Consider the following 56181-nt stretch of genomic DNA (forward strand, 5'->3'; position numbering starts at 1 on the left):
ACCCTGTCCCCCACCTGGGGCATCTACAGCGGCTACGAACTCTGCGAGAACACCCCGCTGCGCAAGGGCAGCGAGGAATACCTCGACTCCGAGAAGTACCAGCTACGCCCCCGCGACTGGGACACCCCGGACACGATCGCTCCCCTGATCACCCGGCTCAACACCATCAGGCGCGAGAATCCGGCCCTGCGGCAGCTGCGCGACCTCCACTTCCACCACGCGGACCAGGAGGCCGTGATCGTGTACTCCAAACGGCACGGCTCGAACACGGTTCTGGTGGTCGCCAACCTCGATCCGCACCACACCCAGGAGGCCACGGTCTCGTTGGACATGCCGCAACTCGGCCTGGACTGGCACGAGTCGGTACCGGTGCGCGACGAGCTCACCGGCGAGACCTATCACTGGGGCAGGGCCAACTATGTGCGCCTTCTGCCTGGCGGCGCCCATGTGCTTGTCGTCGGCTGGGGGTCCGGGGGTTATCCCCCGGATGGGCACAGCCGTGTTCTGCGACCGTCCACCCCGCAGATCGGAGGGTCACCCACAAAATGATCGTCAACGAGCCCGTTCAGGACACCTTCGAGGACACCCCTGCCAAGGATCGTGACCCCGACTGGTTCAAACGCGCCGTCTTCTACGAGGTCCTGGTCCGCTCCTTCCAGGACAGCAACGGCGACGGCGTCGGCGACCTCAAAGGCCTGACCGCCAAACTCGACTACCTGCAATGGCTCGGCGTCGACTGCCTGTGGCTGCCGCCCTTCTTCAAATCCCCCCTCCGCGACGGCGGCTACGACGTCTCCGACTACACCGCCGTCCTCCCCGAATTCGGCGACCTCGCCGACTTCGTGGACTTCGTGGACTCCGCCCACCAGCGCGGCATGCGGGTCATCATCGACTTCGTCATGAACCACACCAGCGACCAGCACCCGTGGTTCCAGGAGTCCAGAAAAGACCCCGACGGCCCCTACGGCGACTACTACGTCTGGGCCGACGACGACAAGGCCTACTCCGACGCCCGCATCATCTTCGTCGACACCGAGGCCTCCAACTGGACCTTCGACCCGGTCCGCAAGCAGTACTTCTTCCACCGCTTCTTCTCCCACCAACCGGACCTCAACTACGAGAACCCGGCCGTGGTGGAGGAGATCCTGTCGGCGCTGAAGTTCTGGCTGGACCTGGGGATCGACGGCTTCCGGCTCGACGCCGTGCCGTATCTGTACGCGGAGGAGGGCACGAACTGCGAAAACCTTCCGGCGACGCACGAGCTCCTGAAGCGGGTGCGCAAGGAGATCGACGCGCACTACCCGGACACGGTGCTGCTGGCGGAGGCCAACCAGTGGCCGGAGGACGTCGTCGACTACTTCGGCGACTACAGCAGCGGCGGCGACGAATGCCACATGGCCTTCCACTTCCCCGTCATGCCGCGCATCTTCATGGCCGTACGACGGGAATCCCGCTATCCCGTCTCGGAAATCCTCGCCAAGACCCCGGCCATTCCCTCCGGCTGCCAGTGGGGCATCTTCCTGCGCAACCACGACGAGCTGACCCTCGAAATGGTCACCGACGAGGAACGCGACTACATGTGGGCGGAATACGCCAAGGACCCCCGCATGCGCGCCAACATCGGCATCCGGCGCAGGCTGGCGCCCCTGCTGGACAACGACCGCAACCAGATCGAACTGTTCACCGCGCTGCTGCTGTCGCTGCCCGGCTCGCCGATCCTGTACTACGGCGACGAGATCGGCATGGGCGACAACATCTGGCTCGGCGACCGCGACGCCGTCCGCACCCCCATGCAGTGGACCCCGGACCGCAACGCCGGCTTCTCGTCCTGCGATCCGGGACGGCTGTATCTGCCGACGATCATGGACCCGGTCCACGGCTACCAGGTGACGAACGTCGAGGCGTCCATGGCCTCGCCGTCCTCGCTCCTGCACTGGACCCGCCGGATGATCGAGATCCGCAAGCAGAACCCCGCGTTCGGACTCGGCACCTACACCGAACTGCAGTCGTCGAACCCGGCCGTCCTCGCCTTCCTGCGCGAGTACGAGGACGACCTGGTGCTGTGCGTGCACAACTTCTCGCGGTTCGCGCAGCCGACGGAGCTGGATCTGCGACGATTCAACGGCCGACATCCCGTCGAACTGTTCGGCGGGGTGCGATTCCCGGCCATCGGTGAGCTCCCGTACTTGCTGACCCTCGGGGGCCACGGCTTCTACTGGTTCCGGCTGCGCAAGGACGCCGCCTGAGAGCCCGGCGGGGCGGTTTCCACCGCCCCGCCCGGGGCACGCAGAAGTAACACCCCGACCCCCCGGGGAAAGGACGCGACGCCATGTCGGAAGCCGTCACCCGTACCGTCACCACTTCGCCCGGCCTCCTTGCGTCACTTGATCCACTGCTGCGGGAGTGGCTGCCACGACAACGGTGGTTCGCGGGCAAGGGGCGTCCGGTCACCGGGTTCTCGCTGGTCGCCGCCACCGAACTGCTGCCGCCCGGCGGCAAGCTGGGCCTGTACCACCTCCTGGTGCGCGCCCATCAGCCGCTCGCGCCGGTGCCGGGCGCACCCGAGCAGCCCGCCGACTGCTACCAGCTCCTCATAGGGGACCGCGAGGCATTGCCGCCCCGGCTCGCGCCCGCGCTGATCGGGCATGTGGCCGAGGGCCCGCTCGCCGGACGCACGGTGTACGACGCCCTGTGCGACGCCCGCCCCGCCGAACTGCTCCTGGAGGCCATGCGCACCGGTGCCCGGATCGGCGCGCTGCGCTTCGAACGGGACGGCGACCAGGAGATCAGGTCGGCTCTGGTGCCGCGCCTGGTCACCTCGGAACAGTCGAACTCGTCGGTCGTCTACGGCGATACGTTCATCCTGAAGCTGTTGCGCCGGGTCGTGCCCGGCGTCAATCCCGATCTGGAGCTGCCGCTCGCGCTGGCCGGCGAGGGCTGCGACCGGGTGCCCGCGCCGACGGCCTGGTTCCGCTCGGAGCTGGCCGGTGAGTCGTACGTACTGGGCGTGCTCCAGCCCTTCGTGCAGGGCGCGACGGACGGCTGGGAGCTGGCGCTGCGCGAGCTGGCCAAGGGCGAGGACTTCGCCGCCGAGGCGCGGGCGCTGGGGCGCGCGACCGCCGAGGTGCACACCGCGCTCGCCCGTACGCTGCCGACGGTGACCCTGGGGCATGCTCAGGTGCAGCAGCTGGTCGACGGCATGGTCGAGCGGCTCGACGCGGCCGCGCAGGCGGTGCCGGCGCTGCGGCCGTACGCGCCCGCGCTGCGCTCCGCCTTCGAGGCGCTGGCGGAGCTCGCCGCCGAGGGGCGCACCTGGACCGCGCAGCGCATCCACGGCGATCTGCACCTCGGGCAGTGCCTGCGTTCGCCCGGCGGCCGGTGGTGGCTGATCGACTTCGAGGGCGAGCCGTCGAAGCCGCTGGCCGAACGGCGGTTGCCGCAGCCGCCGGTGCGGGACGTCGCGGGCATGCTGCGCTCCTTCGACTACGCGGCCCACTCGTCCGACCTGCCGGTGCCGGGCTGGGCCGAGGCCTGCCGGGCCGCGTACTGCTCCGGGTACGCGCAGGTCAGCGGAGCCGATCCCCGCACCGATCCGGTGCTGCTGCGGGCGTACGAGACCGACAAGGCGATCTACGAGGTCGTCTACGAGGCCCGGCACCGCCCCGACTGGCTCCCGGTGCCGCTGTCCGCCATAGGCCGACTCGCCGCGGACTGCGGCGCCCCGTCCTCTTCCCCCCGCCCCTCATCCCCACCCTCGCCTAGGAGGCCCCGCCCGTGACCCCCCGCACCACTCCCTCCAGCGGTTCGGAAGCCGAGAGCACGGCCGCGCAGTCGGTCGAGAAGACGAGCGTCGCCAAGAAGGCGACGACCAGGGCCGCCGAGGCCGCGGAGGCCGTGCAGAAGGGGACGGCCAAGAAGGCGACGGCGAAGGCGGCAGGGCAGAAGAAGGCCGCCGCGAAGAAGACGGCCGGCAAGAAATCCGAGGCGAAGAAACCGGCCGCCAAGAAGGCCACCGCGAAGAAAGCCGCCAAGAAGGCGGTGACGAAGAAGGCCACCGCGAAGACGACGGCGGCGAAGAGCACGACCGCGAAGGCAACAGCGGCGAAAAGCACGGGTGCGAAGAGCACGCCGTCGGCCAAGGGCCCCGCCCCGAAGAAGGCCGCCAAGAAGATTCCCGCGCAGAAGGCGGCGCAGAAGAAGATCCCGGCGCAGAAGGCGGTCCCTAGGCCGACCGAGCCGATGGAACCGATGGAACCGGTGCAGCCGGTGCAGCCGGTGCAGCCAGTGGAGGTCGCTGTCTCCCCGGCGCTCGACGCCGCGGACCGCGATCGACTGCTCACCGGAACCCACCACGCCCCGCACTCCGTGCTCGGCGCGCACCCGGTGCCCGGCGGTGTCGCCTTCCGGGCCTTCAAGCCGTTCGCCCTGTCGGTGACCGTGGTCGCGGGGAACCTGCGGGCCGAACTGCACGACGACGGGGAGGGGTTCTTCTCGGGCCTGCTGCCGCTGCGCGAGGTCCCGGCCGGCTACCGGCTCCTCGTGGCGTACGAGGGGTCGGTGCGGGAGACCGAGGACGCCTACCGCTTCCTGCCCGCGCTGGGCGAGCTCGATCTGCATCTGATCGGCGAGGGCCGCCACGAGGAGCTGTGGCGGGCGCTCGGCGCCGAGCCGATGACCCACCAGGGCGTGACCGGCACCCGCTTCACGGTGTGGGCGCCGAACGCGCGCGGCGTGTCCCTGGCCGGCACGTTCAACTTCTGGGACGGCACGGGCTATCCGATGCGCTCGCTCGGCGGCACCGGGGTCTGGGAGCTGTTTGTGCCCGGTATCGGCGAGGGCGAGCTGTACAAGTTCGAGATCACCCGGCCCGACGGCTCGAAGACGCTGCGCGCGGACCCGATGGCCCGCCGGACGGAGGCCCCGCCGAACACCTCCTCCATCGTGTACGCCTCGGAGCACGAGTGGGGCGACGCGGCATGGCTGGAGCGGCGCGGATCGGTGCCGACGCATGAGGCGCCGTTCTCGGTGTACGAGGTCCACCTGGCGTCCTGGCGGCCGGGCCTGACGTACCGCCAACTGGCCGAGCAGCTCCCCGCGTACGTCAAGGACCTGGGCTTCACCCACGTCGAGCTGATGCCGGTCGCCGAGCACCCCTTCGGCGGCTCGTGGGGCTACCAGGTAACGGGCTTCTACGCGCCCACGGCCCGCCTCGGCACCCCCGACGACTTCAAGTACCTGGTCGACGCCCTGCACCAGGCCGGTATCGGGGTGCTGATGGACTGGGTGCCGGCGCACTTCCCGCGGGACGACTGGGCGCTGGCCGAGTTCGACGGGCGTCCGCTGTACGAGCACGAGGACCCGCTGCGCTCGGCGCACCCCGACTGGGGCACGCTGGAGTTCGACTTCGGGCGGCGCGAGGTGCGCAACTTCCTCGTCGCCAACGCCCTGTACTGGTGCGAGGAGTTCCACATCGACGGGCTCCGGGTGGACGCGGTGGCGTCCATGCTCTACCTGGACTACTCGCGCGAGCCGGGCCAGTGGGTGCCGAACGAGCACGGCGGGCGGGAGAACCTGGACGCGGTGGCGTTCCTCCAGGAGATGAACGCGACGGTGTACCGGCGGGTGCCGGGGGTCGTGACGATCGCTGAGGAGTCGACGGCCTGGGACGGCGTGACGCGTCCTACGCATGTGAGCGGGCCGGGAGGCTTCGGGGGGCTCGGCTTCGGCCTGAAGTGGAACATGGGCTGGATGCACGACTCGCTGGAGTACATGGCCAAGGAGCCGGTGCACCGCAAGTACCACCACAACGAGATGACGTTCTCGATGGTGTACGCGTACAGCGAGAACTACGTGCTGCCCATCTCCCACGACGAGGTGGTGCACGGCAAGCGTTCGCTGGTGTCGAAGATGCCGGGCGACTGGTGGCAGCAGCGCGCCAACCACCGTGCCTACCTCGGCTTCATGTGGGCGCACCCCGGCAAGCAGCTCCTCTTCATGGGGCAGGAGTTCGCGCAGGGCGCCGAGTGGTCGGAGGCGCACGGGCCGGACTGGTGGCTGCTGGATCCGGCGTACGGGGCGGAGCCCGACCATCGCGGGGTGCGGGACCTGCTGCGCGATCTGAACACGGTCTACCGCCACACCCCGGCCCTCTGGCAGCGCGACACCGATCCGTCGGGCTTCCAGTGGGTGGTGGGGGACGCCGCCGACGACAACGTGTTCGCGTTCCTGCGCTATGACGCGGAGGGTGTTCCGCTGCTGGCGGTGTCGAACATGTCGCCGGTCGTCCGGGACGAGTACCGCCTGGGCGTCCCGGACGACGTCCCGGCCTGGCACGAGACGGTGAACACCGACGCGGCCAAGTACGGCGGCAGCGACGTCACCAACCCGGACCCGGTCAAGCCGGAGCCCCAGGGCTGGCACGGACGGCCGGCGAGCATCCGGCTGACGCTGCCGCCACTGGCGACGGTCTGGCTACGCCCGGCCTAGCGGCAGCGCCCCGAAGGGGCGCGGGGAACTGCGCGACCAGCCCCCGACGGCGGTTGGTCGCGCAGTCGTCCCGGCACGCCACGGCGCGGGCGAAGGTGTCACTCCGAAGCGCTCTCGGCCAACGCCTGCGGCAGCCGACCCGTGTGCAGCACCCCCAGCCGCTGCGTCGCGCGGGTCAGCGCCACGTACAGGTCGCTCGTGCCGTACAGCCCCGGCTCCACCACCAGCACGGAGTCGAACTCCAGGCCCTTCGACTGACGCGGGTCGAGCAGGACGACGGTCCGCGTCAGGTCGGGCTCGGTGCCCGCCGTGACGCCGTCCAGCCGGGCCGCCAGCTTCCGGTGCAGATGGCGCGGCGCGATGACCGCGAGCCGGCCCTCGGCCGGGGTGAGCTCCCCGACGGCCTTCGCCACCGCGCCGGGCAGGTCGTCGGTGGCCCGCACCCAGGGACGTACACCGGTGGACCGTACGGAACTCGGCGGTTCGAAGTCCGGGTGCTCCGCCCTGACGACCGCCGCCGCGAGGTCCATGATCTCGGCGGGCGTGCGGTAGTTGACGCCGAGGCGGGTGTGCTCCCAGCGGTCCTCGACGTACGGCTGGAGGATCTTCCGCCACGAGCCGACGCCCGCCGCCTCGGCCGTCTGGGCCGGGTCGCCGACCAGGGTCATCGAGCGGGTCGGGCTGCGCCGCATGAGCAGTCGCCACGCCATCGGCGACAGCTCCTGCGCCTCGTCGACGATGATGTGCCCGAACGCCCAGGTCCGGTCGGCCGCCGCGCGTTCGGCGGCGCTGCGGTGGTCGTCCTCCTCATGGCGCTCGGCGAACCGCTCGGCGTCGATGATGTCGTGCGCGGACAGGACCTCGGAGTCCTCCTCGTGCTTGTCCTCGAACTCGTAGGTGCGCGAGGCGTACGAGACGTCAAGGACGCCCTGCGCGTAGGCGACCTGTGTCTCCCGCTCCCGCTCGGCCAGCGCCCGCCGCACCCGGTCGTCCTCGCCGAGCAGTTCGGCCGCCTCGTCGAGCAGCGGTACGTCCGCCACCGTCCACGCCCGGGTCACGGGCCGGCGGATCGCGGCGACGTCCTCGTCCGGAAGGTAGCCCACGGGGTCGGCGAGGAAGTCCGCGACAAGTCGCTGCGGGGTCAGTCGCGGCCACAGCTGGTCGATGGCGGCCCAGACCTCGGGGTTCTCGGCGATGTCGTCACGGATCTGCGTGATGTCGCTGGGGTCCAGCAGATTCGTACCGTCGAAGGGGTCCGTCCCGACCCGCTCGGCGTACAACTCGGTGAGGGTGTTGAGGATGTGGCCCTCGAAGTGCTCCCGGGCCGCGTTGTGCGGCAGCCGCGCGGCACGGGCCTTCTCCCGCGCCACCTTCACCAGGCCGTCGTCGAGCATGAGGATCTCGCGGTCGTGCTCGATGGCGATGACCGGGTCGGGCAGCGCCTGCCAGTCCCGGACGACTTCGGCGAGCACGTCCGCCATGTCGGCGCGGCCCTTCACCGCGGCCGCCTCCCGGGTGTCGGTCGCGGTCGCCTTCACACCGGGGAACAGTTCGCCGACGGTGGCCAGCAGCACGCCCGTCTCGCCCAGCGCGGGCAGGACCTCACCGATGTAGCCGAGGAAGGCGGGGTTGGGGCCGACGATCAGGACCGCGCGCTTGGCGAGCAGTTCCCGGTGTTCGTAGAGGAGGTAGGCCGCGCGGTGCAGGGCGACGGCCGTCTTGCCGGTGCCCGGACCGCCCTCCACGACCAGCACTCCGCGGTGCGGTGCCCGGATGATCTCGTCCTGCTCGGCCTGGATGGTCTGCACGATGTCGTTCATGCGGCCGGTGCGCGCGGTGTTCAGCGCGGCGAGCAGGACCGCGTCGCCGGTCGGGTCCTCGTGGCCGGTGCGCTCCCGGTCGCCGAGGTCGAGGATCTCGTCGTGCAGGGCGGTCACCGTACGGCCGCTGGTGGTGATGTGCCGCCGGCGCCTGAGCCCCATCGGGGTGTGGCCGGTGGCCAGGTAGAAGGGCCGGGCGACGTCGGCCCGCCAGTCGAGAAGGATCGGCGTGCGTTCGGCGTCGTCGGTGCGCAGGCCGATACGGCCGATGTGGTGGGTGGTGCCGGAGGAGAGGTCGATCCGGCCGAAGCACAGCGAGCCGTCCACGGCGTTCAGCGCGGCGAGCAGCCCCGAGCGCTCGGCGACCAGGATGTCCCGCTCCAGCCGGGCCTGCATGGGCGTGTTGCCCTGGGCGAGCGCGTCCGTGACGGAGTCCTCGGTGTCACCGCGCAGCGCGTCCACGCGCGCGTACAGGTCGTCGATGAATTCCTGCTCGCGTCGCATTTCACCGTCTTGAAATTCGGTGTTTGACAATTCTGCTCCCGCCCGGATATACTGTGCTCACTGAACTTCACCGCGACCGAATTCACGCGAAGTCGCGAACCATTGAATATACGCAAAGAAATCCCCCGAGCGCAATTGCTCGGGGGATTTCTTGTGTGGGGCCTGGAATCACAGCACGTCGGCGAGCTCCTCCAGCAGCCGCCGCTTGGGCCGCGCCCCCACCATCGCCTTCACCGGCTCACCGGCGCGGAACACCATGAACGTCGGCATGGAGAGCACCTTGTAGGCGTTCGTGGTCAGCGGGTTGGTGTCCACGTCCAGCTGCACCACCTTCAGCCGCTCCCCCTCCTCCGCGGCCAGGGCAGTGAGCACCGGCCCCATCTGCCGGCAGGGCGGGCACCAGTCCGCGGTGAACTCCACGAGCACCGGCAGTTCCGCCCCGATCACCTCCGTCTCGAAGTCCCGGTCCGTCACCTCGGCCACGCCCGCCGCCCTGATCACAGCTCCTGCCCTCCCAGTTCGCACAACGGTGTTTCCCCTTCGCCCATGGCCGCCAGCCGCACCCCGATCTGCGCCCGCACGGCCCGCAACTCGCCGATCAGCGCGTCGAGCTCGTCCAGTTTGCGCCGGTAGACCGCAATCGAGGCGGGACACGAGTCGCCCTCCGGGTGCCCGGCCCGCAGACACTCCACGAAGGGCCGGGTCTCCTCCAGGTCGAACCCGAAGTCCTGCAACGTCCTGATCTGCCGCAGCAGCTTCAGATCGGCCTCGTCGTAGGTCCGATAGCCGTTGCCGCCGCGCCGCGCGGGCAGCAGCCCCCGCGACTCGTAGTAGCGCAAGGTGCGCGTCGTGGTCCCGGCCCGCGCGGCCAGCTCGCCGATTCGCATGCCTACGAACGTAATCCTTGACGCCGACGTCAGGGCAACCGCGACAGGAACGGCCGCTCGCCCTCGCCCCCGTCCTCGCCGCCGTCCTCGTCGTGGGTGTCCTCCACGCCGAGCAGGCGGCGGGTGAGATGGTCCTGGTCGGAGAGGAGTTCGTCGAGGGCGGCGCGCAGGTCGTCCGGTTCCGTGCGGGGCGATTCACGCTCGGCCGCGATCAGTACGGCGCGCCGGACCAGCTCCTTGGTGAAGGAGGCCGTCGTGCCCTCCGTGCGGGCCACCACCTCGTCCGTGACGTCCTCGCCGAGGCCGAGCCCGGCGCCGTAGAGACCGAGCAGTCGTGCGCGGCCCTCCCCGTCCGGAAGGGGGATCTCCACGGCGAGGTCGATCCGGCCGGGCCGCTGGGCCAGGGCCGGCTCCAGCAGGTCGGCGCGGTTGGTGGTGAGCAGGAAGGCGACGTCGGCGTCGTCGCCGAGACCGTCCATCTCGTTCAGGACCTGGAAGAGCAGGGGTTGGTCGCCGCCGCCGTAGTCTCGGGCCTCGGCGACCAGGTCGCAGTCCTCCAGGACGACGAGCGCCGGCTGGAGCATCCGGGCCAGCGCGCAGGCGGGGCCGATGGCCGAGATGCCGGTGCCGGCGAGGATCACCACGGTGAACTGCGGGAGGTGGGAGAGCAGATAGCGGATCGTGTGGGTCTTGCCGGTGCCGGGCGGGCCGTACAGCAGCAGTCCGCGGCGCAGGTGCTGGCCCGCCGCGCGCAGCTGTTCGCGGCGCCGGGCGACGCCCATGACCTGGCGTTCGAGGCGTTCCAGGAGGCCGGTGGGCAGCACGATGTCGTCGCGGGTGAGGTCGGGGCGGCGGTGGAAGCGGAAGGGCCCGAGACCGCGTCCGAACTCTGAGCCCTCGAAGGAGAGGACCTGGCCCCGGAAGACGTTGTGCTCTCGTACGAGGGTGTCGAGCTCGGCGAGCAGCCGGTCCGCGAACTCCTTGTCCTTCGCGAGGACCTCGACCTCGACCTTGTTGCGCCCGTACTCGTCCTGGGGCCCGCGCAGCAGCACCGCGAACCGTTCGTCGCCGTCCAGGCCGAGGTAGAAGCCGCAGGAGACGCAGGCCAGTTCGGTGTCCGGGGCGACGGGGAGGTGGGCGTAGTCGACGGCGCCGATCACGAAGCGGTCGTAGCGGTCGGCCGCGTCGAGGATGTCGCCGAGGGTGAGGTCACCGTGGTGCTGGGCACCGCGCAGGCCGATGAGCTCGTAGGAGCGGGCGGGGTCGGCGGCGAACCAGCGCTCCAGAGCGAGATGCACGTTCGGCAGTTCGTACGGTGGATACGCGGCCTTGACCACGGGACGGTCGGAGGGCGTGGAGCCGAGGTGGGTCATCAGCCGGGTGCTGAGGTTACGGCCGTCCTTCTGGTCCTGGCGCGAAGCGCGGGCGACCGCCTCCATGAACTCGTGGAAAAGATCGCTGACTTGGTCCAGTGAGATGGCCGACGTCTCTTCCGCCATGCCCGCCTCCTGCTCCCGGTGAACGGTCCGCATCACGGTGTTCCAGCGTGCGGGCGGGCGGAGGACAGGTCAAAAGGATTTCCGGCGAGGGGGGCGGGCCGGAGGAGGCGGAGGACGCAGATGCTCCGCGAAGGGACGGGCCCCGGCCCACAATCCCGGGGAGGGCCCGCCTCTTCACTCCCCCGGTGCGGTGGCTGGGCGGGCGAACCAGTCTCGGGCCGCCTCCGGGCGGCCGGTGAGCAGCAGGAGCAGGCCGCCGATCGGGCCGCGGACCTCGTCGCCCTCGCCTCGGGTCCACTCGATGTCGGTGGCGATCAGCCGGGAGCGCGGGAGCGGCCAGGGGCGGGGCGGGAAGCGCATGGTCCACACCCGGTCGGCGGCGTCGCGGGCGGCCCGCGGGGGCATGGGGCGTACGCGGCCGAGGGCGAGCGCGATGTCCTGGCCGTGGACGAGGATGTCGAGCAGGGGTTCGCGGGGCGTGGTGGTCGGGGCGAGGCTGCGGGAGCCGATGGTCGAGCGGAGGTTGCCGACGATCTCGGCCACGGGCAGCCGGGCCTCACGCACCGCCGAGTCATGGATCATGCGGTTCCAGTTGCCGCGGGCGCGGACCATCTCCTTGACGCCGTCGCGGTAGCTGAAGCGCGCCGCCATCGTCAGATGCGCCGCGACGTCCCGCACCCGCCAGTCCCCGCATCGCGTGGGTGTCTCCCACTCGTCGGGGCGCAGCCCCTCCAGCAGTTCGGCCAGGCTCTCCCGCTCCCGGTCGACGATCCGCCAGCGCTCGTCCACGTCCAGCACGGCACTCATGGGAATCACCCACTCAAGTGGTAAGCTTCTCTGACCAAATTAGTCAGAGACTCTGACCAGAGTCAAGCAGTGCGCGGCCCGTCGTCCACGGCCGGCCGGCCGCACAGTCGTACGAGGAGGCGCCGGACATGGTGGCGGAGAGCGAGCTCACCACGGGCGTGCTCCTGTTCCTCCCCTACCGGGCCCTGGAGAACCGTGTCTTCGCAGCCCTCGCCGAGGCCGGCTTCGACGATTTCACGCCCGCCCAGGCCCGGCTCATGCAGCGCATCGGCCCCAACGGCACCCGTCTCACCGAGCTGGCCGAACAGGCGCAGGTCACCAAGCAGACGGCGGGGTTCCTGGTCGACCAGCTGGAGAAGACGGGATACGTACGCCGCGTACCGGACCCGACCGACGGACGGGCCCGACTGGTGTGCGGTGCGCAAAAGGCCTGGGCGGCCAAGGAGGTCGCGGACGCGGTGGTCGCCGAGGTCGAGCGGGAGTGGGAGGCCCACCTCGGGAAACGGCGGATGCGGCAACTGCGGGAGGCACTGACGCTGTTGCGGGAGATCACCGATCCCTGGGCCTAGGCGTGCTGCCCTCCGGAAAAGCCGTCAGGCGTACGGCGGTTGCCGTACGCCTGCGAGGGTGACCGGGCGGCTGAGCGACGGGGGACAGCTCAGCCGCCCGGAGTGGGATGGCCGGACGCCCGGCCCCGGTTCAGGCGGGGCCGGGCGTCCGGAGCACTGGGGGCCGAAGACCCTCGGAAGCACCCGGGAAGGGCGGCTCACGCCTTGGCGAGTTCCTTCTCCCCGCCCTGCTCCGGCACCTCGGCCGGCTCCCCGGCGTGGTCGTCCAGAAGGGTCTTCTCGTCGAACGGGATGTCGCCGGCGAGCACCTGGTCGACGCGCCCGCGGTCGATCTCCTTCGTCCAGGTGCCGATCAGCACCGTGGCGACGGCGTTGCCCGCGAAGTTCGTCAGGGCGCGGGCCTCGCTCATGAAGCGGTCGATGCCGACGATGAGGCCGATGCCGTCCACCAGGGCGGGCTTGTGCGACTGAAGGCCACCCGCCAGGGTCGCGAGGCCGGCACCGGTGACGCCCGCGGCGCCCTTGGAGGCGACCAGCAGGAAGAGCAGCAGCGGGATCTGCTCGCCGACCGACATCGGCGTACCCATGGCGTCGGCGATGAACAGGGACGCCATGGTCATGTAGATCATGGTGCCGTCGAGGTTGAAGGAGTAGCCGGTCGGGACGGTGATGCCGACGACCGGCTTGCTGACGCCCAGGTGCTCCATCTTCGCGATGAGGCGCGGCAGCGCCGACTCGGAGGAGGAGGTCGACAGGATCAGCAGGAACTCACGGCCCAAGTACTTGAAGAACGTGAGGATGTTCAGGCCCGCGACGATCCTCAGCAGCGTGCCGAGCACGATGAAGACGAAGAGGAAGCAGGTGACGTAGAAGCCGAGCATCAGCACGGCGAGGCTCTTCAGCGCGTCCAGACCGGCGGAACCGGTGACGGCGGCGATGGCGCCGAAGGCACCGATCGGCGCGGCCCACATGACCATGGCCAGGATGCGGAAGACGAGGCGCTGGATGTGCTGCACACCGCGCAGGATCGGCTCCCCGGCGGAGCCCATGGCCTGGAGCGCGAAGCCCGCGAGCAGCGCGACGAGCAGGGTCTGCAGGACCGACTCCGAGGTGAAGGCGGAGACGATCGTGGTGGGGATGATGCCGAGCAGGAACTCGGTGGTGTCCTTGGCCTCGGCGTCGACCTGCGCGTGACCGGCGTCCTTGACGGCGTCGGTGACCGCGAGGCCGGTGCCCGGCTCCAGGATGTTGCCGACGACGAGACCGATCGCGAGCGCGACCAGCGACATCGCGAGGAAGTAGACCAGGGCGATACCGCCGACGGCGCCGACCTTGGCGGCCTTGCGGACCGAGCCGATGCCCAGGACGATCGTGCAGAAGATGATCGGCGAGATCATCATCTTGATCAGCGCGACGAAGCCGGTACCGATGGGCTTCAGCTCGACCGCGAAGTCGGGGGCGGCGAGGCCCACGGTGATACCGAGGGCGACCGCGATGATCACCGCGATGTAGAGGTAGTGCGTGCGGTCCCGTTTGGCGACGGGTGCGGCAGGTGCCGTATCGGGGGAACTGGCGGCGGCCACGGCTGCCCTCCTTGACGTCTTCGTCGGTTGTCACCGGCGTGCGGCTCACGTCCGGGGTGGGGGGTCGCTGATCGGCTGCCGAGCCCCGGGGGACGGGGTCGTATTTCAGCGATGCGGTGACTATCTCCCGCGGTGTGAGGGCGGTCACCCTTCCGTTCATTTAGTTCACAATCAGCCATGGAGGCAGACTGACGACATGCGCATCCCCGTCCCGAGACCCCGCAGCCTGGCCGGACAGCTCTTCGCCATGCAGGCCGTGCTGATAGCGGTGCTCGTCGCCGGGTACGCGGTGTTCACCTATCTCAGCGACACCGGCCAGGCCGAGGACGCCGCGGGCCGCCAGGCCAAGGCGGTGGCCCAGTCGATCGCCGACGCCCCGTCCGTACGGGAGGCGATCCGCACCGCCGACCCCACGGCCGAGCTCCAGCCGTACGCGCTGCGGGTCCAGCGCGACGCCGAGGTCGACTTCGTCACGATCATGAACACCAAGGGCATCCGCTGGACGCACCCGGACGAGGAGCAGATCGGGCAGCACTTCCGCGGCCACACCGCGCGCGCCCTGCGCGGGGAGCCCTTCACCGAGACGTACACCGGCACACTGGGGCCGTCCGTGCGGGCGGTGGTACCGATCTACGACGGCGGCCGGGACCCGGAGCACATCGTCGGGCTGGTCAGCGCGGGCATCCGGGTCGAGGCGATCAGCAAGCGGGTGCAGGACCAGCTCACGGCCCTGATCGGGGTGGCGGCGGGCGCCCTCGCGCTGGGCGCGATCGGCACGTACGTGATCAACGCCCGCCTCCGCCGGCACACCCACGGCATGAACGCGGCCGAGCTGAGCCGGATGCACGACTATCACCAGGCCGCGTTGCACGCGGTGCGTGAGGGGCTGCTGATGCTGGACGGGCAGTTCCGGGTGGCGTTGATCAACGACGGCGGGCGGGAACTGCTCGGCGTGGCGGGCGACGTGGTGGGCCGGTCGGTGGCGGAGCTCGGGCTGCCGGCCCCGCTGACCGGGGCACTGCTGGCGTCCGAGCCGAGGGTGGACGAGGTGTATCTGACGGATGAGCGGGTGCTGGTGGTCAACACCTCGCCGGTGTCGGGCGGTGAGCGCCGTGGCACGGTGGTGACCCTGCGCGATGTCACCGAACTCCAGTCCCTGATGGGCGAGTTGGACTCCGAGCGGGGCTTCACCCAGGCGCTGCGGTCCCAGGCGCACGAAGCGGCGAACCGGCTGCACACGGTGGTCTCGCTGATCGAACTGGGCCGCGCGGAGGAGGCGGTGGAGTTCGCGACCGCCGAGCTGGAGCTGGCGCAGGCACTGACCGACCAGGTGGTGGCGGCGGTGAGCGAGCCGGTGCTGGCCGCGCTGCTGCTGGGTAAGACGGCACAGGCCAATGAGCGGGGCGTGGAACTGGTGGTGTCGGAGGACAGCCGGCTCGACGACGGTCTGCTGCCGGACACCCTGCCCGCCCGGGACCTGGTGACGATACTGGGCAACCTGATCGACAACGCGGTGGACGCGGCGCAGGGAAGCGTGGGGGCACGGGTGACGGTGACGGCGTACGCCGAGGGCGGCGAACTGGTACTCCGGGTGTCGGACACCGGCGCCGGGGTGGATCCCGCGCTCGGTGAGACGGTGTTCCAGCGCGGCTTCTCCACGAAGCCGGCCGGACCGGGCGGCCGGGGCCTGGGCCTGGCCCTGGTCCGACAGGCCGTGGCCCGACACCAAGGCGTGCTGTCGGTGGCGGAGGCCGACGGGGGTGGGGCGGTGTTCGAGGTACGGATGCCGTTGGTGGACGGGACGGGCTCGACGGGAGAGGCTGACTCGTCGCAAGGGGCGGGCTCGGGCTCCGCGGCGGGCACGGGCACAGGCTCCGAGGCGGGCACGGGCTCCCCGACGGGCACGGGCACGGGCACGGGCTCCCCGACGGGTACGGGCACGGGCTCCCCGACGGGTACGGGCACGGGCTCCCCGACGGGTACGGGCACGGGCTCCCCGGCGGGCACGGGTGCGGGTGCGGGTTCGGGCGGCGGCGCGTCCGTCGAGGGGGGTGGCCCGGCGGAGAGGGCCGCTTCCCAGGGCGCGGTGGGTTCGAGAGGTGACGTATGACGGCGGCGGCCGAGCAGGCGATTCGCGTCCTGGTCGTGGAGGACGACCCGGTGGCGGCGGACGCGCACATGATGTACGTCGGGCGGGTGCCCGGCTTCGTCGCGGTCGGCAAGGCGCACACGGGCGCGGAGGCGCGGCGCGCGTTGGAGCGGACGCCGGTGGATCTGTTGCTGCTCGACCTGCATCTGCCGGATGTGCACGGGTTGCAGTTGGCGCGGTCCTTGCGGGCGGCCGGGCATCACGCGGATGTCATCGCGGTGACGTCGGCCCGGGATCTGGCGGTGGTGCGGGAGGGCGTGTCGCTGGGGGTGGTCCAGTACGTCCTGAAGCCCTTTACGTTCGCCACGCTTCGGGATCGGCTCGTGCGGTACGCCGAGTTCCATGCGGCCGTGGGGGAGGCGAGCGGGCAGGACGAGGTGGACCGGGCGCTGGGCGCGCTGCGGGCGCCCTCGCCCGCGGCGCTGCCCAAGGGGTTGAGTGCGCCGACGCTGGAGCGGGTGACGGTGGCGCTGCGGGAGGTCGAGGAGGGACTCACCGCGGCGGGGGTCGCTGAGGCCGTGGGGATCTCCCGTATCACGGCTCGGCGGTATCTGGAACATCTGGTGGAGGCGGGGAGGGCTGAGCGGGCCCCGGTTTATGGGCAGGTGGGACGGCCGGAGTTGGTTTATCGGTGGGTTCGGGGTGGGGGTGGGCGGTGAGGGCGGCGGCGTAAGTCCGAGCTTCGGCGGCTCCGGTGGGGTCGTTGGCGCGGGTGAAGGCGTCGGCGGACCGGAGGTAGGCGGCGCAGGCCTCGGCGGGACGGTGAGCTGCCTGGAGGGCGAGGGCCAGGTTGTGGAGGGATTCCCCCTCGCCGTACCAGTCCTCGAACTCGCGGCAGATCTCCGTGGACTTGCCGTGCGCGTCGATCGCCTCCTCCGCCCGGCCTGCCTCCTGCAAGGCGAGGCCAAGGTTGTTCCACGCCCGGGCCTCGCGGCGGCGATCTCCGACGGCCCGGTACAGGTCGAGGGCTCGAGTATGGGCGTCGATCGCCTCCCCCTCCCGACCCCCCTCCCGCAAGGCGAGGCCAAGGTTGTTCCACGCGGTCGCTTCACGGTGGCGATCTCCGACGGCCCGGTACAGGTCGAGGGCTCGAGTATGGGCGTCGATCGCCTCCCCCTCCCGACCCCCCTCCCGCAAGGCGAGGCCAAGGTTGTTCCACGCCCGGGCCTCGCGGCGGCGATCTCCGACGGCCCGGTACAGGTCGAGGGCTCGAGTATGGGCGTCGATCGCCTCCCCCTTCCGGCCAGCTGCCAGCAGGGCGTTGCCGAGGTTGTTCCATGCGTTGCCCTCGCCCATCCGGTCTCCGGCAATGTGCGCGGCCTCCCGTCCGGCCTCAATTACGGCGGTCCGGTCATCGAACTGCCGCCGCCGAGCCAGAAACTCCCCCGCCGGGCACGGATCACCACCGGGTGCTCATCACCTCCCGGGACCGTCCCGACGCCCTTCCGGTGCGCCTGATCGACTTGGAGACGCTCGCTCCGGACAACTCCGTGGCTCTGGTGACCCGTGCCCTGCACGACACCGACGAGCGGGACGAACGTCCGGTGCGGGAATCTGACGCGCTGCGCGAACTGGCTGATCTTTGCGGTCACTTGCCCCTGGCACTCCAGATTGTGGCAGGGATGCTGCGTCGGCGACGGCATCGGGACATCGCCTCTCTGGTGGCCGAGATCCGGGACGCCGGAGATCCGACCTCCGTCCTCGACCGCGGCAGCCCCGGAACGGACCTGTACGGACGCTCACTCGCTCTGCGTCCCGTGCTGGAGACCTCGTACCGTCGACTGCCGCACGACGAGGCCCGGCTGCTGCGCCTGCTCTGCCTTGCGCCGGGTGCGGAGACCGGCACGGAGGCGATCGCCGCGCTTGCCGACCTCGACGCGAAGTTCGTGCTGTCGCTGCTGGAGGACCTGGCCGCCAGACATCTCGTCACGCCGGTGCGGGGCGGCAAGGGGACCGCTTCTGCGGTGCGGTGGCGGTTGCATGACTTGGTGCGGGTGTTCGGGGCGGGTGTGGTGGCGGGGGGTGTGGGGTTGCGGGAGGAGGGGGAGATGGCGCGGGAGCGGGTGCTGGACTTCTATTGCCGCAGGGCGGGTGCGGCTGCTGACCGGTTGCGGTGGCTGCCGGGGATGGAGGAGCCGGAGCGGTTCGGGGACCGGGGGCAGGCGTTGGCGTGGCTGGACGGGGAGCGGGCGGGTCTGGTCGCTGCGGTGGGGTGGGCGAGGGAGGAGCAGTTCGCGGGTAGGGCGGAGGAGCTGGCCGAGTGTCTGGCCCAGTACCTGTACTTGCGACGGCTTTTCGACGATTTGATTGCCGTCGCGGAGGCGCGCGCGGGACGTCGCCCACCGGTCCGGGGACTTGCTGTTCGAGGCCATGGAGTGGAACAACCTCGGCAACGCCCTGCAGGGGGCGGGCAGGACGGAAGAGGCGATCGACGCTCATACGCGGGCCCGCGACCTGCACCAGGCCGCCGGAGACCGCCACCGCGAGGCCGGCGCGTGGAACGACCTCGGCAGCGCCCTGCAGGAAGCGGGCAGGACGGAAGAGGCGATCGACGCTCATACGCGGGCCCGCGACCTGCACCAGGCCGCTGGAGACCGCCACCGCGAGGGCATGGCATGGAACAACCTCGCCAACTCCCTACAGCGGGCGGGCAGGGTGGAAGAGGCGATGGAGGCATACGGCAAGTCCCTGAAGCTCAATCGGGAGTTCGAGGACTGGTACGGCGAGGGGCAGACCTTCCACAATCTGGCCCTCGCCCACGAGTCCGCCCACCGCCCCGCCGAAGCCCGCGCCGCCTACCTCCAGTCCGCCGACGCCTACACCCGCGCCAACGCCCCCACCGAAGCCGCCCGAGCCCGCAACTGGGCCGCCGAACAACCGGACTGACTCCCGGCGGAATCCCCCGCACATGCATTGACCTGACTAGACCACTCCTCTTAGGTTCACCGGGCAGACAACCCCAGGCCACCACGAAGTGCGCCCGCAGGAGGTCATGCCCGTGCGCCCCACCGCCCGACCCGCCCTCCCCACACTCCTCGCCCTCACCCTCGCCGCCGCAGGCACGCTCACCGCGTGTGGTGGCGGTTCCGGTAGTGATCCGGACACCATCAAGGTCTCCTTCAAGCAGTCCACGGACAACTCCATCAAGGTGATGGACACCTACCTCGCGGACATCAAGAAGCAGTTCGAGAAGGCGAACCCCGGCAAGAAGGTCGAGTTCGTCCCCATCAAGGCCCCGGACTCGGAGTACTACACCAAGCTCCAGCAGATGCTCCGCTCCCCCAAGACCGCGCCCGACCTGGTCTACGAGGACACCTTCCTCATCAACTCGGACATCACCAGCGGGTACTTGAAGCCGCTGGACCCCTACCTCGCCAAGTGGCAGGACTGGAACAAGTTCATCGACACGGCGAAGGCGGCGGCGCAGGGCGAGGACGGCAAGACGTACGGCGTCCCGGACGGTACCGACACCCGGGGGCTGTGGTTCAGCAAGGACATCTTCGAGAAGGCCGGCCTGCCCGCCGACTGGCAGCCGAAGACCTGGGACGACGTCCTCGAGGCCGCCCGCACCGTCAAGAAGAAGGTCCCCGGCGTCATCCCGCTCAACGTGTACACGGGCAAGCCCGTCGGTGAGGCCGCCACCATGCAGACGTTCGAGATGCTGCTCTACGGCACGGGCGGTGACAACGCCTCGGCCGACCCCCTCTACGACAAGTCCACCAAGAAGTGGATCGCCGGCGGCCAGGGCTTCAAGGACTCGCTCTCCTTCGTCGAGACCGTCTACAAGGAGAAGCTCGGCCCGGAGGTTTCCGACGCCCTCGACCCGAACGTCGGTACCCGGGTCCGCGGCGAGTGGCTGCCGAAGGGCAAGCTCGCCATCGCCCTCGACGGCTCCTGGCTCCCGCAGGACTGGCTGCCGGGCAGCGGTCACGAATGGCCGGAGTGGTCCGAGGAGCTGGGGCTGGCCGCCATGCCCACGCAGAACGGCCAGGCGCCCGGCAAGGTGAGCATGTCCGGCGGCTGGACCTGGTCCATCCCGGCCAAGGCGGGCAACCCCGACCTCGCCTTCGAGTTCATCAAGACCATGCAGACCAAGGCGAACGCCCAGAAGTGGTACATCGCCAACTCCGGCATCGCGGTCCGCGAGGACGTGGCCGCCGACCCCGCGTACATCGAGGCCCAACCCGGCATCAAGTTCTTCACCGGCCTGGTCGCCAGCACCCACTACCGGCCCGCGTTCCCGGCGTACCCGAAGGTCTCCACCGCGGTTCAGGAGGCGATGGAGGGCGTGACGACGGGCGACATGTCGGTGGACGAGGCGGCCAAGGGGTACGACGAGGAGCTGAAGGCGGCGACGGACGACCAGGTGATCCAGAAGTGAGGGACCGCGAGGACCACCGCCGATGACCGCCGAAGCACCGCACGCGTCGCCCGGCCCCGGGTCCGGCCCGGCGTCCGGCCCGGCGACGGTCAAGTCCCCGTCGGGCCCGTCGGCCGCACGTCCACCGGGCGCGCCGTCCACCCCGCCGCACCGCACTCTCGCAAGAGCCCTGCCCGTCTCCCCCGCCGTCGTCCTGCTGGTGCTCTTCCTCGCCGGCCCGATCGCCTACTGCGCCTTCATCGCGTTCACCGACCTCCAGCTCACCGGCCAGGCCGAGGAGTCGTTCGTCGGGTTCGACAACTTCCGTACGGCCTTCGGTGACGAGGCGTTCCTGAACGCGGTCTGGATGACCCTCGTCTTCACCGTCATCTCGGCCCTGATCGGCCAGAACACCCTGGGTCTGGGTCTGGCGATGCTGATGCAGCGCGCGTCGAAGCCCGTCCGCACGCTCACCGGCGGCATCGTCGTCGCCGCGTGGGTGTTGCCGGAGGTCGTCGCCGGGTTCCTGCTGTACGCCTTCTTCCGTCGCGAGGGCACCCTGAACGCCATCCTGGAGTGGCTGCAACTGCCCACCCAGAACTGGCTGTTCACGCTGCCGATCCTGGCGGTGTCGTTCGCGAACGTGTGGCGGGGGACGGCGTTCTCGATGCTGGTCTACTCGGCCGCGCTGAACGAGATCCCGAAGGAGATCACCGAGGCGGCGCAGGTCGACGGCGCCGGCGGCTGGCGCAGGATGTGGCACATCACGCTCCCGATGATCCGCCGTTCCATCGGTACCAACCTGATGCTCATCACCCTTCAGACGCTGTCCGTCTTCGGGCTGATCTGGGTGATGACGAGGGGCGGTCCGGGCGGCAAGAGCCAGACCCTGCCGCTGTTCATGTACGAGGAGGCGTTCCAGAAGAGCATGATCGGCTACGGCACCGCGGTCGCCCTGCTGCTCCTGGTGGTGGGCTCGCTGTTCTCGGTGGTCTACCTGCGTCTGCTGCGGACGGAGGTCTGACGCCCATGGCCCGTTCCCTCGCATCCCGCCGCAGCACGCACCGTCTGGCCGCCGACGCCGGTCTGCTGGTGGTGGCCGCGGCGTTCGTGCTGCCGCTCGTGTGGGTGGTGCTGTCGTCGCTGGACACCGGCGCCGACCTGCGGGTGAGGGTCCCCGACGGTCTCACCCTGGACAACTTCGACGCGGTCCTGACCCCGGAGATCACCTTCACCCCGCTGCTCAACAGCCTGCTGCTGTGCGGCGGCGGGACGGCCCTGACGGTGGTGTGCGCGGCGCTCGCCGCCTACCCGCTGTCCCGGTTCCGCTCGCGCTTCAACCGGCCGTTCCTGCTGACGATCCTGTTCGCGACGAGCCTGCCGATCACGGCGATCATGGTGCCGGTGTACGCCCTGTTCGTACGGGTGAACCTGATCGACACCATGCAGGGCACGATCTTCTTCTTCGCCGCCTCCCAACTGCCGTTCGCCATCTGGCTGATGAAGAACTTCATGGACGGGGTGCCGAAGGAGCTGGAGGAGGCGGCCTGGACGGACGGCGCGTCCTCGCTCCAGTCGCTGGTGCGGATCGTGCTGCCCCTCATGGGCCCCGGAGTCGCCGTGGTGACGGTGTTCTCCTTCGTCATGATGTGGGGCAACTTCTTCGTCCCGTTCATGCTCCTGCTGACCCCGGACCAGATGCCGGCGTCCGTGAGCATCAACGACTTCTTCGGCAACCGCGGGATGGTGGCGTACGGCCAGCTCGCGGCGTTCTCCATCGTCTACTCGACACCGGTGATCCTGCTGTACGTGCTGATCGCCCGGCGGCTGGGAGGAGGGTTCGCGCTGGGCGGGGCCGTCAAGGGGTGACGTCGGGCAGCACGCCGGCCCGGAACGCCTCCACGCCCACGACCCGGCGTACCCGCAGGGGCTGGATCAGCAGCATGACGCGCTGCTCCCCGGGCAGCAGCCATGGGTAGCGGTCCTCCCCGATGTACTTCCGCGCGAGCCGGTCCATGGCGCGCTCCGCCACCTCCCCCTCCACGAACCGGACGACCCGCCCCCGGATCTCGGCCCGGTCGTAGGGGTTCTCCGGGTCGTGGTGGGAGAGGGAAACGTTGGGATTGAGCCGCAGGTTGTCCACCTTCACCCGCCCCACGGACGTGTTGACCATGACGTACTCGTCTTCGATGTCCGCCCACATGGGCGAAACCTGCGGCATCCCGTCGGATCCCACCGTCGCGAGGTGCCAGAAGTTCGGCGCGAGGAGACGCTCGCGAATATGCCCGTTGAGCTTGCCGTTCACCGGCGGTCACCACCTTCAGGGGCCGCCACGGTGACGCCCCGGCGTCATCCTGACCGCCACCCCACCGCGCCGACAGACGATCTTCGGCCAGCGGCGAACCCGCCAGTAGCCGTAGCTTCCTACAATCCGTGATCCTGGCCGAACAGACCGTAGTCACCCCATCCCGCCGGGCCTACGTTGTGGCGCGTGCGTCGACCTCCAGCCCAACCGAACCAGCCCGACAACCGCTCCAGCCATCGCAATCCCCCCACTCCCCCGTTCAACGCCCCTGCCGCCCGAAGACTCCGCGCCGCCCTGAACATGGGACCCGGGCATGTCGCCTACGGCATGCGTGTCTCATACGGCCTCCCCTACGTCACCGAGGACCTCGTCATCGCCTGGGAACGCGAGCTCGCGGCTCCCACCAGTCATGAGCTGACCGCCCTGGCGGGCGTGCTGTGGTGCTCGCCCGGTGAGCTGCTCGGCAAGCCGCGGACCCTGCGCGAGCACCGCATCGCCCGCGGTCTGGCGCCGGAGGACGTGGCCCGTGCCGTCGGGCACGAGGTGCTCGCGTATCTGCGCATGGAGGAGACGGACGACTGGCGTGGCACCGACCGCCAGTCCGCCGCCCTCGCCGACGTGCTCGGTCTGACGATCCCCGACTTCATCACCGTCACCGGCCGCGAGGCCCGGCTCGCCGACATGCTGCGCAGTGCCGTGACGACGCGCTGGCAGGCGTATGTGCGCCCGGTCGGCAGGATGGTGCCCCTGGATCGGCGGCTGCTGGAGACCACGCTCCAGGAACTGCACCAGCACTACCAGGGGCAGATGACCGCCACCCTGAGCTGGGGCGGCGGCAGCGGTGACTCCAGCGCGGCCGGCCGTGAGTTCATGGACGGGATCGTGGAGCGCTTCTGGACGATGGTCCAGGAGAACAGCCCCTGATCGCAGGGGTCATTCTCCAGGAGCAGCCCGACTGGAAGACGGACTAGAAGACGGACTCCGCCTCGTCCATCCGGTCCTTGGGCACCGTCTTCAGCTCGGTGACGGCCTCGGCCAGCGGCACCATCACGATGTCCGTGCCGCGCAACGCGGTCATCCTCCCGAACTCGCCCTGGTGGGCGGCCTCCACCGCGTGCCAGCCGAAGCGGGTGGCGAGCACCCGGTCGTACGCGGTCGGCGTGCCGCCGCGCTGGACGTGGCCGAGAATGACCGGCTTGGCCTCCTTGCCGAGCCGGCGCTCCAGCTCGAAGGCGAGCGCCGTGCCGATGCCCTGGAAGCGCTCGTGGCCGTACTGGTCGATCTCACCCTTGCCGTAGTCCATGGAGCCGTCGGCGGGGTGGGCGCCCTCGGCGACACAGATCACCGCGAACTTCTTGCCGCGCGAGAAGCGCTCCTCGACCATCTTCACGAGGTCGGCGGGGTCGAACGGGCGCTCCGGCAGACAGATGCCGTGGGCGCCGGCCGCCATGCCGGACTCCAGCGCGATCCAGCCCGCGTGGCGGCCCATGACCTCGACGACCATCACGCGCTGGTGGGACTCCGCGGTGGTCTTCAGACGGTCCATGGCCTCGGTGGCGACGCCGACGGCGGTGTCGAAGCCGAACGTGCGGTCCGTGGAGGAGATGTCGTTGTCGATCGTCTTGGGCACGCCGACGACCGGCAGCCCGGCGTCGGACAGCATGCGTGCCGCGGTCAGCGTGCCTTCGCCGCCGATCGGGATCAGGGCGTCGATGCCGAAGTCGCGGGCGATGTCGGGGGCGTTCTCGCAGGCCTCGCGCAGCCGGTTGCGCTCGAGGCGCGACGAGCCGAGGATCGTGCCGCCGCGGGCCAGGATGCCGCTGACGGCCTCCAGGTCGAGGCTGCGGTAGTGGCCGTCCAGCAGGCCCGCGAAGCCGTCCTCGAAGCCGATCACCTCGTCGCCGTACTGTGCGACGGCGCGGTGCACGACCGACCGGATCACGGCGTTCAGGCCGGGGCAGTCGCCGCCTGCGGTGAGAACTCCGATACGCATCGTGCTGTGTCTCCTGCTCGCTGTTGACACCGGTGAGCCAGTCCGATTGTTTCACGTCCCCGAGGGCCCCGTCCGACCGGCAACCTGACGGGCGCCTTATCCACCGCCAAAGGTATTGTCAAGAGGGTTTCGCTCACCTCACTGGGCGATTTTGCGACCCTGGAACCGCCCCTGGAACTGCCCCGGGGATCCGTCCGGAACACCGCACGACGAAAGGGAGACCACGCGTGACGCGCAGCGTGTACGTGACCGGCATCGACCGCGGCGACGGCCGGCAGGTCGTCGAACTGGGAGTCATGGAGCTCCTGACCCGGCAGGTCGACCGGGTGGGGGTGTTCCGGCCGCTGGTGCATCACTCCCCGGACCGGCTGTTCGAGCTGCTGCGCGCCCGTTATCGCCTCTCGCAGGACCCGGCGACGGTCTACGGCATGGACTACCACGAGGCGTCCGCCCTCCAGGCCGAGCGCGGCACCGACGAGCTGGTCTCCACGCTCGTCGACCGGTTCCACGCGGTCGCCCGCGACTACGACGTCGTCCTGGTCCTCGGCACCGACTACGCCGACACCCAGCTCCCGGACGAGCTGTCCCTGAACGCCCGCCTCGCCAACGAGTTCGGTGCCTCGGTGATATCCGTCGTGGGCGGGCGCAAGCAGACCACCGAGTCGGTGCTCGCCGAGACGCGCAACGCCTACCGGGCGTACGAGAACCTGGGCTGCGACGTGCTCGCCATGGTCACCAACCGGGTCGCCCGCGCCGACCGGGACGAGATCGCCCGGCTGCTGGAGTCCCGGCTGCCGGTGCCCTGCTACGTCGTCCCGGACGAGCCCGCCCTGTCCGCGCCGACGGTGGCGCAGATCGCCCACTCCCTGGAGGCGAGGGTCCTGCTCGGCGACGACTCGGGGCTCGCGCGCGACGCCCTGGACTTCGTGTTCGGCGGCGCGATGCTGCCGAACTTCCTGAGCGCCCTGACCCCGGGCTGTCTGGTCGTCACTCCCGGCGACCGTGCCGACCTGGTCGTGGGCTCGCTGGCCGCGCACAGCGCCGGCACCCCGCCGATCGCCGGTGTGCTGCTCACCCTGGACGAGCGCCCCGGCGACGCGATCCTCACCCTCGCCTCGCGTCTGGCCCCCGGCACCCCGGTGCTGTCGGTGCCCGGCTACAGCTTCCCCACCGCCGAGCAACTGTTCTCCCTGGAGGGCAAGCTGAACGCGGCGACCCCGCGCAAGGCGGAGACCGCGCTCGGCCTGTTCGAGCGGTACGTCGACACCGGCGAGCTGCTGAAGCGGGTCTCGGCGCCCAGCTCCGACCGGGTCACACCGATGATGTTCGAGCACAAGCTGCTGGAGCAGGCCCGCTCGAACATCCGCCGCATCGTGCTGCCCGAGGGCACCGAGCCGCGGGTGCTGCACGCCGCGGAGGTGCTGCTGCGCCGCGGGGTGTGCGACCTGACGCTGCTCGGGCCGGTCGACCAGATCCGCAAGCGGGCCGCCGACCTCGGCATCGACCTGGGCGACACCCAGCTGATCGACCCGGCCACCAGCGACCTGCGGGACTCCTTCGCCGAGAAGTACGCCCAGCTGCGCGCCCACAAGGGCGTCACCGTCGAGCTGGCCTACGACGTCGTCTCCGACGTGAACTACTTCGGGACGCTGATGGTCGAGGAGGGGCTCGCCGACGGCATGGTGTCGGGGTCCGTCCACTCGACCGCGGCGACCATCCGCCCCGCCTTCGAGATCATCAAGACCAGGCCGGACGCCGGCATCGTCTCGTCGGTCTTCTTCATGTGCCTCGCCGACAAGGTCCTCGTCTACGGCGACTGCGCGGTGAACCCGGACCCGAACGCCGAGCAGCTGGCCGACATCGCCATCCAGTCGGCGGCCACCGCCGAGGGGTTCGGCGTCCAGCCGCGGATCGCGATGCTGTCGTACTCGACGGGTACGTCGGGTTCGGGCGCCGATGTCGACAAGGTGCGCGAGGCGACGGAGCTGGTGCGCCGGCGGCGGCCGGACCTGATGATCGAGGGGCCCATCCAGTACGACGCCGCGGTGGAGCCGTCCGTGGCGGCGACCAAGCTGCCGGAGTCCGAAGTGGCCGGGCAGGCAACGATTCTGATCTTCCCCGACCTCAATACAGGTAACAACACCTACAAGGCCGTGCAGCGCTCGGCAGGCGCCATCGCCGTCGGCCCGGTGCTCCAGGGTCTGCGCAAGCCGGTCAACGACCTGTCCCGGGGCGCCCTCGTCCAGGACATCGTCACGACCGTCGCCATCACGGCGATCCAGTCCCAGCCCCGGTCCACCGCCCCGTCCCTCCACGAGAAGGCCACCGTCCAGTGACCGCGTCCCGCGTCCTCGTCCTCAACTCCGGCTCCTCGTCGGTGAAGTACCAGCTGCTCGACATGCGTGACAGCAGCCGGCTGGCCGTGGGCCTCGTCGAGCGCATCGGCGAGCGGGTCTCCCGGCTCAAGCACACCCCGCTGGCGGCCGGCGGCGAGAGCCGCGAGTGGACCGGGGCGATCCCCGACCACGACGCCGCCCTGAAGGCCGTGGCGGCGGAGCTGGCCAAGGACGGCCTCGGCCTCGACTCCCCCGAGCTGGCGGCGATCGGGCACCGGGTGGTGCACGGCGGCAAGCACTTCACCGAGCCGACCGTCATCGACGACGCCGTGCTCGCCGAGATCGAGCGGCTCATCCCGGTGGCCCCGCTGCACAACCCGGCCAACCTCACCGGCATCCGCACGGCGCAGGCACTGCGCCCGGACCTGCCCCAGGTCGCCGTCTTCGACACCGCGTTCCACACGACGATGCCGGAGTCGGCCGCCCGCTACGCCATCGACGTGGAGACCGCCGACCGGCACCGCATACGCCGGTACGGCTTCCACGGCACCTCGCACGCGTATGTCTCCCGGGCCACCGCGAAGCTGCTGGGCAAGGCCCCGGAGGAGGTGAACGTCATCGTGCTGCACCTCGGCAACGGCGCGTCGGCGTCGGCCGTGCGGGGCGGGAAGTGTGTGGACACCTCCATGGGGCTGACGCCCTTGGAGGGGCTCGTGATGGGTACGCGATCGGGTGACATGGATCCCGCCGTCATCTTCCATTTGGCGCGGGTTGGCGAAATGTCCATCGAGGAAATCGACACTCTCCTCAACAAGAAGAGCGGATTGATCGGCCTGTGCGGCGACAACGACATGCGGGAGATCCGCCGCCGGATCGACGAAGGTGACGAGCGGGCCCAATTGGCCTTCGACATCTACATTCACCGACTGAAGAAGTACATCGGCGCCTATTACGCCGTGCTCGGCCGGGTGGACGCGATCGCGTTCACGGCCGGGGTGGGCGAGAACGCGGCACCGGTGCGGAAGGCGGCTGTCGCGGGCCTGGAACAGCTGGGCCCGGCGGTGGACGCCGAGCTGAACGCCGTACGCGGTGACGCACCTCGGCTGATCTCGCCCGCGGGTGCGAGGGTGGCGGTCGCGGTGGTGCCGACGGATGAAGAACTGGAGATCGCGACACAGACGTGGGCAACGGCCGGGTAACACGGCTGAGCAAAGCGCAGCTCATTTGTATCTTCCACCAGACGGAATATTCCGCGGCGAAACAAACCGATAGGATCGTCCCATGCGCCGTTCGAAAATCGTTTGTACTCTCGGCCCCGCGGTCGACTCCCATGAACAGCTTGTCTCGCTGATCGAGGCCGGCATGAATGTGGCCCGCTTCAACTTCAGCCACGGCACGCACGAGGACCACCAGGGGCGCTACGAGCGCCTGCGGGCCGCCGCCGCGGAGACCGGCCGGGCCATCGGTGTGCTCGCCGACCTCCAGGGGCCGAAGATCCGCCTGGAGACCTTCGCCGAGGGCCCGGTGGAGCTGGAGCGCGGTGACGAGTTCGTCATCACGACCGAGGACGTCCCGGGCGACAAGCAGATCTGCGGGACGACCTACAAGGGCCTGCCCGGTGACGTCGCCAAGGGCGACCAGATCCTCATCAACGACGGCAACGTCGAGCTGAAGGTCACCGAGGTCGAGGGCCCCCGGGTCAAGACGATCGTCATCGAGGGCGGCGTCGTCTCCGACCACAAGGGCATCAACCTGCCCGGCGCGGCCGTGAACGTGCCGGCACTGTCCGAGAAGGACGTCGAGGACCTGCGGTTCGCGCTGCGCATGGGCTGCGACCTGGTCGCCCTGTCCTTCGTGCGGGACGCCGCCGACGTGGCCGACGTGCACAAGGTCATGGACGAGGTCGGCCGCCGTGTCCCGGTCGTCGCCAAGGTGGAGAAGCCGCAGGCGGTCGCGAACATGGAGGACGTCGTGCTGGCGTTCGACGGTGTGATGGTCGCGCGTGGCGACCTCGCCGTCGAGTACCCGCTCGAGAAGGTCCCGATGGTGCAGAAGCGGCTCATCGAGCTGTGCCGCCGCAACGCCAAGCCGGTGATCGTGGCGACCCAGATGATGGAGTCGATGATCACCAACTCCCGTCCGACCCGCGCCGAGGCCTCCGACGTGGCCAACGCGATCCTGGACGGCGCCGACGCGGTCATGCTGTCCGCCGAGTCGAGCGTGGGCGCGTACCCGATCGAGACCGTCAAGACGATGTCGAAGATCGTCGCCGCGGCCGAGCAGGAGCTGCTCGCCAAGGGTCTGCAGCCGCTCGTGCCGGGCAAGAAGCCCCGTACGCAGGGTGGTTCGGTGGCCCGTGCGGCCTGCGAGATCGCCGACTTCCTCGGCGGTAAGGGCCTGGTGGCCTTCACCCAGTCCGGCGACACCGCCCGCCGGCTGAGCCGCTATCGCGCCGCCCAGCAGATCATCGCGTTCACCACGGACGAGTCCACGCGCAATCAGATGACGCTCAGCTGGGGCGTCGAGCCGCACGTGGTGCCGTTCGTCAACAGCACCGACGAGATGGTCGACCTGGTGGACCAGGAGATCGTCAAGCTCGGTCTCTTCAACGAGGGCGACATCGTGGTCATCACCGCCGGCTCCCCGCCCGGCGTCCCCGGCACCACCAACATGGTCCGGGTGCACCACCTCGGCGGCGGCGCGCGGGACTGACCCCGCAGACCGCCCGCAAGGGCCCTGAACGACGCCGAGGGCGCCCCCTGGATCCAGGGGGCGCCCTCGGCGCTTGTGCGGCTCCCGAACGGGCTTGTGGGGGCGTCCTGTCGAGACGCCCGGCTCAGTCGGTGGTGAAGTTGTGCAGCCCCGGCACGTGCAGGGTGCCGCCGAACTGACCGGCCTGGGTCACCTTCACCTTCGTGAAGTAGATCAGCGGGATGTTCAGCGGCGGCGGGTGCTCCGGGTCGAACGTGACCGGGATCAGACCGAGCAGGTTCCCGGAGATGCTCTCCGTGTACATCACGGTCTTGCCGTTGCGGATGGTCGAGGTCGAGCCCTCGGCCGCCTGCACGTGGTAGGTCTTGCCGGACTGCTTGTCCTTCACCGTTTGGTGCAGGTCGCCGATGTCGGTGCCGTCGGAGATGACGTACTTCAGCACCTTCTTCTTGGTGCCGTTGGCCGTCTTCACCTCGACGATGCCCTGGTAGTCGGCGCCCTTGAGCAGCAGCGAGCTGGCGTTCAGGAACCACGGGTCGTCGGGCAGCGGCACGGTGTTGTCCACGCCGCCCTCCTCGTCCGTGGCGGCCGGGCAGTCGTCCGGGTCCGTGCCGGAGCTCGCGGAGGGGCTCGGCGTGGCGGTGGCCTCGTCGGCGGCCTCCTGCGCCGTCTCCGTGGCGTCCTGCGCCGCCTCGGACGCCTTGTCGGTGGTGTCACCGACGGTGTCCTCGACGGTGTCGGTGACCTTGTCGGTGGTCTCCTTGACCGGGTCGGACGCCTCGGACGTCTCCTTGCCGGACGGCTCGGAGGAGTCCGCGGAGTCCGAGGAACCGGACGCCGCCTCCTCGCTCGCGGACGGCGTCGGCGTCGGGCTCGCGCTCTCCCCGGCCGAACCGCCCGTGAAGATGCCCTCTATCGCGTCGCCGATGCCCTCCAGCAGGCCGCCGCCGCTCTCGGACGGCGAGGGGGACGCCGTGGCCGTGTCGCCGGACTGGGCCTCGCTCGACTTGCTCGCGGAGGGCGAGGGCGTGGGCTCGGCCGCGTCGTCGGAACCTGAATCCGACGAAGAGGAGTCACCCGCGGAGTCCGACGAACCCGAAGAGTCCGAGGAACCCGAGGAGTCGGAGGAGTCCGCGGAGTCCTGGCCGTCGGTCGCCGACGGAGTGGGCTCCGCCGTCTCGTCCTTCTCCGTGGACTCGCTCGCGCTCGGGGACGCGGACGCCGAGGCCTCGTCCTCCAGTGCCGCCACGCAGTCCTTGTACTCGTCCGCCGTGAGGCTGTTGGACGTCGGCTTGGTGGCGTCGCTGTCGGCCTGGGCGAGCGTCGGCGTGAACCCCATTCCCATGAGGACCGCGGTCGGCATCGCCGCCAGGGCTATCGCCTTGCCGGCCGGCATCTGGAACCTGGTGAACAGCGGCTTCTTGGGCGCCGCGTGACGCGGCCCGGTTCTCACACGGGACTTGTCCACCTCAGTCCCGTGGGTCACCTCGTCAGCCGGCACTGTGCCTCCCGTTCGCCCCGTTCGCCGGGCTCGTTCCTGACAGATCGTTCGGCTCGCCCACCACGGGCTTGAGGATGGTGGTGTCGGGGTCGGTCGCACCCTCGGGTGCGTCGCCCTCGCCCGTCGTGTCCGTCTGCGCCGGAGTCGCGTCGGCGTCCCCGCCGGGCACCCATGCCACGGCCATCGCCCCGCCCACGAGGGCGAAGAGGAAGCCGATGAGGAAGCCGCCGAGGTTGGACAGCGGGATGGACACCAGTGCCAGCAGGATCGCCGCGATGCCCGCGAAGGTGCGGACGTGCTTCTGGAACCAGAGCGTGAATCCGAGGACCACGAGCAGCACACCGATGATGAGGGAGCTGGAGCCCCCCGCGGTCTGCATCGCCAGCGTCAGGTGGCCGATCTGGAGGTTCGCGTAAGGGAAGTAGGCGATGGGGAGTCCGCCGAGCATGACGAACAGACCGGCCCAGAACGGCCGGGTACCGCGCCAGGCGCGGAAGTTCCGCCGAAAGACCCGGAGGTAGTGCTCGTCATGGCCGGGCGCGGCAGGAGTCTCGGCGCTCATCGAAAACAGCTCCCTGGTACGGCATTGCTGTGGTGGTGGTGCGAAGGTGATGCGGTGATGTGTCGCGGCCGTGTGACCACTTGTGAAGAAAGCGGGCTCAGAGTGGACGGGCGGGGGCGCCAGTGGCTCCCCCGCCCGTCAGAGAGTGCTTAGTAGCACTCCTTGACACCCGTCGACAGCGACATCTTCAGACCGCTGAGCTTGAAGGTTCCGGCGGTGGTCGCCCACGCCGTCTGCTTCACGCCGACCAGCGTGGCCTTGTCGGCCTGCTGGGCGAAGCCGAAGGGGTTGGCCTGCTCGCCGCCACCCTTCATGCCCGGACCCTTGTTGGCGTCCTTGGCGGCCACACCGATGTCGATGTTCTCGAACGTCGCGTCGGCCTCGAGGTCGGCGACGTCGATGTACAGGTTCTTGGCCTCGACCGGCTTGTTCGGGTCTTCACCGGCCCGCAGGATCAGGCTGACGTTCCCGAGGATCGGGATGTCGGGCGTGACCACGGACTGGCACAGGCTGTTGATCGTCGCGGACTTGAAGCCCGAGACGGCGACGGGGTGAACCGTCTTCTTGCCGGAGAGCGTGTAGCCCTCGTCAAGAGCGCCGTACTGCGAGAAGCCCGAACCGACCAGCTTGTCGGTCGTGACCTTGAACGACTGGCCGGAGACGCTGAACGAAGCGGCGAGAGCGCCCTGCGCGAGGGCGACACCTATCGCAGCCGTGGCGGCGACGCTGGGCACCATGACCACAGCGAACCGCTTCCATCTGGTCCCGCCACGCACCTGGGACTCCATATTTCCTCCTTCTCGGACGTACATCTCCTGACACTGGCTGCCACTGTCGGCTCGACGGCTCAGCCGGTCAGGGATGGGAGAAGTGCTACGTCCTCGGGAAGGAGAGCGCCTGCGCTCGGTGGCACGAACCGCGCCCGAACTACCGGCGATCACCCCCGAGCGACAACCACTGGTCGCGCCTGACACGCATCACGCACAACCTTGCCGGACAGGCTTCGCCGGGTGGGCGAAGACCCCCCTGTCCAAGAGCCGGCGCCACTGCCGCCGACTCTGCTCGGTGGGGACCCAGGAACTCCCGCGACCCAACCGGCTGTCGGGGTACGGGAACGGACCGAGCGTGGCCGATCGTGGTGCATTCTCGCCGCCCGCACAAGGGGCTTCGTTACTCGGTAGTAACGGCCGGATAACCGAACAACGACCCGCCGGTCTCGGACGACGACACAGGGTGGCCCCGAGCGACCGGACAAATCCAGGAATCAACAGACAGAAACCGACAGAACGACGCCCGCGACTTACCCGCAGTAACCGCGGCCGCGATTACCAAGATTTGGTAAAGCGCGGCCGCTCTGGTGCTCTGTCGACAAATCTTTCACTCACGCAACATGGGCCCGTGCGTTTAGTGACTGGTCAGAACGGGGCTGTCGCCCCGCTCATGGAAACCGTCAGAACAGCGCACGTGCCAACGCCCTGCGAGCGGCCGCGACCCGAGGGTCATCACCGCCCACGACCTCGAAGAGCTCCAGGAGCCGAAGCCGTACGGTGTCCCGGTCGTCACCCGCCGTGCGCTGCACGGTCTCGATGAGCCGCCCGAAGGCGTCCTCGACATGGCCGCCCACCAGATCCAGATCCGCGGCGGCGATCTGTGCCTGGGCGTCGGCGGGCCGGTCGGCGGCCTCCTTGCGCACCTGCTGCGGGTCGGCGCCCTGCACACGCTGGAGCAACTCGGCCTGGGCGAGCCCGAGTTTGGCCTCCGAGTTCGCCGGGTCCTGGCTCAGCACGTTCTTGTACGCCTGGACGGCACCGCCCAAGTCGCCCGCGTCCAGCGCCTGTACGGCGGCTTCCAGCAGGGCGTCGTGGGGGCCGGCCGGCGCGGTGGGAGCGCTCTGGGCGCCTCCCGGCTCGGCGTCCGGGTCGACCGTCAGGCCGGTCAGGCCGAAGCGCTGCTCGGCTACGGCGACGAGCTGGTCGAGCGTCTCGCGGATCTGGGCCTCACCGGCCGCCCCCTGGAAGAGGGGCAGCGCCTGCCCGGCGACGACCGCGAAGACGGCCGGAATCCCCTGGACGCCGAACTGCTGCATCAGCATCTGGTTGGCGTCGACGTCGATCTTGGCGAGGAGGAGGCGGCCGTTGTACTCGACGGTGAGTCGCTCGAGGAGCGGGCTCAGCTGCTTGCAGGGCTCGCACCACTCGGCCCAGAAGTCGATGACTACGGGCACCTCGGCGGAGCGCTGAAGGACCTCACGCTCGAAGCCCGCCTCATCCACATCGATGACGAGGTCGGCGGGGGAAACGGCACCCGCCCCGCCCTGCCGGGCGGCCTCGGCACGCGCCTGCTCCGCCTTCGCCTTGGCCTCCTGGGCCGCCTTCACCGCGGCGAGGTCGACGACTCCGCTCATGGACATGTTCCGTGGCTGCATGCGTCTATCCTCCCCCGTTCGGCGCGCACTGTGAAAAGCGGCCCGAAAGCCGGGCCCGGCAGGTGCTGTTCGGCGCCGGGTCCCCACCCCACGCCTGTGGTCATCGCTTTCGCTACGACTCGTAGCGTAATGGCATCGGGGGCCTGCGGAACACCACCTTCCCGTGATCTCCCTCACGACCGCACACGAACCACCCGGTTATGGTCATGGGATGCAGAGCCGCACCGCCGCCGCCCGTCCGGGACGCCCGCGCAGCGCCGCCGCTGACGCCGCGATCCTGGCGGCGACGCGGGCGGCGCTGGTCGAACTGGGCTGGTCCAAGCTCACCCTGGGAGACGTGGCCACGCGCGCGGGGGTTGCGAAGACGACCCTGTATCGCCGCTGGCCGGGGAAGAACGAGCTGGTCGTGGACGCGGTCGCCGAGCTCTTCGACGAGCTGCGCCTGCCCGACCTGGGCAGCCTCGCCGCGGACATCGAGGGCGTGGTGCTCCAGTTCGCGGCGATCCTGGCCCTGCCCGAGGCGAAAAGTGGCCTGATGGCGGTGGTCGCGGAGTCGACCCGGGACGACGCGCTGCGCGAACGCATCCGCGCGTCCATCGTGGACCGGCAGAAGCGGCTGGTGGTCGAGGGCCGTGAGCGTGCCCAGGGCCGGGGCGAACTGCCGCCGGAGAAGGACCCCTCACAGTCCGCGCGCACGGTCGACCTCATCTTCGACATGGTCGCGGGCGCGGTGGTCCACCGCACGCTGGTGAGCAGCCATCCGGCGGACGAGGAGTGGGTGCGCGGCTTCACCCAGGTGCTGCTGCTGGGCCTGTCGGGAGCCGCGGAGTCCGCCGGGGACTGAGCCGGGGAGGGCGGCAGGGCCGCCCTCCCGCCGAAGCGGATCAGAAGCCCGCCGGCTCGGTGTACACCCCCCACTCGTCCCGCAGGGCGTCGCAGATCTCGCCCAGGGTCGCCTCTGCGCGCACGGCCTCGAGCATCGGTTCGATCATGTTGGCGCCGCTGCGGGCCGCGGTCAGCATGGCGTCCAGCGCGGTGCGCACCGCGGCGTCGTCGCGGGCCGCCTTGCGGGTGGCCAGCACCCGGACCTGCTCGCGCTCCACCTCGTGGCTGACGCGGAGGATCTCCAGGTCACCGGTGACCGACCCGTGGTGGACGTTGACGCCGACGACCCGCTTGTCCCCCTTCTCCAGGGAGCGCTGGTACTGGAAGGCGGACTCGGCGATCTCGCCGGTGAACCAGCCGTCCTCGATCCCGCGCAGGATGCCGGAGGTGATCGGCCCGATGGGGTGCTGCCCGTCGGGGTGGGCGCGCAGTCCGCGCTCCTTTATCTGCTCGAAGATCTTCTCGGCGTCGGCCTCGATCCGGTCGGTGAGCTGCTCGACGTACCAGGAACCGCCCAGCGGGTCGGCCACGTTGGCGACGCCGGTCTCCTCCATGAGGACCTGCTGGGTGCGCAGGGCGATCTCGGCGGCCTGCTCGGAGGGGAGCGCGAGGGTCTCGTCGAGGGCGTTGGTGTGCAGCGAGTTCGTCCCGCCGAGCACGGCCGCGAGCGCCTCCACGGCCGTACGCACCACGTTGTTGTAGGGCTGCTGCGCGGTCAGCGAGACACCGGCGGTCTGGGTGTGGAAGCGCAGCCACTGCGCCTTGTCGCTCCTGGCCCCGTACACGTCGCGCATCCAGCGCGCCCAGATGCGGCGGGCGGCCCGGAACTTGGCGATCTCCTCGAAGAAATCGACGTGCGCGTCGAAGAAGAAGGACAGGCCGGGGGCGAAGACGTCCACGTCGAGGCCGCGCGAGAGGCCCAGCTCGACGTAGCCGAACCCGTCCGCCAGTGTGTACGCCAGCTCCTGCGCCGCCGTCGCGCCGGCCTCGCGGATGTGGTAGCCGGAGACGGACAGCGGCTTGTAGGCGGGGATGCCGGCCGCGCAGTGCTCCATGAGGTCGCCGATCAGGCGAAGGTGCGGCTCGGGCTGGAAGAGCCACTCCTTCTGGGCGATGTACTCCTTGAAGATGTCGGTCTGGAGCGTGCCGTTGAGGACGGCGGGGTCCACGCCCTGCCGCTCGGCGGCCACCAGGTACATACAGAAGACGGGGACCGCAGGGCCGCTGATCGTCATCGACGTCGTCACGTCACCCAGCGGGATGTCCTTGAACAGGACCTCCATGTCGGCGGCCGAGTCGATGGCGACCCCGCAGTGCCCGACCTCGCCCAGCGAGCGCGGGTCGTCGGAGTCGCGGCCCATGAGCGTCGGCATGTCGAAGGCGACCGAGAGACCGCCTCCGCCGTTGCCGAGGATCATCTTGTAGCGCTCGTTGGTCTGCTCGGCGTTCCCGAACCCGGCGAACTGCCGGATGGTCCACGTCCGCCCTCGGTAGCCGGTCGGATACAGCCCGCGGGTATAGGGGTACTCCCCGGGCCATCCGATCCGCTCGAAGCCCTCGTACTCGTCACCCGGCCGGGGCCCGTACACCGGCTCCACGGGGTCTCCGGAGAGCGTGGTGAAGTCACCGTCGCGCTTGCGCGCGGCGTCGTACCGGGCCTGCCAGCGGCGGCGGCCCTCCTCGATGGCGTCAGCGTCCATACCCTCGAATTTACTAGGACGTCCAAGTAAATGTCGATGGGAGAACCGCCGCACCCAGGGGTACGGCGGTCGTTCAGGCCTTGGCGACGGCGGGTTCCGGCGTGCTGACCAGGGGTTCGACGGCGCGTGTGACCTTGCGCTCCACGAAGAAGGCGGCGAGCGGAATCGTCCCGGACAGCAGCACCCACAGCAGCTTGCCGAACGGCCACTTGGCCTTGGAGCCGAGGTCGAAGGCGAAGATCAGGTAGATGATGTAGAGGAAGCCGTGGACCTGGGAGACGGCGAAGGTGACGTCCTCGCCCATGTCGAAGCCGTACTTGAACACCATGCAGGTGCACAGCACGAGCAGCATGACGGCGGTGACGTAGGCCATCACCCGGTAGCGGGTCAGGACGCTCTTCTTCATGCGCACGAGCGTAACCACCCGTTCCGGGAGATCTTGCCCGGGGTCCCGGGTCAGCTCTCCTCGAAGTCGTGCGCCGACACCCTGAGCGGGCGCAGCATCGCGAAGATCTCCGCGCACTCCTCGGCGTCGTACACCCCGAGCCCGAAGTCCATCGCCATCAGGTCGCGGGTGGCCGCCTCGACCACCTCGCGGCCCTTGGCGGTGATCGAGGCGAGCGTGCCGCGCCCGTCGTTGGGGTTGGGCCGCTTGTCCACCAGACCGGACTTCACCAGCCGGTCCACGGTGTTCGTCACGGACGTGGGGTGCACCATGAGCCGCTCGCCGATCTTCGACATCGGCAGCTCGCCGGCCTTGGAGAAGTTGAGCAGCACCAGCGCCTCGTACCGCGCGAAGGTCAGGCCGTAGGGCTTGACCACCGCGTCGACCTCGGCGAGCAGGATCTGCTGGGCGCGCATGATCGAGGTGATGGCGGCCATGGAGGGCACGCTCCCCCAGCGCTGCTTCCAGAGCTCGTCGGCGCGGGCGATGGGATCGAAGGGAAGGCTGAGCGGCTTCGGCACGCGACCGACCTTACCGGCCGGTCACATGCTGGTCAGCCCCGTCTCGCCTTTCGGTCGGTATCGGCACCTCCCGGTGCCGTTGTTCACGGTGCGGCCATCTCCTTCACCTGGAAGACGCCCGTCCAGCGATCGTCGTGCAGGCACGCGTTCATCGGCTCGACCAGGGTCCGGTGCGCGGCGGCGGTGCGCCAGCTCCGAATGGCGTCGAGGTCGGCCCACTCGCTGGTGAGCAGCCACTGGGCGGGGTCGTCCATCGAGCGGCACAGCTGTTCGCCGAGGTGCCCGGGGAATCGCTCGGCGCCCGCACGCACGTCCTGGTAGGACCGTACGAACTCCGCCTCCATCCCGTCGCGCACCCGCAGCAGCCGGATCACCCGCACCCGTTCCGGGGCCTGGGCGGTCATGACGGGTCGAGGACGACGGGCAGCTCCGCGAGGCCGCGGAAGGCGGGGAACGGCACGGTCATCCAGCGCGCGTCCTCGGGGGCACCGACGAGCGTCATACGGGGGTGGCGGGCGAAGAGCGTGCCCAGGGCGATCTGCATCTCCAGACGGGCCAGGGGCGCGCCGACGCAGTAGTGCGGGCCGTAGCCGAAGGCGAGATGCGTGGCCTGGACGTTCGGGCGCCGGACGTCCAGCTCGTTGGGCGCGGTGAACATCTCCGGGTCGCGGTTGGCCCCGGTGATCGAGATCTGGACGAGGGCGCCCTTGGGGATGAGGGTGTCGCGGATGACGACGTCCTCCTTGGCGTGCCGGAACGTGGAGTTCTCCACGGAGGTCTCGAAGCGGAAGATCTCCTCGATGGCCGCGTTCATCGCGCTCGCGTCCCGCAGCGCCAGCTCCTTCTGGTCCGGCCGGCTGAGCAGGTGGTAGACCGCGTTGCCGATCTGGTACGCGGTCGACTTGTGGCCCGCGAAGAGGAGCACCCATGCCGTGGAGACGAGTTCGTGGTCGGTGAGCGAGCCCTCCTGGTCCTGGGCGGTGACGAGCGCGCTGAGCAGACCCGTGTCCGGCTCCCTGCGCTTGCGGGCGCACAGGTCCACCAGATAGTCGCGCAGATTTCCCTCGGCGATCTCCAGTTTCGCGCGCGCCTCCGGTCCGAATCCGGTCTGGGCGACGGTGGCGGACCATTCCTGCGCCTGTTTCCGCTCGTTCTCCGGAACGCCCAGGAGTTCACAGATCACCTGGAGCGGCAGCGGGAAACAGAATTCCGGGAGCAGATTGACCGGACCGGTCGTCGGGCACTGGTCGAGCAGTTCGTCGGTGATCTGCTGCACGCGCGTCCGCAGCGATTCCACCCGCTTCGGGGTGAAGGTGTTTCCGACGATCCGGCGGAGCCTGGTGTGCTTCGGCGGGTCCGAGAAGAGCATGTTGTCGTCCAGCGCGATCGACGAGTCACCGAAGATGCGGTGGTAGGCGTCGATGGCGCCGTACATGTCCTTGCTCAGCCGGGGGTCGGCGAGCGCGGCGCGGGCGTCGTCATAACGCGTGATCAGGTACGTCTGCACCCCGTGCGGCGGCGACAGCGGGCACACGGGCGCGCTCTCGCGCAGCGCGGCGTAGACGGGATGCGGGTTGGCGCGGAACTCCCGGCTGCACGACGAGGCCGCGGCCGCGGCCTCGTCGGACGACAGTTCCTCGGATTCCTCGGATGCGAACGCTTGCGTCATGACTGGTCCCCGGGTTCGGCGTGAATTCGGCTCGGTCAGAGCCACCGTTTCCCGGGCCGAACCGCGCCGCAAACGGCGCTGCGCCATATGGGTCGGCTCGCCGCAACACGTGTGTGTCGCTGCCCGACTTGGTAAACATCGACCTCGTGAGCGGACACCAAGCGGAATCTGTACCAGTTCTCATCGTCGGCGGATCCCTGGTGGGTCTTTCCACTTCGGTTTTCCTGGGCCGCCTCGGTATCGAGCACATGCTCGTGGAACGCCATGCCGCGACATCGACGCATCCACGTGGCCGCGGCAACAACGTGCGCACCATGGAGATCTACCGGACCGCCGGTCTGGAGTCACGCATCCGGGACGCCGCCCGCGTCCTCGCCGGCAACGACGGCATCCTCCAGGTGGACACGCTCACCGGGGAGCAGCGCCGCTGGATCATCGGGGACATCTCCGGCGGCATGGACATCTCCCGGGTGAGTTCCTCGGACTGGTGCCTGTGCAGCCAGAACGACCTCGAACCGGTGCTGCTGGACTACACCCGCGAGCAGGGTGCCGACCTCCGCTTCAGCTCGGAGCTGCTCTCCTTCGCCGAGCACGGCGACGGTGTCGAGGCCCGGATCAGGAACCGGGACACCGGCGAGACCTACACGGTGAACGCCGAGTACCTGGTGGCCGCCGACGGCCCCCGCAGCCCCATCCGCAACCACCTGGGGATCGGCCAGTCGGGGCCGGGCGAGCTGTTCCACAACGTCAGCGTCACGTTCCGTAGCAGGGCCCTGAAGGACCACGTAGGAAAGAAACGATTCGTCGTCTGCTACGTCACCGACCCCGAGGGCGAGGGCGCCCTGCTTCCGGTGGACAACGAGGAACGCTGGGTGATCCATGTGCCCTGGCGCCCCGACCGGGGTGAGGAGCTTCAGGACTTCACCGACGAGCGGCTCGCGACCCACATCCGGGCCGCCGTCGGCGTACCCGGGATCGACGTCGAGATCACCGGCCGGGCGCCCTGGCACGCCTCGAAGCGGGTCGCCGACAACTATGGCCAGGGCCGGGTCTTCCTGGCCGGGGACGCGGCCCACGAGATGCCGCCCACCGGGGCGTTCGGCTCCAACACCGGTATCCAGGACGGTCACAACCTCGCCTGGAAACTGGCGGCGGTACTGCGCGGCTGGGCCGGCCCGTCGCTGCTCGACAGCTATGAGCTCGAACGCCGGCCCGTCGCCCTCGCGACCGGCACGCGCGCGTGTGTGCAGGCTGCCGACGAGCAGCACCCGGGCTTCAGCCCCGGCGCCGGACGCAACGACGATCCGGGGGACCTGATGACGGTCGCCCTGTGCTACCGGTACGCCTCCAACGCGGTGGTCGGTGCCCCGCCGGAGCGGCCGATCGTCCCCGACGCCTTCCACCTCGGCGGCGAGCCGGGCAGCCGCGCTCCGCACATGTGGGTCACCCGGGGGGACACCAGGATCTCCACGCTCGATCTGTACGAGCGTTCCTTCGTGCTGCTCGCCGGGTCCGGCGGGCAGAAGTGGCGGGTCGCGGTGGAGCGGGCCTCCCTGAACCTGGGCGTCCCCGTCGAGGCGTACCTGGTGGGGACCGGCCCCGATCACGACCTGGCCCCCGATCCGGACGCCGACTGGGCCGAGCTGCACGGCACGGCAGAGGACGGCGCCGTGCTCGTACGCCCCGACGGCTTCGTCGCCTGGCGGGCGGACGCGGCGATGCCGGACGCCGATCGCGTCCTGACGAAAGTGATGCAGGGCGTGCTCTGCCGGGACTGAAGCCCCTGCCGGCCCCTGTGTGTTCCTCCCCTTCTCGACACCCCACCCCGAGGATGTGGTCATGAGCCTTGCCGGACGCATCGACGTCCACCATCACTTCACCGCGCCGGCCTGGCTGGACTGGGCGGAGGCGCGCGGTGTCGTCCGCCGCGACAAGCTGCCCTGGTGGACCCGCTGGGACCTGAACGCGGCGCTGGAGATCATGGACAAGACGGGGATCGCCACCTCCGTCATGACCGTCGCCATGCTGGGCCGGCTCCGTGAGCGCGCCGAGCGCCAGGAGAGCGCCCGGGTCGCCCTGCGGGCCGCGGCCGACGTCGTCGAGGCCCACCCCAGCCGCTTCGCCTTCTTCACCCCCGTCTTCCTCGACGACCTGGAGCTCTCCTCGTGGAGCGTGCGTCACGGCCTCGACGAGCTCGGCGCCATCGGGGTGAGCACACGTACGAGCATGGACGGCGTCTTCCTCGGCGACGAGTCGCACGACCGTCTGCTCCAGGAGCTGAACGAGCGGCACGCGGTCATCAGCACGCACCCGATGGACGTGCCGGCCGGGGGGAGGGACGGCGGCGCGGGGCTGGCGGGCATGCCGCCCTTCGTGTGCGACTTCCTGCTGGACACCACGCGCGCGGCCATCAACCTGATCCGCAACGGCACCCTGGACCGCTATCCGAACCTCAGCTTCATCCTGCCGCACGGCGGGGGCTTCCTGCCCTACATGGCCACCCGGCTCGACCTGTTCGGCGGGCGGATCACTCCCCCGATCGAGCCCGGCCGGGTCCGGGACCATCTGCACCGGTTCTACTTCGACACCGCGGGCCCCATGTCCCCCTCGGCCACGCCCACCCTGCTGGCGACGGTCGACCCGGACCGCATCCTGTTCGGCACCGACTGGCCGCCCACGCCCGGCCATGTCCTCGTCGACAGCGTGGTGCCGGCCCTGGACGGCGACGCCTGTCTGTCCGAGGAACTGCTCCAGCGCATCAACCGGGAGAACGCGCTGCGGCTGATGCCGGCGCTCGCGCGGTCGTAGCCGGACGGACGAAGGGGGCCGCCGCCCGGGTCCGGGCGGCGGCCCCCTTCGTTCGGTCAGTGCTTCTCCCAGTGGTAGAAGCAGCGCGCCATCGCGTCCTTCGGGCTCCGCCAGGTCTCGGGGTCGTACGGGCTGACGAAGGCTTCGAGCCGCTTGCTGATGCCGACGAACTCGGGGTGCCCGGCCACTTTCGCGATGGCGGGCCCCGGGTCCTGCTCGGCCTCGATGAAGTGCATGTACACATCGCCGAACTGGAACAGGGAGCGCTGCCGCACCCCGACGAGGTGCGGGAGTTCGCCCCGGTCGGAGTCCGCGAAGACACCCGCGATGTCCTTGGCCGAGTGCGGGGACATCCTGGCGACGATCAGGCCGTGGTGCATGCCGCCTCCACTCGGTCGCGGATCAGGGCCATCTGGATGGGCGAGTTGCGGTTGATGTTGTCCGTCATCCACGCGTCGTCGACCGGGGCGTCGGGCTTCATCTCGAAGTCCTGCGTCCAGTGCATCCGGGTGCCGGCCGGCGTCTCCTCGTACTCCCACACGATGTTCATGTACGCGAAGGGTCCGGTCTCGACGCGGCGGGCCCGCACGATGCGCTTCTCGCGGTCGGCGGTCCGCTCCGAGACCCAGCTCCACACCTTGCCGTTCTCGTCGGGGTGCATGGTCAGCCGAAAGGTCACCGTGTCGCCCTCGCGGGAGAGCACTTCGCAGGAGGCGTACTCGCTGAACAGCTGCGGCCAGCGGTCCAGGTCGTTCGTCATGTCCCAGACGAGGTCGAAGGGAGCGTTGATGGTGATCTCGTTCTCGGTGTGTCCGGCCACTTCAGGCTCCTGTCGTGAGGGTGCCGTTGACGAGGTCGAGGAAGGCGCGCGGGCTCTTGCAGCGCTCGGCGTCGGTGGGCAGCGCCCGGCCGTGCCGGTTCTCCAGCTCACCGACGATGCCGAGGAGACCGAGCGAGTCCAGTCCGAACTCGCCGAAGGGGACGTCCGCCCGGCTCTCCAGGTCGCGGGGGTCGACGGTCACACCGGCGGCCTTCTTCATCAGCGCGGACAGTTCCTCGAAGGTCACTTGGGTCACTTCCGTGGTCATGAGGGTTCTCCTTGTCTTTCTAGGCGTCCTGCGCCGGACCCCGGCGCAGGACCAGCGCCGCGTTGGAGCCCATGAGTCCCCGGCTGAGGACCAGGGCCGTGCGCAGCTCGGCCGGGCGCGCCGTGGCGGTCACCAGGTCGATGTCGTGGCAGATGTCGAAGACACCCGGCGTCGGCGGGATCTGCCCGTGCTCCATGGCCTGCACCGCGGCCACGATGTCCAGCAGCGGCGCGCCGCAGTACGACCGCCCGATGCCGGCCTTGGGGGCCGTGACCGGCACCCGGGTGCCGTGCCGGCCGAGGGCGTCGGCGAGGGCGAGCGCCTCGGCGCGGTCGGCCTCGGGGACGCCCATCGCGTCGGCGAAGACCACGTCGATCTCCTCCGGTGCGCAGCCGGCCTCGTCCAGGGCGCCACGGATGGCGTGCGCGAGCCCCTCCCGCGACCGGTCCCATCGCGAGGCGCCGGTGAAGGTGGCGGCGTGTCCGGCCACGGTGGCGCGGACGGCCGTGCCCCGGCGCCCGGCCCGCTCCAGGTCCTCCACGACCAGCACCGCGCCGCCCTCGGCGGGTACGAAGCCGCAGGCCGCCGAGGTGAAGGGACGGTAGGCGCGGGCCGGGTCCTCGACGGTGCTGAGCTCGCGGTAGCCGAGCTGGCAGACCCCCGAGTACGGGGCGAGCGGAGCCTCGGCCGCGCCGACCACGACCACGTCCGTGCCGCGGTGCACCGCGCGGGCGGCGTGCGCGACGGCGTCCAGGCCGCCGGCCTCGTCGCTGGCCACCACACCACAGGGGCCCTTGAAGCCCTTGCGGATGGATATCTGGCCGGTGCTGGCCGCGTAGAACCAGGCGATGGACTGGTAGGGCCCGACGAACCGGGAGCCCTGCCCCCACAGCTTCTGGAGTTCGCGCTGGCCGAACTCACCGCCGCCGGACCCGGCCGCGGTGACGACTCCGACGGAGTACGGGGCATCGGCCCAGGCGGACTTGGTGAGCCCCGCGTCGGCCAGGGCGGCGTCGGCGGCCGCGAGCGCGAAGTGGGTGAACTTGTCGGTCTGGACGAGGAAGGTCTCCTCGATCAGCGCCGACGGGTCGAAGCCGCGGACCTCGCCGGCGACGCGGAGCGGCAGTTGCTCGCAGCCCTCGCGGGTGACCCGGTCGAGGACGCTCGCGCCCTCCTTGACGTTCTTCCAGTACGTGTCGGCGTGCAGGCTGCCCGGCGCGACCACGCCGATGCCCGTGACGGCGGTCTGCCGGGCGCGTGGACCACTCATCGTCGTCTCCTCCCACTCGGCCCCGTCAGGAGCACCGCGGACTGGAACCCGCCGAAGCCGCTGCCCACGGAGAGCACATGGTCGAGCCGGCGGGAGCGTGCGGTGCGCGGGACGTAGTCCAGGTCGCACTCGGGGTCCGGGGTCTCGTAGTTGGCCGTCGGCGGCACCATCTGCCGGGCCAGCGCGAGGACACAGGCCACGACCTCTATCGCGCCGATCGCGCCCAGCGAGTGGCCCACCATGGACTTGATGGAGCTCATGGGCGTCTCGTAGGCGTGGCTGCCCAGGGACTTCTTCACGGCGGCGGTCTCGTGCCGGTCGTTTTGTCGGGTGCCGGAGCCGTGCGCGTTGACGTAGTCGATCTCGGTGGGGTCCACGCGCGCGTGGGCGAGCGCCTCGTCGATGGCCCTTGCCATCTCCAGACCCTCACTGGTCAGACCGGTCATGTGGTAGGCGTTGCCGAAGGTGGCGTAGCCGCCGATCTCGCAGTAGACGTGCGCGCCACGCGCGCGGGCGTGCTCCAGGTCCTCCAGTACGAGGACGGCGGCGCCCTCGCCCATCACGAAGCCGTCGCGGTGGGCGTCGAAGGGGCGGGAGGCGTGCTCCGGGTCGTCGTTGTTGGGCGACGTGGCCTTGATGGCGTCGAAGCAGGCCATGGTGATCGGGGAGATCGGGGAGTCCGAGGCGCCGGCGATGCAGATGTCGGCGCGGCCCTCCTCGATGGTGTGGAAGGCGTAGCCCACGGCGTCGAGTCCTGAGGTGCAGCCGGTGGACACGGTCTGCACCGGGCCCTGGGCGCCGAACCGTTCGGCGACGTCGGCCGCCAGGGTGCTGGGCGAGAAGGCCCGGTGCAGTTCGGGCTCGGCGGCACGATGGTCCACGTCCCAGCGCTGTCCGCCCGCGCTGACCAGGACGTAGTCGTGCTCCAGGCGGGTGGTGCCGCCCACCGCGCTGCCCAGGGACACGGCGATCCGCCAGGGGTTCTCGGCGGCGAAGTCGACACCGCTGTCGGTCACCGCCTCCTCGGCGGCGGCCAGGGCGAACTGTATGTACCGGTCGGCGCGTTCGACGACGTCCCGGTCGAGGCCGTGCGCGAGCGGGTCGAAGTCGCACTCGGCGGCTATCCGCGAACGCAGGCCCTCGGGGTCGAACAGGGTGATCCCACGGGTCGCCGTACGGCCGTTGGACAGCAGGTCCCAGAACGCCGGTACCCCTATCCCGCCGGGGGCGACCACACCTATGCCGGTGACCGCCACGCGCCGGGTCATGACAGCACCCCTGGGCGTTCCTCCCCCTGGACGAGCGGGTACGCCTGGACGTCGTCGCTGATCTCCGGGGCCTCGGTATCGACGTGGCCGAGGCTCGGCTTGGGCGCCAGCGGGCTCAGGTGGAAGACCATCCGGGCCTCCTCGTCACCGACGTTGCGGAAGCGGTGCCGCATGTCGATGGGGATCATCAGGCCCTGGTCGGCACGGAGAGGAAACGTTTCGCCATCCAGGTCGACCTCCAGCCGGCCCTCGACGACGTAGATGAACTCCTCGGAGTACGGGTGGTAGTGCTCGCTGATGCGTTCGCCGGGCCGCATGATGGCCAGGCCCATGAAGCCGCTCGTGGAGCCCACCGTGACGGGGGTGAGCAGGGTGCGAAGGTCGCCGCCGCGCTTGCGGTTGGGCTCGATCTCGTTGACGTCCACGACGCGCGGGCGCATCTTGTCCATGGTTCTGTCTCCAGGTCGTTCGAAGAGGTGTCGGTCCCCGCGCCGTCAGGACTGCGCGGCCCTGCGGTCGGTGATCAGCGCCATGTCGGCGTGCGCCAGGAGCCGGTTGGCGTCCCGTGCGCCGGTGAGCGGCCCGCTGACGCCGATCGCCTCGCCGTCCAGCAGCCGGGCCAGCACGGCGGCCTTCCTGGGGCCGTGGATGCCGAGCGCCATCTCCGGATCGGTCTCGGGATCGCCCTGTACGTCGATGAGCCGGACGACGATGTCCGCGCGCTGGAAGACGGTGCTGCGGTGCACGGGGGACGCGGGGTCGGCCGCGGCCGCCTCGTCCTGCCGGGCGAGCAGCCTGGCCAGCGCCGTCCCGCAGCCCTGTTTGGCCGGGTAGTACAGGGCCTTGCGCGTGAGGTCGCCGGGTTCCGGGCCGCCGCGCGCCACGTGGTGGACGGGCGGGGTGGCGGCACGGATGAAGAAGTTCCGGGCGGACTCGGGATCGGTCAGGTCCCGGTCCTGCTCCAGATACGGGTTGATGGCCTCCTCGACGGCCCGCACCTCGGGCTGGCGGGAGACGTGGCGCAGCGCCGCGGTCAGGTCGCCCTCCACCTCGACGGTGCGCACCACCCGGTTGCCGTGCATGAACAGGGTGGTGCGGCGCAGCCGTGTGGTGGCGTCGACGCGGGCCTCGGGCGGCGCGTAGTCGGCGAGGACCTCGGCGACCTTGGACTCGGAGCCGGGCTTGACGGTGAAGGTCAGGGCATGGCGGATCACGCCGTCGCCCTCGCGCGGGGCCGCCTGGAGCGCACCGGACTTCGGGCGGTCGCCGCCGGTCTCACGGACGATGCCGTAGCGCATCGAGCGCAGCTCCCGCACACAGCTCTGCAACGGCCGGACCGTCTCGAGGTGGTCGTCGCTGTTCACCCAGGCGAGGTACGGAGGGGCGGTCTCCCATTCGCTCGTGATGACCCACTGGGAGGGGTTCTCCACGGACTGGCACAACTGGTCACCGAGGTGACCGGGCACCGAGGCGACACGGTCACGCATCTGCTCGTACGCGTCCAGGAACTGTTGCTGGGCACCCTCGTGGAGGTCGACGAGCAGGAGGACGCGCATCCTGGAGCCGTCGAACGCCGACTGGGACGTGTAGGGCGAAGTGGTCATCCGGCAGACCCTTCCTTCGCGGGAGCAAGCGGCGGCCGTCCCTGTCCCACCAGCGCGAACGCGGGTTTCGGCCCTGAGCCTTCATCGTGGGACAGGGCCTTGGGGTCCGCGAGCCACGCGGGCCAATTGAGGGAACTGCCCGCCGGGCAGGCCGGGATGCGTGCGCGCGAGCACCGCCGGATGACACCGTACGCCCGTTCCCACCCGGCCCCCGAAACGCCGAAGTCCCCGTGCGGCACGGGGACTTGGGGACAAACACGGGTCGCGGAGCCGCCGGACGGCTCCCGCGCCCGGCTACTCGGCGAGGTGGCGCTCGACCGTCTCCACCTTGGAGGTGAGACCGTCCGTCACTCCGGGGCGGATGTCCGCCTTGAGGACCAGGGACACCCGCGGCGCCCGCGCCTCGACGGCGGCGACGGCACGCCCGACGACGTCCATGACCTCGTCCCAGTCGCCCTCGATCGAGGTGAACATCGCGTCGGTGCGGTTGGGCAGGCCCGACTCGCGGACCACGCGGACGGCGTCGGCGACGTACTCCCCCACGTCCTCGCCGACGCCGAGCGGTGTCACGGAAAACGCGACGATCATGCGCCGACGATCCCTTCCTTGCGGGCGCGGGAGGCGATGACCGCGTCCTCGGCCTCACGCTTGAGCTTGCGGTCGGCGAAGAAGCCGCCGGTCGGCAGGACGGAGAGGACGAAGTACAGGGCCGCGGTCCCCAGCGGCCACTTGGCACGGTTCCAGGCGTCCGCCCAGAAGACCACGTACAGGACGAAGAGCATGCCGTGGACCATGCCCATCACGGGCACCGCGTTGAAGTCCGTGGTCCGCTTCAGCACCGAGCAGAGCAGCAGGAGCAGGAACGACACCGCCTCGGGGGCCGAGACGAGGCGCAGGCGGCGGAGGGAGGTGGCGGTCTTGATGTCCACGGGTCACCTTCGGTGGGGTCGGTTGGGAGAGATGTCGGTCGGCCCGGCTCAGCTTGTGAACGCAAGCACAAACGCTCGTCCATTGTGGCAAACCGCGGGAGGTGCTCGGGGCCCGGGGTCGGACCCCGCTCCGGGGCCCAGGGGTCGCCGGGGCATAAGGGTCTCGTCAGGGGTGAAGTCAGCCTCACGGATCTGTCGGTGGCGGGCACCTGCGGTTTACCTTCGCTGCGTGGCGATGTTCCGACTCCAGGGCAGCAAGGTGCTCGCCGTCGACATGACCGGGGACGCCGTGAAGGCGAAGAACGGCTCGATGGTCGCGTACGACGGTCAGATGGCCTTCAAGAAGATGAGCGGCGGCGGTGAGGGCATCCGGGGGATGGTGACCCGGCGGCTCACCGGTGAGCAGATGACGGTGATGGAGGTGAAGGGGCACGGGACGTGCTGGTTCGCCGACCGCGCCTCCGAGATCAACCTCGTGAACCTTCAGGGCGACAAGCTGTACGTCGAGTCGAGCAATCTGCTCGCGACCGACGCCGGGCTGCGCACCGGTACCTCCTTCACGGGGCTGCGCGGCGCCTCACAGGGCAACGGCCTGTTCACCACCACCGTCGAGGGACACGGACAGGCGGCGATCATGTCGGACGGGCCGGCCGTGGTGCTGCGGGTCAGCGCGCAGTACCCGCTGACCGTCGACCCGGGGGCGTATGTGGCCCACCAGGGGAACCTGCGGCAGTCGTTCCAGTCCGGTGTGACGTTCCGCACACTCATGGGCGAGGGCGGGGGCGAGGCCTTCCAGATCCGGTTCGAGGGGGACGGCCTGGTGTACGTACAGCCGAGTGAGCGGAACACGATCGCGGGGGACGTCTGACATGGCCTTCCGCGAGATCAACTCCAAGATGGTCGAGGCGACGGTCATGCCGGGCCAGAGGCTGTTCAGTCAGCGCGGCGCGATGCTCGCCTACAAGGGCGAGGTGTCCTTCACCCCCAACATGTCGGGCGGGCAGGGCGGGATCATGTCGATGATCGGGCGCCGGGTGGCGAACGAGGACACCCCGCTGATGACCGTCGAGGGCAGCGGCACCGTGCTCTTCGGGCACGGCGGCCACCATGTGCAGGTCATCCACCTCGCCGGCGACACCCTGTGCGTCGAGGCGGACCGCCTCCTGGCCTTCGAGGGCACCCTCCAGCAGGGCACGATGTTCCTCGGCTCGCAGGGCGGCGTCATGGGCATGGTGCGCGGCCAGGTCTCCGGACAGGGGCTGTTCACCACCACCCTCAAGGGGCACGGCGCGGTGGCGGTCATGGCGCACGGCGGCGTCTTCGAGATCCCGATCACCCCGCAGCGCCCGGTCCACGTCGACCCCCAGGCCTATGTCGCCCACCACGGCGACGTACGCAACAAGCTGTCCACCGCGCTCGGCTGGCGCGACATGGTGGGCCGTGGCTCCGGCGAGGCCTTCCAGCTGGAGCTCAGCGGCAGCGGTGCCGTCTACGTCCAGGCGTCGGAGGAAAAGCTGTGAGCACCTACCCCACCCCCGGCGGCCCCACGGTCCTCGACCCGGCCTCGCTGCCCTCCGACGACAACGTCAACGCCTACACCTTCTGCGTGGAACTCAAGGGCAGCCAGTGGTTCCTGCAGAAGGGGAAGATGATCGCCTACTACGGCTCGATCGACTTCAACGGCGTCGGGCACGGCCGACTCGACCGACTCGTCCGTACGTCCTTTCATTCGCCACTGCACGCGAGTGACTGGGTGGTGGCGGCGGGCTCCGGGAAGATGCTGCTGGCCGACCGGGCCTTCGACGTGAATTCGTACGACCTCGAAGACGGCAACCTGACCATTCGCTCGGGCAACCTGCTCGCTTTTCAGCCAACTCTTGCACTCAAGCAATCGATCGTGCCGGGTTTTCTGACACTCATCGGAACCGGAAAGTTCGTGGCTGCATCTAACGGGCCGGTGGTGTTCATGGAACCCCCGATCCGGGTGGATCCGCAGGCGCTCGTCGGCTGGGCCGACTGCCCCTCTCCGTGCCACCACTACGACCATGGCTACATGACCGGCGTAATGGGCGGTCTACGTGCACTGACGGGCCTCGGAGGGGCCTCCGGGGAGGAGCATCAGTTCGAGTTCGTCGGGGCCGGCACCGTCCTGCTCCAGTCGACCGAGACCCTCATGGCCGAGCAGGCCACGGGGGCGGTCCCGCCGGGCGCCGGTGTACCCGGTTCCGGTGGCGCCCACACAGGCCCTTCACAAATGGCCGGGGCACCGCGCCTTCCCGGACAGCTGGGGGACCTCCAGCGTCGCTTCGGGCTGTGAGCGGTAGTCTGCGGAGTGTGACATCGAACGTGTGCACACACGGCCATGTCACAGGAAACCCTCACTAGTTCGCCTTTCAACTTCTTAGGTAGACTTCATTCATGGAGACCGAGACGGCCACTCGCTGGCTGACCGATGCGGAGCAGTGCGCCTGGCGCACCCACCTGGAGGTCAACAGGCTGTTGACGTACCAGCTCGAGAAGGACCTGCAGCCGTTCGGCCTGACAATGAACGACTACGAGATCCTGGTGAACCTCTCCGAGTCGGAGGACGTACGGATGCGGATGAGCGACCTCGCCTCCGCCACCCTGCAGTCCAAGAGCCGCCTCTCCCACCAGATCACCAGGATGGAGAACGCGAACCTGGTCCGGCGTGAGAACTGTGAGTCCGACCGCCGCGGCCTCTACGCGGTCCTCACCGATCACGGTATGGAGACGATGCAGAAGGTCGCGCCGCACCACGTGGCGTCCGTCCGCAGGCACTTCATCGACCTGCTCTCACCCGACTCCCTGACCGAGCTCGACAAGGCCCTCAAACCGATCGCGGAACACCTGCGCGGCCAGCGGGGACGTCCGTAACCCGAGCGGACCCCCACGGCTCCGGCGACCCCGGTGCCTACTGCGCCTGCGGCAGGCGGAGTTCGAACAGGGCTCCGCCGGCCGGCGCCCGGCCCACGGTGAGCGTGCCCCCGTGCCGTACGGCGACGTCACGGGCGATGGCAAGTCCCAGCCCGGCCCCGCCGTCGTCGCGGCTGCGGGCCTCGTCGAGCCGGACGAACCGCTCGAAGATCCGCTCCCGGTCGGCCTCGGCCACCCCGTCCCCGTCGTCGGCCACCGCCGCGACGACCCAGGCCCCTTCCGTACGCACGGTCACGGTGACCGCCGAGCGTGCGTGCCGCCCGGCGTTGTCCAGCAGATTGGTGAGCACCCTCCCCACCTGCCCCCGCGACCCGGCCACCCGCGCGGACCGCGCCTCGACCGTCACCCCCGCCCGGCCCTCGGCCTGCTCGCGGGCCAGCGCACCGAGGTCGAACCGCGCGTCACCGGGCCGCTCCCCCGCGTCCAGCCGGGCGAGCAGCAAGAGGTCGGCGGCCAGCCCCTGGAGCCGTACGGTGTCCTCCACCGCACCGTCCAGGTCGAGCAGCTCGGGGTGTGCGACGCCCACCTCAAGCTGGGTGCGCAGGGACGCGATCGGGCTGCGCAGCTCGTGCGAGGCGTCGGCGACGAAGCGGCGCTGCCGCTCGACCGAGGTCTGCAGGGCGGCCAGGGTCTCGTTCGTGGTCAGCGCGAGGCGGGCGACCTCGTCGTGGGTGCCCGGCACCGGCACCCGGCGCGCCAGGTCCTCGGACGCGGTGATCGCCGCCATCTCACCCCGGATGCCCTCGACCGGGCGCAGGGCGCGCCGGGTGACCAGCCAGGTGACGCCCGCGACCACGCCGAGCAGCAGCGGGAAGCCGATGAGCATGACGGTGAGCGCGGTGTTCACGGCACTCTGCTCGGCGTCCAGCGAGCCCCCGGCATACACGGTCAGCGGCCCTCGCTCGCCGGCCTTCACGGGGACCGCGGCAAAGCGGTAGTCGGCGCTCTCGCCGTCGATCGTCGCGGAGCCGTCGCTGAACTCGGTCCCCTCGCCGATCTCACCGGCCTCACCGCGGGCGCTGTCGTCGTCCGCGTCGTCATCGTCGTCGTCGCCCGTGCCGGTCCCCGTGCCCGTACCGCCCGACTGCGGCTGCGGCTTGACGGCGTCGGTGGCCGTGCCGCTGATCCGCTCCAGGTCGTCACTGGCGGCGACCAGCCTGCCGCCGGCGTCGACGACCTGGACCGGACTCTCGTCGTCCAGATCCAGCTGGTCGTAGGCCTTGCCGGCGGCGAGCTGGGCCACGACGTTCTGCGCGGTGCGCTGCGCCTCGTTGCCCGCCTGTTCCATCAGGTTGGACCGCAGCGACAGCAGCACCGCCGCCCCCGCCGCGACCAGCGCCACGGCGACGACGAGGGTGGCGCCCAGCGTGGCCCTGGACCGGACCGAGCCGAAGACCCTGCTCATCGCTCTCTCTCCAGCCGGTAGCCGGCGCCGCGCACCGTCCGGATCAGCCCGGGGCGCAGCTTGCGCCGCAGGGTGCTGATGTACACCTCGACGATGTTGGGATCGCCCTCGTAGGCGAAGTCCCAGACGTGCTCCAGGATCCCGGCCTTGGACACCACCTCGCCGGCCCGGGTCACGAGCTGCTCCAGGACCGCGAACTCCTTGGTGGTGAGGGTCACTTCGGCCTCGCCGAGGAAGACCCGGCGGGCGGCGGTGTCGACCTTGAGGTCGCCGTGGACGTGCACGGGCGAGGCCCCGGCGCCCTGTCCCCCGCGCCGCAGCAGCGCCTTCACACGGGCGACGAGGACGACGTACGAGAACGGTTTGGTGAGGTAGTCGTCGGCGCCGGTGTCCAGCCCCTCCGCCTCGTCGTACTCGCCGTCCTTGGCGGTGAGCATCAGGATCGGCACCTCGTGGCCGGCGGCGCGCAGCGCGGCGCAGACGCGGTAGCCGTTCATGCCGGGCAGCATGATGTCGAGGATCACGAGGTCGTACGACCCCTCCGAGGCTTGGTGCAGACCCTCGCGGCCGTCGTGGACGACATCCACGGCGTATCCCTCGGCCGTCAGTCCCTTGGCGAGCGACAGGGCCAGCCGCTTCTCGTCCTCCACGATCAACAGGCGCATGCGTCAAGGTTCGCAAAGCCAAGCTGAAGATCTCTTCAGGGTCCTTCAGGTTCCCCTCAGCGTCGGTTCGGCAGATTGAGCGGTGTCGAAACGAGAACGACTCGGGAGGAACCGGGATGAAGCGCAACATCGTCATCGCCACCGTCGCCGCCGCGGCCCTGATCGGGGGCGGTACCGTCGCGGCCTACGCCGCCGCCGGTGACGACGACGGCGCGGCCACGCAGCGGCAGTCGAGCGTCCGGGTGGCCGACGACCGGGACGACAGCGCGGACGACACCGCCGAGGACCGGAACGACGACCGGGACGACCGGGACGACGACGGCACCGAGGTCCGTTCGGCCGCCGCGAAGATCACGGCCGCCGACGCCGTCGCCGCCGCGCTGAAGCACACTCCGGGCACGGCCGTCGGCGCCGACCTGGACGACGACGGCTCCCAGGTGTGGGAGGTGAGCGTCGTCAAGGGCGACGGCACCGACCACGACGTCAGGGTCTCCGCGAGCGACGGCAAGGTCCTCGGCGCGCACCGCGACGACGACGATGACGACGACGCCCGCAAGGACCTGGCCGCCCTGAAGGGCGCCGACGTCGACGCCCGCGAGGCCGCCGTGGCCGCGGCCGCCAAGGGCACCGTCACCGACGTCGACCTCGACGACGACGGCCCCGCGGCCTGGAGCGTGGAGACCACCAAGGGCGAGTGGAAGGTCGACCTGGGGACGGGCAAGGTCACCCAGGACCACGACGACAGCGACCACGACGACCGCGACGACGACTGACGCCGGGCGCCTCACGTCACAGCGTGACCTCAGGGGTACGGGACATCCCGTGCCCCTTCTCGCGTCCCGTCGTCCCGCGTGCCACGGCCGGCGCCATCAGCACCAGCACGCCCCCGGTGACCGCGAAGCACACCCCCACCGGCAGCCACCCGACCAGCACACCGGCCGCCGCGGCACCGGCCGTACCGCCCGCGTTGACGGCCGTGTTGACCCAGGCCCCGGCCCGGACCCGGGCCGCAGGCGCCGCGGTCTCGTCGGCGATGAGATACGCGGTGGTGATCAGCGGGGACACGAAGACACCGGCGGCCGCGACCGCCACGGCGAGGGTGCCCAGCCCCTGGGCCAGTGCGGCACCGCACAGTGCCAGCCCCAGTCCGGCGGCCTGCGCGGCCAGCCGCGTCCCGGCGGCGGACCGCCATGCCACGGCCCCGTTGAGCAGCCCGCCGACGGCGCTTCCGGCGGACAGGGCGGCGAGCACCCAGGCGGCGCTGCCGGCGCCATGGCCGCTCCCCTCGGCGAACGCCACGACCAGCAGATCGAGCACGCCCAGGGCGAGGCCGACACCCGCGGCGGCGAGCACCGGCCGCGCAAGGCCGCGCAGCACGCCCCGCCCGGCCTTGCGCGGCCCCGGCGCGCGACCGCCGGCCGGCACCGCGCGCACCACGGGCGAGGACACGAACCCGGCCGTCCCCACCACCATCAGCCCCGCCCCGAGGAGCACCCCGGCCGCCGGCGGGGCGAACCCGACGAGCACGCCCACCAGCAACGGCCCCGAGACGAAGAGCAGTTCCTCCGCGACGGCGTCGAGGCTGTAGGCCCGCTGCAGCAGCGCCCGGTCCGGGGCCAGCCGCCCCCACACCGCGCGCATGGTGGGGCCGAGCGGCGGAGTACAGGCCCCGGCGAAGGCGGTCACGACCCCGAGGACGAGCGGCGAGGCGCCCCCCGGCCGCCACACGAGCACCGCGAGGAGCCCGAGCAGCGCCGAGTGGGCCGCGACCATCGGCACGAGCGCCCGGCGCGGCCCGTGCCGGTCGATGAGAGCCGCCCGCGCGGGCGACAGGAAGACGCTGGTACCGGAGAACAGCGCCATCACCACACCGGCCACCGCGTACGACCCGGAGGCCCGGGTCACCGCGAGCATCACGGACAGCGGGGCGACACCGTAGGACAGCCTGCCGAGCAGGGCGGTGGCGAAGGTGCGGCGGGCATGGGGGATCCGGAGGACGGCGGCATACGAAGGCCGCGCCACAGAGGTGGAAGACACGGAGATTCCTCGACTCGAGGCGGAAAAGGGGACGCCGATGCGCCACGCCGGTCACGACCGAGGGGTCGTGCACCGTACGTGGGCGGGGCGTGCCCTATGCCAAGAGGAGGTACATGTGGATCAACCTAGCAGTCAGCGCCCCAAAGGGGCGCGGGGCTGTGTCATTTTGCGGCTCCGCCGCGCGGGCGCGACCAGCCACGGCGAACCAGCAGCCGAGTGACGGCACATCGCGGCACTTTCCAAAGCTCTCAGGCCTGAGTGAGCCCCGCCACCAGCTCGTCCGCCGCCCGGTACGGATCCAGTTCCCCGGCGACGATCTTCTCGGCCAGCGCGCCGAGCCGCCGGTCACCGTGCAGGTCGGCGATCCGCTCCCGCAGGGCCGTGACGGCGATGGTCTCCACCTCGCGGGCGGCGCGGGCACGGCGGCGTTCGGC

Annotated in this window: 51 protein-coding genes and 3 pseudogenes (1 of these 54 only partly in view); 23 read left to right on the plus strand and 31 right to left on the minus strand. The window is 70.3% G+C overall.

What is annotated here, in order from left to right; all coding sequences use genetic code 11:
• From ACFPQ9_RS00005 to glgB, 4 genes and pseudogenes are all read left to right on the plus strand, one after another.
• A pseudogene (locus ACFPQ9_RS00005) lies at nt 1–549 on the plus strand (DUF3459 domain-containing protein); the annotation flags it as partial.
• Nucleotides 546–2246, plus strand: coding sequence for a maltose alpha-D-glucosyltransferase (treS, locus tag ACFPQ9_RS00010; RefSeq protein WP_380844381.1), 1701 nt, complete (start codon nt 546–548; stop codon nt 2244–2246). The pseudogene ACFPQ9_RS00005 and the gene treS, both read left to right, overlap by 4 nt.
• 83 nt (nt 2247–2329) lie before the next feature.
• Nucleotides 2330–3778 carry a maltokinase N-terminal cap-like domain-containing protein gene (locus ACFPQ9_RS00015; RefSeq protein ID WP_380844384.1) on the plus strand — a complete coding sequence of 483 codons (1449 nt, stop codon included), beginning with the start codon at nt 2330–2332 and terminating at the stop codon, nt 3776–3778.
• A complete protein-coding gene (gene glgB, locus ACFPQ9_RS00020; protein WP_380844387.1) occupies nt 3775–6486 on the plus strand; it encodes a 1,4-alpha-glucan branching enzyme in 2712 nt (903 codons plus the stop codon). Before ACFPQ9_RS00015 ends, glgB begins: the two co-directional genes overlap by 4 nt.
• A gap of 98 nt (nt 6487–6584) precedes the next feature.
• On the opposite strand, the gene ACFPQ9_RS00025 is transcribed toward glgB, so the two are convergent.
• The 5 genes from ACFPQ9_RS00025 to ACFPQ9_RS00045 form a co-directional block, all read right to left on the minus strand.
• On the minus strand, nt 6585–8810 hold the full coding sequence (locus ACFPQ9_RS00025; protein ID WP_380844389.1) for a HelD family protein: 2226 nt from the start codon (nt 8808–8810) through the stop codon (nt 6585–6587).
• A gap of 168 nt (nt 8811–8978) precedes the next feature.
• Complete coding sequence (locus tag ACFPQ9_RS00030) at nt 8979–9311, minus strand: thioredoxin family protein (protein ID WP_380844392.1); 333 nt, start codon at nt 9309–9311, stop codon at nt 8979–8981.
• Nucleotides 9308–9697 (minus strand): MerR family transcriptional regulator, encoded by a 390-nt coding sequence (locus tag ACFPQ9_RS00035; protein WP_380844395.1) that lies wholly within the window; start codon nt 9695–9697, stop codon nt 9308–9310. Before ACFPQ9_RS00035 ends, ACFPQ9_RS00030 begins: the two co-directional genes overlap by 4 nt.
• Before the next feature lie 29 nt (nt 9698–9726).
• A complete protein-coding gene (locus tag ACFPQ9_RS00040; RefSeq protein WP_380844398.1) occupies nt 9727–11196 on the minus strand; it encodes an AAA family ATPase in 1470 nt (489 codons plus the stop codon).
• A 174-nt stretch (nt 11197–11370) separates the two neighbouring features.
• On the minus strand, nt 11371–12003 hold the full coding sequence (locus ACFPQ9_RS00045; protein ID WP_380844401.1) for a maleylpyruvate isomerase family mycothiol-dependent enzyme: 633 nt from the start codon (nt 12001–12003) through the stop codon (nt 11371–11373).
• A gap of 128 nt (nt 12004–12131) precedes the next feature.
• On the opposite strand from ACFPQ9_RS00045, the gene ACFPQ9_RS00050 reads away from it, so the two are divergent.
• A complete protein-coding gene (locus ACFPQ9_RS00050) occupies nt 12132–12572 on the plus strand; it encodes a MarR family winged helix-turn-helix transcriptional regulator (protein WP_380844404.1) in 441 nt (146 codons plus the stop codon).
• Nucleotides 12573–12769: 197 nt separating this feature from the next.
• Here the strand turns inward: ACFPQ9_RS00050 and ACFPQ9_RS00055 are convergent, their stop codons facing one another.
• On the minus strand, nt 12770–14155 hold the full coding sequence (locus tag ACFPQ9_RS00055; RefSeq protein WP_380844407.1) for a cation:dicarboxylate symporter family transporter: 1386 nt from the start codon (nt 14153–14155) through the stop codon (nt 12770–12772).
• A gap of 196 nt (nt 14156–14351) precedes the next feature.
• Here ACFPQ9_RS00055 and ACFPQ9_RS00060 point away from each other — a divergent pair, with 196 nt between their 5' ends.
• Both ACFPQ9_RS00060 and ACFPQ9_RS00065 read left to right on the plus strand, forming a co-directional pair.
• On the plus strand, nt 14352–16265 hold the full coding sequence (locus ACFPQ9_RS00060) for a sensor histidine kinase (protein ID WP_380844410.1): 1914 nt from the start codon (nt 14352–14354) through the stop codon (nt 16263–16265).
• A complete protein-coding gene (locus ACFPQ9_RS00065) occupies nt 16262–16963 on the plus strand; it encodes a response regulator (RefSeq protein WP_380844413.1) in 702 nt (233 codons plus the stop codon). Before ACFPQ9_RS00060 ends, ACFPQ9_RS00065 begins: the two co-directional genes overlap by 4 nt.
• 70 nt (nt 16964–17033) lie before the next feature.
• On the opposite strand, the pseudogene ACFPQ9_RS00070 reads toward ACFPQ9_RS00065, so the two are convergent.
• A pseudogene (locus ACFPQ9_RS00070) lies at nt 17034–17600 on the minus strand (tetratricopeptide repeat protein); the annotation flags it as partial.
• Between the two features lie 92 nt (nt 17601–17692).
• Here ACFPQ9_RS00070 and ACFPQ9_RS00075 point away from each other — a divergent pair.
• From ACFPQ9_RS00075 to ACFPQ9_RS00090, 4 genes and pseudogenes are all read left to right on the plus strand, one after another.
• A pseudogene (locus ACFPQ9_RS00075) lies at nt 17693–19190 on the plus strand (tetratricopeptide repeat protein); the annotation flags it as partial.
• 106 nt (nt 19191–19296) lie between these two features.
• Nucleotides 19297–20685 (plus strand): extracellular solute-binding protein, encoded by a 1389-nt coding sequence (locus tag ACFPQ9_RS00080; RefSeq protein WP_380844416.1) that lies wholly within the window; start codon nt 19297–19299, stop codon nt 20683–20685.
• A gap of 22 nt (nt 20686–20707) precedes the next feature.
• On the plus strand, nt 20708–21688 hold the full coding sequence (locus ACFPQ9_RS00085; RefSeq protein ID WP_380844419.1) for a carbohydrate ABC transporter permease: 981 nt from the start codon (nt 20708–20710) through the stop codon (nt 21686–21688).
• 5 nt (nt 21689–21693) lie between these two features.
• On the plus strand, nt 21694–22533 hold the full coding sequence (locus tag ACFPQ9_RS00090) for a carbohydrate ABC transporter permease (protein ID WP_380844422.1): 840 nt from the start codon (nt 21694–21696) through the stop codon (nt 22531–22533).
• Here the strand turns inward: ACFPQ9_RS00090 and ACFPQ9_RS00095 are convergent.
• Nucleotides 22523–22969, minus strand: coding sequence for a PPOX class F420-dependent oxidoreductase (locus ACFPQ9_RS00095; RefSeq protein WP_380844425.1), 447 nt, complete (start codon nt 22967–22969; stop codon nt 22523–22525). The genes ACFPQ9_RS00090 and ACFPQ9_RS00095 overlap by 11 nt on opposite strands.
• Before the next feature lie 177 nt (nt 22970–23146).
• On the opposite strand from ACFPQ9_RS00095, the gene ACFPQ9_RS00100 reads away from it, so the two are divergent.
• Nucleotides 23147–23893 carry a helix-turn-helix domain-containing protein gene (locus ACFPQ9_RS00100; RefSeq protein ID WP_380844427.1) on the plus strand — a complete coding sequence of 249 codons (747 nt, stop codon included), beginning with the start codon at nt 23147–23149 and terminating at the stop codon, nt 23891–23893.
• Between the two features lie 43 nt (nt 23894–23936).
• Here the strand turns inward: ACFPQ9_RS00100 and ACFPQ9_RS00105 are convergent, their stop codons facing one another.
• Entirely contained in the window at nt 23937–24962 is a 1026-nt protein-coding gene (locus ACFPQ9_RS00105) for an ATP-dependent 6-phosphofructokinase (RefSeq protein ID WP_380844430.1), read from the minus strand.
• Nucleotides 24963–25189: 227 nt separating this feature from the next.
• Between ACFPQ9_RS00105 and pta the strand changes: the two genes are divergently transcribed.
• From pta to pyk, 3 genes are all read left to right on the plus strand, one after another.
• Nucleotides 25190–27298 carry a phosphate acetyltransferase gene (gene pta, locus ACFPQ9_RS00110; protein WP_380844433.1) on the plus strand — a complete coding sequence of 703 codons (2109 nt, stop codon included), beginning with the start codon at nt 25190–25192 and terminating at the stop codon, nt 27296–27298.
• Nucleotides 27295–28497, plus strand: coding sequence for an acetate kinase (locus tag ACFPQ9_RS00115; protein ID WP_380844436.1), 1203 nt, complete (start codon nt 27295–27297; stop codon nt 28495–28497). Before pta ends, ACFPQ9_RS00115 begins: the two co-directional genes overlap by 4 nt.
• A gap of 82 nt (nt 28498–28579) precedes the next feature.
• Nucleotides 28580–30010: a pyruvate kinase gene (gene pyk, locus ACFPQ9_RS00120; protein ID WP_380844439.1), complete on the plus strand. Its 1431-nt coding sequence runs from the start codon at nt 28580–28582 to the stop codon at nt 30008–30010.
• Nucleotides 30011–30134: 124 nt separating this feature from the next.
• Here the strand turns inward: pyk and ACFPQ9_RS00125 are convergent, their stop codons facing one another.
• From ACFPQ9_RS00125 to ACFPQ9_RS00140, 4 genes are all read right to left on the minus strand, one after another.
• Complete coding sequence (locus ACFPQ9_RS00125) at nt 30135–31511, minus strand: hypothetical protein (RefSeq protein ID WP_380844442.1); 1377 nt, start codon at nt 31509–31511, stop codon at nt 30135–30137.
• A complete protein-coding gene (locus tag ACFPQ9_RS00130) occupies nt 31501–32073 on the minus strand; it encodes a DUF6114 domain-containing protein (protein ID WP_380844445.1) in 573 nt (190 codons plus the stop codon). Before ACFPQ9_RS00130 ends, ACFPQ9_RS00125 begins: the two co-directional genes overlap by 11 nt.
• 149 nt (nt 32074–32222) lie before the next feature.
• Nucleotides 32223–32861 carry a DUF6230 family protein gene (locus ACFPQ9_RS00135; protein WP_380844448.1) on the minus strand — a complete coding sequence of 213 codons (639 nt, stop codon included), beginning with the start codon at nt 32859–32861 and terminating at the stop codon, nt 32223–32225.
• Nucleotides 32862–33523: 662 nt separating this feature from the next.
• Complete coding sequence (locus ACFPQ9_RS00140) at nt 33524–34498, minus strand: tetratricopeptide repeat protein (protein ID WP_380844451.1); 975 nt, start codon at nt 34496–34498, stop codon at nt 33524–33526.
• A 211-nt stretch (nt 34499–34709) separates the two neighbouring features.
• On the opposite strand from ACFPQ9_RS00140, the gene ACFPQ9_RS00145 reads away from it, so the two are divergent.
• On the plus strand, nt 34710–35342 hold the full coding sequence (locus ACFPQ9_RS00145; protein WP_380844454.1) for a TetR/AcrR family transcriptional regulator: 633 nt from the start codon (nt 34710–34712) through the stop codon (nt 35340–35342).
• A gap of 40 nt (nt 35343–35382) precedes the next feature.
• Here ACFPQ9_RS00145 and ACFPQ9_RS00150 read toward each other — a convergent pair whose 3' ends face one another.
• From ACFPQ9_RS00150 to ACFPQ9_RS00170, 5 genes are all read right to left on the minus strand, one after another.
• Complete coding sequence (locus tag ACFPQ9_RS00150) at nt 35383–37083, minus strand: acyl-CoA mutase large subunit family protein (protein ID WP_380844457.1); 1701 nt, start codon at nt 37081–37083, stop codon at nt 35383–35385.
• Between the two features lie 73 nt (nt 37084–37156).
• On the minus strand, nt 37157–37489 hold the full coding sequence (locus tag ACFPQ9_RS00155; protein ID WP_380844460.1) for a DUF3817 domain-containing protein: 333 nt from the start codon (nt 37487–37489) through the stop codon (nt 37157–37159).
• A gap of 50 nt (nt 37490–37539) precedes the next feature.
• The gene (locus tag ACFPQ9_RS00160; RefSeq protein WP_380844463.1) at nt 37540–38049 is read right to left on the minus strand and encodes a MarR family winged helix-turn-helix transcriptional regulator; all 510 of its coding nucleotides are present in this window, start codon (nt 38047–38049) and stop codon (nt 37540–37542) included.
• An 83-nt stretch (nt 38050–38132) separates the two neighbouring features.
• The gene (locus ACFPQ9_RS00165; RefSeq protein WP_380844466.1) at nt 38133–38453 is read right to left on the minus strand and encodes an antibiotic biosynthesis monooxygenase family protein; all 321 of its coding nucleotides are present in this window, start codon (nt 38451–38453) and stop codon (nt 38133–38135) included.
• The gene (locus ACFPQ9_RS00170; RefSeq protein WP_380844469.1) at nt 38450–39718 is read right to left on the minus strand and encodes a cytochrome P450 family protein; all 1269 of its coding nucleotides are present in this window, start codon (nt 39716–39718) and stop codon (nt 38450–38452) included. Before ACFPQ9_RS00170 ends, ACFPQ9_RS00165 begins: the two co-directional genes overlap by 4 nt.
• Nucleotides 39719–39864: 146 nt before the next feature.
• On the opposite strand from ACFPQ9_RS00170, the gene ACFPQ9_RS00175 reads away from it, so the two are divergent.
• Both ACFPQ9_RS00175 and ACFPQ9_RS00180 read left to right on the plus strand, forming a co-directional pair.
• Complete coding sequence (locus tag ACFPQ9_RS00175) at nt 39865–41496, plus strand: FAD-dependent oxidoreductase (protein ID WP_380844472.1); 1632 nt, start codon at nt 39865–39867, stop codon at nt 41494–41496.
• Between the two features lie 61 nt (nt 41497–41557).
• The gene (locus tag ACFPQ9_RS00180) at nt 41558–42526 is read left to right on the plus strand and encodes an amidohydrolase family protein (RefSeq protein ID WP_380844475.1); all 969 of its coding nucleotides are present in this window, start codon (nt 41558–41560) and stop codon (nt 42524–42526) included.
• A 56-nt stretch (nt 42527–42582) separates the two neighbouring features.
• Here ACFPQ9_RS00180 and ACFPQ9_RS00185 read toward each other — a convergent pair whose 3' ends face one another.
• From ACFPQ9_RS00185 to ACFPQ9_RS00225, 9 genes are all read right to left on the minus strand, one after another.
• Nucleotides 42583–42906, minus strand: coding sequence for a TcmI family type II polyketide cyclase (locus tag ACFPQ9_RS00185; protein ID WP_380844478.1), 324 nt, complete (start codon nt 42904–42906; stop codon nt 42583–42585).
• Nucleotides 42891–43346: an SRPBCC family protein gene (locus ACFPQ9_RS00190; protein ID WP_380844481.1), complete on the minus strand. Its 456-nt coding sequence runs from the start codon at nt 43344–43346 to the stop codon at nt 42891–42893. Before ACFPQ9_RS00190 ends, ACFPQ9_RS00185 begins: the two co-directional genes overlap by 16 nt.
• A 1-nt stretch (nt 43347) precedes the next feature.
• Entirely contained in the window at nt 43348–43614 is a 267-nt protein-coding gene (locus ACFPQ9_RS00195) for an acyl carrier protein (protein ID WP_380844484.1), read from the minus strand.
• Nucleotides 43615–43633: 19 nt separating this feature from the next.
• Nucleotides 43634–44884: a beta-ketoacyl synthase N-terminal-like domain-containing protein gene (locus ACFPQ9_RS00200; RefSeq protein WP_380844487.1), complete on the minus strand. Its 1251-nt coding sequence runs from the start codon at nt 44882–44884 to the stop codon at nt 43634–43636.
• Nucleotides 44881–46152, minus strand: coding sequence for a beta-ketoacyl-[acyl-carrier-protein] synthase family protein (locus ACFPQ9_RS00205; protein ID WP_380844490.1), 1272 nt, complete (start codon nt 46150–46152; stop codon nt 44881–44883). The genes ACFPQ9_RS00200 and ACFPQ9_RS00205 overlap by 4 nt, the downstream gene beginning before the upstream one ends.
• On the minus strand, nt 46149–46601 hold the full coding sequence (locus tag ACFPQ9_RS00210; protein WP_380844493.1) for a cupin domain-containing protein: 453 nt from the start codon (nt 46599–46601) through the stop codon (nt 46149–46151). The genes ACFPQ9_RS00205 and ACFPQ9_RS00210 overlap by 4 nt, the downstream gene beginning before the upstream one ends.
• Nucleotides 46602–46646: 45 nt before the next feature.
• Nucleotides 46647–47756, minus strand: coding sequence for a SchA/CurD-like domain-containing protein (locus ACFPQ9_RS00215; protein ID WP_380844496.1), 1110 nt, complete (start codon nt 47754–47756; stop codon nt 46647–46649).
• Between the two features lie 294 nt (nt 47757–48050).
• Complete coding sequence (locus tag ACFPQ9_RS00220) at nt 48051–48344, minus strand: MTH1187 family thiamine-binding protein (protein ID WP_380844499.1); 294 nt, start codon at nt 48342–48344, stop codon at nt 48051–48053.
• Entirely contained in the window at nt 48341–48685 is a 345-nt protein-coding gene (locus tag ACFPQ9_RS00225) for a DUF3817 domain-containing protein (RefSeq protein WP_380844502.1), read from the minus strand. Before ACFPQ9_RS00225 ends, ACFPQ9_RS00220 begins: the two co-directional genes overlap by 4 nt.
• Nucleotides 48686–48920: 235 nt before the next feature.
• Between ACFPQ9_RS00225 and ACFPQ9_RS00230 the strand changes: the two genes are divergently transcribed.
• The 4 genes from ACFPQ9_RS00230 (at nt 48921) to ACFPQ9_RS00245 (ending at nt 51580) form a co-directional block, all read left to right on the plus strand.
• A complete protein-coding gene (locus ACFPQ9_RS00230) occupies nt 48921–49553 on the plus strand; it encodes an AIM24 family protein (RefSeq protein WP_380845175.1) in 633 nt (210 codons plus the stop codon).
• Between the two features lies 1 nt (nt 49554).
• Complete coding sequence (locus ACFPQ9_RS00235; RefSeq protein ID WP_380844505.1) at nt 49555–50205, plus strand: AIM24 family protein; 651 nt, start codon at nt 49555–49557, stop codon at nt 50203–50205.
• Nucleotides 50202–51002, plus strand: coding sequence for an AIM24 family protein (locus ACFPQ9_RS00240; RefSeq protein WP_380844508.1), 801 nt, complete (start codon nt 50202–50204; stop codon nt 51000–51002). Before ACFPQ9_RS00235 ends, ACFPQ9_RS00240 begins: the two co-directional genes overlap by 4 nt.
• A gap of 101 nt (nt 51003–51103) precedes the next feature.
• Nucleotides 51104–51580 carry a MarR family winged helix-turn-helix transcriptional regulator gene (locus ACFPQ9_RS00245; RefSeq protein WP_030950111.1) on the plus strand — a complete coding sequence of 159 codons (477 nt, stop codon included), beginning with the start codon at nt 51104–51106 and terminating at the stop codon, nt 51578–51580.
• A gap of 37 nt (nt 51581–51617) precedes the next feature.
• Here the strand turns inward: ACFPQ9_RS00245 and ACFPQ9_RS00250 are convergent, their stop codons facing one another.
• Nucleotides 51618–53045 (minus strand): sensor histidine kinase, encoded by a 1428-nt coding sequence (locus tag ACFPQ9_RS00250; protein ID WP_380844511.1) that lies wholly within the window; start codon nt 53043–53045, stop codon nt 51618–51620.
• On the minus strand, nt 53042–53710 hold the full coding sequence (locus ACFPQ9_RS00255; RefSeq protein ID WP_380844514.1) for a response regulator transcription factor: 669 nt from the start codon (nt 53708–53710) through the stop codon (nt 53042–53044). The genes ACFPQ9_RS00250 and ACFPQ9_RS00255 overlap by 4 nt, the downstream gene beginning before the upstream one ends.
• A gap of 116 nt (nt 53711–53826) precedes the next feature.
• Here ACFPQ9_RS00255 and ACFPQ9_RS00260 point away from each other — a divergent pair, with 116 nt between their 5' ends.
• Nucleotides 53827–54483 carry a PepSY domain-containing protein gene (locus ACFPQ9_RS00260; protein WP_380844517.1) on the plus strand — a complete coding sequence of 219 codons (657 nt, stop codon included), beginning with the start codon at nt 53827–53829 and terminating at the stop codon, nt 54481–54483.
• Between the two features lie 16 nt (nt 54484–54499).
• Here the strand turns inward: ACFPQ9_RS00260 and ACFPQ9_RS00265 are convergent, their stop codons facing one another.
• Nucleotides 54500–55747: an MFS transporter gene (locus ACFPQ9_RS00265; protein ID WP_380844520.1), complete on the minus strand. Its 1248-nt coding sequence runs from the start codon at nt 55745–55747 to the stop codon at nt 54500–54502.
• 248 nt (nt 55748–55995) lie between these two features.
• On the minus strand, nt 55996–56181 hold the 3' end of the coding sequence (gene meaB / locus ACFPQ9_RS00270; RefSeq protein WP_359045793.1) for a methylmalonyl Co-A mutase-associated GTPase MeaB. It continues 771 nt past the right edge of the window; the window shows 186 of its 957 coding nt (coding positions 772–957); the start codon falls outside the window, past its right edge — the gene reads right to left on this strand; its stop codon occupies nt 55996–55998.

This window comes from Streptomyces coerulescens (assembly GCF_042657965.1).
GTDB classification, from domain to species: Bacteria; Actinomycetota; Actinomycetes; order Streptomycetales; family Streptomycetaceae; genus Streptomyces; species Streptomyces coerulescens.

Bases quoted from the DNA above. Each gene is read 5' to 3' on its own strand.
- ACFPQ9_RS00235 (WP_380844505.1), top strand. From the start codon at position 49,555: ATGGCCTTCCGCGAGATCAACTCCAAGATGGTCGAGGCGACGGTCATG.
- ACFPQ9_RS00105 (WP_380844430.1), bottom strand. From the start codon at position 24,962: ATGCGTATCGGAGTTCTCACCGCAGGCGGCGACTGCCCCGGCCTGAAC.
- ACFPQ9_RS00140 (WP_380844451.1), bottom strand. From the start codon at position 34,498: ATGCAGCCACGGAACATGTCCATGAGCGGAGTCGTCGACCTCGCCGCG.
- pyk (WP_380844439.1), top strand. From the start codon at position 28,580: ATGCGCCGTTCGAAAATCGTTTGTACTCTCGGCCCCGCGGTCGACTCC.
- ACFPQ9_RS00195 (WP_380844484.1), bottom strand. From the start codon at position 43,614: ATGACCACGGAAGTGACCCAAGTGACCTTCGAGGAACTGTCCGCGCTG.
- ACFPQ9_RS00250 (WP_380844511.1), bottom strand. From the start codon at position 53,045: ATGAGCAGGGTCTTCGGCTCGGTCCGGTCCAGGGCCACGCTGGGCGCC.
- ACFPQ9_RS00045 (WP_380844401.1), bottom strand. From the start codon at position 12,003: ATGAGTGCCGTGCTGGACGTGGACGAGCGCTGGCGGATCGTCGACCGG.
- ACFPQ9_RS00170 (WP_380844469.1), bottom strand. From the start codon at position 39,718: ATGACGCAAGCGTTCGCATCCGAGGAATCCGAGGAACTGTCGTCCGAC.
- ACFPQ9_RS00060 (WP_380844410.1), top strand. From the start codon at position 14,352: ATGCGCATCCCCGTCCCGAGACCCCGCAGCCTGGCCGGACAGCTCTTC.
- ACFPQ9_RS00230 (WP_380845175.1), top strand. From the start codon at position 48,921: ATGTTCCGACTCCAGGGCAGCAAGGTGCTCGCCGTCGACATGACCGGG.
- ACFPQ9_RS00065 (WP_380844413.1), top strand. From the start codon at position 16,262: ATGACGGCGGCGGCCGAGCAGGCGATTCGCGTCCTGGTCGTGGAGGAC.
- ACFPQ9_RS00035 (WP_380844395.1), bottom strand. From the start codon at position 9,697: ATGCGAATCGGCGAGCTGGCCGCGCGGGCCGGGACCACGACGCGCACC.
- ACFPQ9_RS00080 (WP_380844416.1), top strand. From the start codon at position 19,297: ATGCCCGTGCGCCCCACCGCCCGACCCGCCCTCCCCACACTCCTCGCC.
- ACFPQ9_RS00150 (WP_380844457.1), bottom strand. From the start codon at position 37,083: ATGGACGCTGACGCCATCGAGGAGGGCCGCCGCCGCTGGCAGGCCCGG.
- ACFPQ9_RS00050 (WP_380844404.1), top strand. From the start codon at position 12,132: ATGGTGGCGGAGAGCGAGCTCACCACGGGCGTGCTCCTGTTCCTCCCC.
- ACFPQ9_RS00155 (WP_380844460.1), bottom strand. From the start codon at position 37,489: ATGAAGAAGAGCGTCCTGACCCGCTACCGGGTGATGGCCTACGTCACC.
- ACFPQ9_RS00015 (WP_380844384.1), top strand. From the start codon at position 2,330: ATGTCGGAAGCCGTCACCCGTACCGTCACCACTTCGCCCGGCCTCCTT.
- ACFPQ9_RS00180 (WP_380844475.1), top strand. From the start codon at position 41,558: ATGAGCCTTGCCGGACGCATCGACGTCCACCATCACTTCACCGCGCCG.
- treS (WP_380844381.1), top strand. From the start codon at position 546: ATGATCGTCAACGAGCCCGTTCAGGACACCTTCGAGGACACCCCTGCC.
- ACFPQ9_RS00185 (WP_380844478.1), bottom strand. From the start codon at position 42,906: ATGCACCACGGCCTGATCGTCGCCAGGATGTCCCCGCACTCGGCCAAG.
- ACFPQ9_RS00205 (WP_380844490.1), bottom strand. From the start codon at position 46,152: ATGACCCGGCGCGTGGCGGTCACCGGCATAGGTGTGGTCGCCCCCGGC.
- ACFPQ9_RS00220 (WP_380844499.1), bottom strand. From the start codon at position 48,344: ATGATCGTCGCGTTTTCCGTGACACCGCTCGGCGTCGGCGAGGACGTG.
- ACFPQ9_RS00090 (WP_380844422.1), top strand. From the start codon at position 21,694: ATGGCCCGTTCCCTCGCATCCCGCCGCAGCACGCACCGTCTGGCCGCC.
- ACFPQ9_RS00040 (WP_380844398.1), bottom strand. From the start codon at position 11,196: ATGGCGGAAGAGACGTCGGCCATCTCACTGGACCAAGTCAGCGATCTT.
- ACFPQ9_RS00245 (WP_030950111.1), top strand. From the start codon at position 51,104: ATGGAGACCGAGACGGCCACTCGCTGGCTGACCGATGCGGAGCAGTGC.
- ACFPQ9_RS00130 (WP_380844445.1), bottom strand. From the start codon at position 32,073: ATGAGCGCCGAGACTCCTGCCGCGCCCGGCCATGACGAGCACTACCTC.
- ACFPQ9_RS00200 (WP_380844487.1), bottom strand. From the start codon at position 44,884: ATGAGTGGTCCACGCGCCCGGCAGACCGCCGTCACGGGCATCGGCGTG.
- ACFPQ9_RS00255 (WP_380844514.1), bottom strand. From the start codon at position 53,710: ATGCGCCTGTTGATCGTGGAGGACGAGAAGCGGCTGGCCCTGTCGCTC.
- ACFPQ9_RS00215 (WP_380844496.1), bottom strand. From the start codon at position 47,756: ATGACCACTTCGCCCTACACGTCCCAGTCGGCGTTCGACGGCTCCAGG.
- ACFPQ9_RS00145 (WP_380844454.1), top strand. From the start codon at position 34,710: ATGCAGAGCCGCACCGCCGCCGCCCGTCCGGGACGCCCGCGCAGCGCC.
- ACFPQ9_RS00135 (WP_380844448.1), bottom strand. From the start codon at position 32,861: ATGGAGTCCCAGGTGCGTGGCGGGACCAGATGGAAGCGGTTCGCTGTG.
- ACFPQ9_RS00260 (WP_380844517.1), top strand. From the start codon at position 53,827: ATGAAGCGCAACATCGTCATCGCCACCGTCGCCGCCGCGGCCCTGATC.
- ACFPQ9_RS00025 (WP_380844389.1), bottom strand. From the start codon at position 8,810: ATGCGACGCGAGCAGGAATTCATCGACGACCTGTACGCGCGCGTGGAC.
- ACFPQ9_RS00165 (WP_380844466.1), bottom strand. From the start codon at position 38,453: ATGACCGCCCAGGCCCCGGAACGGGTGCGGGTGATCCGGCTGCTGCGG.
- ACFPQ9_RS00210 (WP_380844493.1), bottom strand. From the start codon at position 46,601: ATGGACAAGATGCGCCCGCGCGTCGTGGACGTCAACGAGATCGAGCCC.
- ACFPQ9_RS00085 (WP_380844419.1), top strand. From the start codon at position 20,708: ATGACCGCCGAAGCACCGCACGCGTCGCCCGGCCCCGGGTCCGGCCCG.